The following is a 56,342-nucleotide window of genomic DNA, read 5'->3' on the forward strand; positions in this document are numbered from 1 at the left end:
ACGAAGGCCTTTTATGTATGGGGTCTGACAGTAATAGCAGCCAAAGGGACAGCCACGGGTTATTTCTATCGGCGAGATAAGACGAACGCTTTCTGGATACGGTGGAAATCGCCAGAAGTCCTCAACCTTGGCGAATCCGGTAAAGACGAACTCGCCATTGAGGTAGAAAGCAAGACCAGTAATGTTGAGGAGCTCCCTGGTGATTTTGTAGTCCGTTCTTTTGAGCGTCTTCAGAAGATGATACAGAACTTCCTCCCCCTCGCCGATGACTGCTATATCGAAACCAAGCTGATTTAGGGTATGTTTAGGCATGGCTATAGCATGATATCCACCGGCTATTAACAGCGCACCCCTTTCCTTGAGAAGCCAGACTTCCTGAGGAAGACTCCCCCATATTTCCTCCGTGAAGAACGAGTAGAGAACGACCTTTGGTCTGGCCTTCAGAATTTCGTTGAAGTCCTTCGTGATTAACATTTCTCCGAGATCAAAACCCTGGCTCTCCAAGGCTCCGAGGAGGTGAACGAAGGCATTGTGGTTGCGCCTGGTCATTCTAACAGCTATCTCCGGCATAGTGGAACAATCAGAAGAGCGGTTTAAAAAGCTGATGAGTTACAAAAGCAAGAAGAGAGAAAGACCTTCAGGTCTTGATAGCGAGCTTGATGTCCTCGGCCTTGACGGTCTTCCTGCCAGCGTGCCTGGCGAACTCGGAGGCTCTCTTAGCAAGATCCATGGCGTACTCCTCGAGGTACTCGGCGAGGACCTTGGCAGCCTCCTCGCTGACCCTCTCAGCACCGGCCTTTCTAATCAGCCTGTCAATCGGGGCAATCGGCAACTCAGCCATCCACAACACCTCCAGGAAAGGTTTTTCACTATTTTCTAGGCGATTGGAGATATATAAACCTTTCGGTAAACGGAGCCATCTACGTCGATTAGATGCCCACTGCGCCCTTAGACGCAACCAACTTGACGAGATGGATTTTCTCGTGAACCTTGAGGGAAATAGATAACCAGTTACGAGCACAGTGCTCAATAGGAGGCATTACCCAGATGATGCCTTTGAGAAGCTATAGTTCCCCAGCACACTTTTTAATAGCCCTAAAGTTCTCGGGAAAGATTCATTTGTCCGTTAATCGTGCTTGGATGGCACAAGAAATAGAATTAAGTGATGTGTTGAGGCTGATTTTATAAGTCTCACTTTTTCCTCCTCTTCGATAGCGCTAAATGCTGGCTTCCCTGATAGTTGCCCCTGTACGGGTTCTTTGCAGGCCCTTCAAGCCGGATGAACGCTATCTGAACAAAGCGTTCTCCGTAAGCCAGCTCAACCGGTTCGTCAGAGGCGTTGAAAATCCCAAGGGTGAGGTTGCCATCCCAGCCGGGATCTACCCAGGCGAAGGAGCCCATCAGCCCTTCTCTTGCGAGACTGCTCCTGAGCTTCATGTCCCCCATGACGTCATCGGGGAGCTTTATCCTCTCAAGCGTTAGAATGAGGGCGTAGCCCTTGGGAGGGATTACAACCTTCCCTTCCCTCTCAACGTCTATGAAGTCTCCGTTCACCATAGCCTCCTTTCCAACCCTTAAGTCGTAGCCGGCCGGCTGAAGGGATTTCTCGTTAAATGGATCGATTAGAATCTCCTTTCTGATTTTCCAGTCTGGGAGCATCATGTTGACCACCCTAAGGTTAAACGAGGAGGTGCTTAAAAAGCTGACCATAGAAACTTTGCTCCGCAAAGTTTCATCAAAGTTCGTGGCTCTTTGCTAGCCTGTCCGATTCGCAGTGTTTTCCAATTGAATCTTGCGGTTTAGTAGGGGAGAATCACGGGAGTTTGGCTTTTGAGATAGGGGTTAACTTTGGAGTTAGACGCCCGGAGGGCGTCGAGAAAGTGTAAATCCATCGGGAAACAGCCATATAATAGATTCTCCCCATCAAGCAGGGGTTGACACTAGGAAAATCTGACAAACTGGAGTTCGCGCAAGCGAGCAGACTCGTGGAAAAAATTGACCACGAGTTTCCTTTCTGTTAGGTGGGCAAGCAAATAAGCATGCACTCTAAAACTCGCCCTCAAAAGAGGGTTTAACTGCAAAAACGTGAGTGGGTGAGGTTTTACTTTTTCTCTTAACGCCCTTTGGGCGTTATTCTCGCAGTGAAACACTGTAAAATTGGCAATTGTGGAGTAAACCCCGCTTAAGAACTGCCAATTTAAGGGTCATGCAAGCTTTGATCAAACTTTTGCTTGGCAAAAGTTTGTATTTCTGGCGGGCCCGGCGGGATTTGAACCCGCGACTACCGGCTCCGAAGGCCGGCGCCATATCCCCTAGGCCACGGGCCCACGATGGGGGTTCATAACGGCCAAAGATAAACCTTGCGGTCTTTTTCGAAAATCTTTTAGGTTACCATGCCCGATGTTAATCTGGTGGGAGGACATGAGGAAGAGCGTAGCACTGCTCGCGGTAAGCGCCCTGGCGATAGTGGGGTTCTTTGCCCTCGCTCCGGCGTTTTCGCTTTATCCAGTTCTCGCGGGCAGGTATGGGGCAGAGACAATTGACGCGGGGACGGTGATACTCGGCATTGTAGGGCTCTTTTCCCTGATGGCTGGCATCGCCCTCTGGGAGATGGAGACCCTACCCAGAAAAGTTGCCATTTATGAGATTATCGAGTTCCTGACGAGTGGTTCGGTGGGATGGTGTGGATAAACGTCGTTACAAGCCTCAATGGCTTCACCGAAAAGGCCCTTGTCACGGTCGCGTTTTTCCTGGCCTTGGTGGCGTTCCTTGAGATGCTCAGGAGAAAGCTCGACCCAGGTAGATACAAGCGAATATGGGTTGCATTCTGGAGCGTCAGGGACCGCGAAGAAAAGTTTTGAGGGTGTCCGCCCTCGGGCGGACAAAAGAGGAAGGGAGTTCAGCCGAAGAGGGCACCGAGTCCAGCGAGGGCTTCCTCCTCGCTGGCCTCCTCCTCTTCTTCCTCCTCTTCCTCCTCAGCCGGAGCGGCCTCGGCGCCAGCGGCTGGAGCGGCAGCAACGGCGACCGGGGCGGCAACCGGCATGGCGGCCTTCTCGATGACCTCGTCGATGTTGACACCCTCGAGGGCGGCAACGAGAGCCTTTATCCTGGCCTCATCCGGGCTGACTCCAGCAGCCTCAAGGACGGCCTTGAGGTTCTCCTCAGTTATCTCCTTACCAGCGGCGTGGAGCAGCAGAGCGGCATACACGTACTCCATTTTTCGCACCTCCAATCATCTTCATTTTTTCACACGGTTTTATTCAGGGATACGAGGGAAATGGAAAGTTCAGCCGAAGAGCGCGCCCAGTCCAGCGAGCGCGTCCTCCTCGGAGGCTTCCTCTTCTTCCTCCTCTTCCTCAGCCTCCTCAACCTTCTCCTCCTGCTGAGGCTGAGCGGCAACGGCTATTTGTGCCTGTTGGTTTAAAAGCTCTTTGGTCTTCTCGTCGAGTAGCTCCTCAGGCAGGTTCTGGGCTATGAGCAGGACAGCGCGCAGAGCTCTGCCAAAGATGTCCTCGACGGTCTCTGGGGTAATATAGCCAGCCTCGACTGCAACGTTCTTGGCTCCAAGGTAGGCCTTCTGGATGATGGCCTCGATGGTCTGGCTGGTCGGGTAGGCAGTGTTGACGGACAGGTTGAATGCGTGCATGTAAGCCTGCTGGAGCAGGTTGATGTACTCTTCCTCGTCGATGGCGAGGACTTCCGGAGTGTAGACAATTCCGTCCTCGTAGGCAGCGAGCAGGTTGAGACCAACCTCAAGGGGCTCGATGCCAAGAGCGTTAAGGATCCTCGCGAGCTGCTCGGTTATGACCTCACCAGCCTTGAGCACGGTGTAGTCCTTCTGGATGCTGACCTTACCCTTCTCGATTCTCGCGGGTATACCAAGAGCCTGCATCTCACCGACGAGCGGACCCGGTGAGATTGAGGTCGGACCGGCTGGTATAACGACGTCCTTTGGAACCGGCACGCCTGGCTTGGCTGGAGCAGGAGTCTTGCTCTCCTCAAGGAGCTTGTAGAGCTTAAACGGGTTCATCTCGGTGGCGAGGATTCCAGCTCCACCCTGGATGTGGTCGATGAGCTTCTCGAGCTCTGGCTTTCCAAGCTCCTGGGCGGCCCTCTTTATGGCGAGTTCGATGAGTGTGTTCCTTGAGACTCTGAGGAGTGCCTTGCCCCTGAGCTTCTCACGCATCTTTGAGAGCGGGTAAGCTGGGACATTGGCAACGTCAACGAGCGCTATCACTGGATAGCTCTTGATGATGTTGGTGAGCTCTTCAACTTCCTTCTTCTTCCACTCAGCGACGTGGGCCATCTCCCTCACCTCTCCACCTTAACGGCCGGTCCCATGGTGGTCTTGACATACACTGACTTCACTTGGTTCTCTCCGCGCTCGAGCTTGTTGATGATGGCGTTGAGCACTGCTTCAGCGTTCTCAGCGAGCTTCTCATCGTCCATGTCCTCGGTTCCTATCGGAGCGTGCACAACCGGATTGTTCTTGAGCTGTATCCTGACGGTCTTCTTGAGCCTTGCAACTATTGGCTCCAGGTTGGTCATGGTCGGTGGAACGACCTGCGGCATCTTGTTCCTTGGACCAAGGTACCTACCGAGGTACCTACCGATCTTCGGCATCAGCGGAGCTGCCGCAATGAAGAAGTCGTAGCTCTTTGCCAGTTTCCTTGCCTGCCTCGGGCTCTTGGCAAGTTCCTCAAGCTGCTCTCCACTAATTACATCCAGCCCGAGCTTTTTAGCCGCCTCGGCAACGGCACCATCAGCGATGACCGCGATCTTGGGCTCCTTCCCACGACCGTGGGGCAGCACAACCTCAAGCTTAAACCTGTTCTCCGGCTTGCGGAGGTCTATATCCCTGAGGTTGACTGCCACTTCGACGGTCTGTGTGAAGTTACGCGGCTTAGCCCGGGCCTTCGCCTCCTTCACCGCTTCCACGAATTTCTGCCTGTCAAAGGCCATTTACAGCCCTCCCTTCATTTTTGATTTAAGCATCGAAAAGTCAAAAATGCGTAAAAAGAGGGATTTTTAAACTTTTCCCTCACTCCTCGGCGTTCGCAAAAATCTCGTCGTAAACGCCTTCGTCAATCTCCTTCTGGACTTCCCTCGGGTCCTTGCCCTCGACGGTAACACCCATACTGAGCGCTGTACCGATGACCTCCTTGGCTGCAGCCTTGAGGTCAGCGGCAAGCATCTGGTCTATCTTGGCCTTAGCTATCCTGATGACCTGCTCCATGGTCAGGTTTCCGACTGGACTGTGGCCGGCCTCGCTGGAGCCCTTTGGTATGCCAAGCTCCTTCTTGATTAGCTGGCTGACCGGAGGAACACCGACCTCAATGCGGAAGGTCTTCTTCTTGGGATCCTCCACGATGATCTTGACTGGAACCTGCATCCCCTCGAAGTCCTTGGTGGCCTTGTTTATCTCGTCAACAACCTGCTTAACGTTAAGTCCGAGTGGACCGATAGCGGGACCGAGTGGTGGACCTGGTGAAGCCTTTCCTCCCTCAACGAGCACCTCAACAACCTGCGGCATCTTTCTCACCTCTAGTTATCTGAGTCCGTTCACTCCTTCTGGCGTTTGCTTATAAGTCTAACGTATTCGCCCCTCACCGTAACCGGAATCGGGACGATTGAACCAATAAGCTCGACGACTATTTCGTCCTTGGCTTCGTCAACCCTGACAACCTTAGCCTTTTCACCCTTGAACGGGCCGGCGATGAGCTCAACTATGTCGCCAGGCTCGAAGCCGCTAACGGCTGGCTTCTCCTCGAGGAAGTGCTCAATCTCCTCGAACTTGACCTCGCCCGGAAGGGTACCCTTGGCATGCCTTATACCCTTGATGGCCTCATCGACTGCGCTCTTGCTGGGGGCCTCGACGAATATGTATCCCTTCACCTTTGACGGAGCCAATATGGCATAGACCGGGAGATTATATGTTTTAATCTTGCTGTATATCAGCTTGGCCGTAGTTTCTTCCTGACCAACTGTGACACGCACTGTGAATATCCTGCCGTCGCTCATCTCTATCACCCGTTGCTGGCTCAGGCGCCAGTAATAAGGTAGCCGATCATACGGATTACGAGGCCTATGAGGCCAATTAAAATCATTCCGATGCCGGTAATCTTTGCAGCCATCTTAAACTCTTTCCAGCCCGGTTTTTTTGTGACCAGTAAAACCCTCCGCAACTCCGCGAAGAAGTTTTTAAGCTTTTCCGTAGTTGTTGCCACACTCGTCACCCCTTTAAATTTTGAAAATGAAAGGGTTATCAAAGCTCCTCAAGGTCGAGTTTAATAACTTTTCTCTCGGGCTCCTCACCGTAGTAAGTGGGCTCCTCCTCGGCGACAGCGTATGGGGAGCTGACTCCAGTAACCACGATGAGGATCCTTATCATCTTTCCGAGCTCTTCGTCAAGCTGTATTCCCCAGATGACCTGGGCCTCTGGGTCAAGCTTACTCGTGACTAGCTCTATTATCTGCTGGGCCTCCTCGAGCTTGACGTCGCTTCCGCTTATGCTTATGAGCGCTCCCTTGGCACCGCTTATGTCAACGTCGAGGAGCGGGCTGTTGAGTGCCTGCTGGGCAGCTTCGAGGGCCCTCTTCTCGCTGTCGCTCTCGCCAATACCTATCATCGCAACGCCGCCGTCCTTCATGACAGCCCTGACGTCGTTGAAGTCGAGGTTAACAAGTCCTGGCTTGGTGATGAGCTCAGTGATGCCCTTGACGGCCTGGACGAGTATCTCGTCGGCGACCTTGAAGGCCATGTGTATCGGCAGGTTAGGGGCGACTTCCATGAGCTTGTCGTTCGGGATGACAATAACGGTGTCGCTGTTCTTCCTGAGCCTCTCGAGACCATACTCGGCGTTCTTTATCCTCCTGATGCCCTCGACGGTGAATGGAAGGGTAACGACTGAGACGGTGAGAGCGCCCATCTTCTTGGCTATTTCGGCAACAACTGGAGCGGCCCCAGTACCGGTTCCGCCACCGAGACCGCAGGTGATGAAGACCATGTCGGCACCTTCAAGGGCGTCGCGAATTTCTCTCTCGCTCTCCTTGGCAGCTTCCTCTCCCATCTTGGGGTTGTTTCCTGCACCGAGACCACGGGTAAGTTCTTTACCTATGAGTATCTTCTTGTGAGCCCTAACCTTGAGAAGATCCTGAGCATCAGTGTTGATAGCGATAACCTTCGCACCCTGGATGCCGACCTGCATCATTCTGTTTATAGTGTTACAGCCGGCACCGCCAACACCAACGACATAAATCTTAGCTTGTATCTGCTCCAGAATCCTCCTAAGCTCCTCATCGATGTCGGTCTGCGGAGCCTGGGCCTCCGGAACCTTGTTAAGGTCAGCGGAGGTTCTTTCGATAGCGTCCTCAATCAGCTTCAGCATCTTTTCACCCTCCAGGCAATTTAACATCTGTTTCACTTTGTAGGCAGGTAGTATATAAATTTAGCTAAAGCCGAGTGCTGATTTTAAAATCCCGCTTAACATCTTTAAAGATTTCGATTATTCAGTCCCGTATGAACTCCAAGCCGAGCTCTTCAGCCAAAGCTTTCGCCATCTGCCTCGTTTCACCTTTGCTGCCCTTCCAATCAACGTATATGGCATCCACTTTTTCGGCGGTTCTTTCGATGGCCTTGAGAATGAGTTCTTTCTTGAGCGGATGGGCATACTTTGGTGCTATGTGGCTGAATGCTAAGTCTGTCTTTAGCGCCCTCTTTGTCTGCTTTGGGGCGTAGTGACCGCCACCTATCCCTATGGCAACTGGGAACTTGGTCTCTCTGTATTTATCCAGCACATATGTTATTGTCTCTGCTAGTATATCTCCTGCCCTGTCGTTCACCCACTCCTCCTCGCTCGAGCCTATTTCGATGAACAGACTCGGGACGTTCAGCTCACTCGGGCCGTGGTGTGTGGCCTCATAGCAGATGATCCAGTTCAGATCATTGAGCTCATTCATCTTGAGGAGCGCAAGCTTCATTGCGCTCGGTTGAGCTATGGCCAGGCTCTCGTCCTTTCCGCCATACATTGCGTTGCCCCAGTTACCGGTTATATGGGTGGTAAGTGCAGGCAGCTTCTGTTTGCTGGAGTGTCTCGAGGCGAAGACTATGATTTCAGGGACGAGACCGAGCTGGTGCTCGATGGCCTTGTCGAGGTTGTCGTAGTAAATCATCTCGTCGTTGGTGGTCAGAATGAGCGTATCGCCCTTTGAATAGACGGGATTTCCATCGAAGATCCTGTCAGTTTCTTTAAAGCCGAAGTTCTCCACCAGTTTTTCCATTATGTTCATTGAAGCTAGGTCTATCTTCGTTGTCATTATTACCTTCATCTTGCAACCCCCTTGATGCTCGGCTCGGGAATTAAAAGGCTTTACCCGAGTCCGAACCTCTACCTTTGTCCAGTGGATACCGATGGTACCACGTTTCGTGCCCAAAATTTCATAAGGAAGATTTACGAAAAAGTAACGCAAACTATATAACCCGAAATATACCCCAATATCCTAATGTGGTCGTTTGACCATGTATGCACATTAAGGTTTGGGGGTGCACAAAAGATGAAAAAAGTGATGTCAATTGGGCTCGTTGCCGTTTTGGTTTTTGCAGTGGTTATAGCTGGTTGTATTGGCAGTGAAGGAGGTCAGACGACGCAGACCCAGGAGATAACTATCTACACCGGTGGAACCAGCGGAGTTTACTTCCCACTGGGCTCAAAATACGCAGAGATACTCAGCAAGAACGGTGTCAATGCTAAGGCTGTTACCAGCGGTGCGAGCGTTGCCAATGCTAAAGCCATCGGTGATGGAACTGCCCAAGCTGCTATAATGCAGAATGATGTTGCATATTATGCATATCACGGTCTATACATGTTTGAGGGCAACAAGATTGAGAAGCTCCGTGGTGTTGCAGCGCTGTATCCTGAAACCGTCCAATTTGTCGTGAGGGCAGACAGTGACATAAAGAGCCTCCAGGACCTTGCAGGCAAAAAGGTCGCAATCGGCGCCCCCGGAAGCGGTACTGCTGTTGCCGCGGAGCAGATACTCAAAGCTGCAGGGGTATGGGACAGCATCCAGAAAGTTAACCAGGCCTTTAGCGAAGCTTCTCAGAGTCTCAAGCTTGGTCAGGTTGATGCTGCAGTCATAGTCTCTGGTGCTCCAACACCTGCAGTCAACCAGATTGCCGTTCAGACTCCCGTCAGGATTCTCCCGATTCCAGACGACATTCTAAACAAGCTTAAAGATGAGGGATACATCTTCTATGTGAGGCAGGTTCTCCCCAAGGACACGTACAACGGAATGACTGAAGACACTCCGACAGTTGCAGTTAAGGCTGTTCTCGTCGTCAGTGCTGATCTCCCAGAGGACGTCGTGTATCAGATGACCAAGATACTCTTTGACAACGTTGCCGAGCTCCAGAAAGTCCACGCCAAGACTCAGTACATAAGCCTCGAGACTGCACTCGATGGCATGAGCATCCCGCTCCATCCCGGAGCCGCTAAATACTACGAAGAGAAGGGCATGACTATCCCGTCAGAGCTCAAGCCTTGAATGGGTGAGCATCCTTGAGGAAGTCTTTTATTTTTTTGACTTTCCTGCTATCTTTAATTCTACTATCCTATCCCCTGAAGGTTTTCATGATAAGCGATGGAGTCTCAAAGAGCGTCTTCCTTTTGGGGGATGTTAACGTAACCATAAAATACGTCCACAGCGTCCAAAGAAGTGAAGTCATCGAAGTCCTGAAAGTGAATAGGAGTGGCATCTACGCGGAGGAAATGCGATGGAGGGATTTCGGTGCAGGTCTCCCGGAAGATATTCAATCCACAGAAAACGGTTACTACGTCAAGAAAATCAACATTCCCCTTGGGGAGAGCTTGGACTTCTGGTTCATCCCCTTGAATAGCGCTGAAATCTGGGTAAATGGGAAGTTAGTTTTTTCACCTAGACGAGAAACCCTTGTTGAATTTGAGGTTAAGGAATGCAGTCTGTTTGAGATAGCGATTGGGAGGTGCTAAAATGCTCGTGAAGGATAAAAAGCCTAAAAAGAAAGCGGAAGAAGTCGAAGGGGTTGTGCTCGAAAAGATCCGGGTACTGCCTCCTTCGCTCGAACGCCTCGTAACCATCGCGGCGATTCTTATAGGCATCTACGAAATACTGTTTATATTCAACTTCAACTACACACTATACGACATGTTTTCCCGTATGGGTATCGAAATAGGTTTTCTGAAGACGACGTTCCAAACAAAACAGGGAGAAGCATTTGTTTTGGCCATGATACTCTTTATTACGTTCATGCTCTACCCAATTCGTAAGAAAGAGAAATACCTGAAAAAGGTACCAATTTATGACTATGTACTGGCAGCTCTCGGAGTTATCTCATCACTATACCTGTTTGCAGTTTACCAACGCTACGCTGAGTTCGCCGAAGTAACACAGATCGATGTCATATTTGGCATTATGGCAATAATTCTCGTCCTTGAAGCGACACGTAGAGTCCTCGGATGGGTTCTGCCACTCGTTGTCACAGTATTTCTGCTATACGGAATCAACAACATAGGCTTCAACTGGATACGATTTACCCAGCAACTCTACTTTGATGAAGGAATCTTTGGAATTCCGTTCTTCGTCATGACAATATACGTATTTGCTTTCGTGTTCTTTGGAGCATTCCTTCTCAGGATAGGCATCAGCGACTACATTACCGAATTCATGATAGCGCTTTTCGGTTCCCGTCCGGGTGGACCTGCAAAGGCCGCCGTTGTTTCAAGTGGCCTCATGGGGACCGTCAGCGGATCTAGTGTTGCAAACGTCCTCACAACTGGAACTTTCACGATACCCCTCATGAAAAAAGCTGGATATCCCCCCGAGATAGCCGGTGCCGTTGAGCCGGTTGCATCAACAGGCGGACAGCTGATGCCTCCAATAATGGGTGCAGCAGCATTCATAATGGCCGAGTTCCTTGGAATACCATACAACAAGTTGATAATAGCTGCCGTCATCCCAGCTCTCGTGTATTATTCCGGCGTCTACATCTTCATAGACCTCGAGACTAAAAGACTTGGACTCAAGAGCATGGCAGTTGAAGAGTCAAAGAAGCTCGGGTATTTCCTCAGAAAGCTCTACATCCTCTTGCCCGTAGCAGTCATTACAGTCGCTCTCGTCTGGGGAATCCCACCCCACATATCTGCCATCTCATCCCTTGGAATTGCCATTTGGGTAGCCTGGATCGCTAGGGACGAGATAAATGGTCACGAAGGGTTCTATGTCGGCATTGTCCTCCTAACGACTCTCATGATGTTTACAGGAAAGTCAATGACAGGACTTGTTGCGGGTCTTTTAGTGGTTCTCTCGCTTGCACTGGTGGGCCTAGCGTTTATGACGGACCTAGTAGACTTCAACGAAAAACTCTATATCAGCCTGATGTTCATACTTTTCATAGCCCTCACCAAGCATCTCGGAATGACCAAGGAGCAGATACTGCTGATGAGCGGTGTCATGGGAATTGCCTTCTCTCTCATCGTGGGATACATATCCAAGAGTGAAGAGGGCAGGCGGATGTACTCGGCGACTTATGAGTCAGTCATTGACGCGGGCAAAACCAGTACCAGCGTCATGCTAGCAGCAGCTTCTGCAGGCTTGATTCAGGGAGTTCTAACAATGACCGGTCTCGTTACCCGCATTGGATATCGCCTCGTTGATTTGACTGCTGGGAACCTATTACTGCTGCTGATCCTTACTATGGTATTCAGCCTCATCCTAGGAATGGGAGTTCCTACGACCGCCAACTACATTATCACCTCTCTAGTTGCGGCACCTGCTATTTTCAACGCAGTTCAAAGTGTTGCCCCGTACGACCAGCCAGTCCCAGGCTTCACCACTGCGATAGCTCTTCTCGCGGCGCACTTCTTCGTCTTCTACTTTGGTATACTAGCAGATGTCACTCCACCGGTTGCCCTAGCAAGCTACGCAGGTTCAGCTTTAGCTGGTGGAGACTTCTGGAAGACTGCCATGAACGCGGTCAAGTACGCCTTGGCTGGCTACATAGGACCCTACATCTATTTCACTCACCCGGAGATGTTCCTGATAACGGTTCCAGAATGGAACATTGCAACGGCACTCAGGGTGCTCTATTACCTCCTGGCGACTCTGTTCATAATGTACCTGCTGGCGATAGCACTGACTGGATTCTATAAGACACACCTGAAGAAGTGGGTTAGAATAATACTAGTGGTCATTGGGCTGGCAGGAGTGACACTGAACCCAATAATTATTGGGACAGGAGCCGCTGCTTGGCTAGGCCTGAAGTTCTACGGAGTCAGAGTTTCTGCGGGGGCATAGCCCCCTCAATCCTCTATCATTTCGTTCATTGTTTTTATTATTTCCTCGGAGGTTCTCGTAATCTGAGTGGCGGCATCGCTGGCCGTTCTTTGGGCTATCCTAATGGTGAACAGGGCCATTACTAAGGCAAGTGCCGTCATCATGAGGTATTCTACCACAGCCTGGGCTCGCCTCATGCTATCACCCCCTTTCACCTCTCAATATATATTAAGTAACTTTTGGTTAATAAAATTTTGGGTGGGTAACTGTCCAAAAAGAGGTAGAAAAGATACATTATGAGCATCAGTACAGCATGACTTCAAAGCCAAGTTCGCTGAGGAGATCCGCCAGCTCCTCGCTATCCACATAAACCAGCAGATGGTGGTTGCCCAGGGTGCCGTCTATGAAGTCCCTGGCTTCTTCTATCCTGAGCTTCATCTGGGTTCTGCAGCGGTGCTCGCTGCGCTCCCTTCCAACGACTTCAACACTGGCAACGACGGCTTTTCTGCCGCGTATTTTGAGGAGCGAGGCTTTGCCCTTTGGCAGCTCGACCTCAACGCCAACTCCCATTCCGCTCTCAAAGTGTGACCTTATGGTGTATCCACTGATGAGGGGAGCGGTACAGTGGGCAAGGATGATGTAGTCGTCGCCGTAGTCAGCTATGTTGCCCATGAATGCTGGCTTGTCGAAGAAACGCTTCACTATCGCCATCCCTAGGAGCGCGTTCAGCTCTCCCTCGCATGCCGCTGGAATTCCCTCCGCATTGAACATCGCAAGGGCCAAGCAGGGTGTGGCCTTTATCTTCATTATGAGGTCAAAGCAGCCTATTGTGAAACCATCCAGGCGATAGTCCTCAAGGATGCGCTTGATGGCTAGATAAATCCTCCCGGCTTTGACCAGATCCTCCCGCTTGGGTTCTTTTATCTCTCTGGCCTTTGCCACTATCTCCTCGACAACCTTCCAGCCCTCAGCGTCGGTCGTTGCCTCATAGTACTCGTAGAACTTCTTGAGGCTTATGCTGGTGTAGGGTAGCTCGAACTTCTCGTTTATGAGCCACGGCGAGACACGGCCTATTATGCCAAGGCGCATCCTCAGGAACTTGTCGAGGATCTCTTTCATGTCCTCGTAACCGAGAAGGGCCGCTTTGAGTTCGTTAAAGTCCTTGACGAGGGTTGAGGGAACGAGTCTGTCCCTGAAGTATTCGCGCAGCTCTATTCCCGCCGCGAGGGAGTTATTGAATGTGTCGCCGTAGATTATTATCGGCCTTCTGTAAACCGCGAACTCCTTTAAGGCTCCTTCGGTTCCACCCGTCAGGGGATAAAGGACTATCGCATCAACCTCATTGAAGTTTACCTCTTCCTTGGCTTCCTTGAAGTCCCTCTTGGTGGAAACAAAGAAGCCCCCAACGACGTCGAACTCCTTTGCGAGCTCGGTTATGAACTTCGATGCTTTCTTCTCAAAGGCCTTTGGACTTGCCAGCTCGCTTACTCCAAAAACGACTCCGACTCTCATGCTTTCCACCTAACTGTTTTAAACTTCCCCGCTTAAATAAGCTTGTGGTGGTCATGAGGTTCGTGCTCGATACGAGCATCTTTGTCAATCCAGAGATAAGGCGAAAGTTTGGGGACAACCCGACCGAGGCTATGAGAACATTTCTTGGATATGCTGAGATGCTCTTCGGCAGGGTGGAGTTCTACATGCCCCCCGGTATCTACCGCGAGGTTATGCATTTCGTCGATGAAGACGAGCTCCTGCCTGAAATCGAACTCTACATCATAAAAAAGCCCCCCAACGTCCACGACATTAAGATTCCCGCCTTTGTTGTCTACGAACTGATTGACGATATAAGGAGGCGCATAGACAAAGGCCTCCGCGTCGCTGAGAAAGCCGTCCGCGAGAGTGTAATCGAAACTGACAACGTCGATAGAATAATCCAGAAGCTGAGGCGGAACTACCGCAAAGCCCTCCGTGAAGGCATCGTTGATAGCAAGGAAGATTTTGAGCTTATCTTACTAGCAAAAGAGCTCGATGCGACGATAGTTTCTGCTGATGTCGGGATACTCACCTGGGCTCAGAAGATGGGCATCAAGTGGATCGACGCGGCCAACTTTCGTGAGGTTCTTGAGGGCCTCGTGGCAAAAATGGGCGAAGGGAAAAATTTATAAATGCTCACCTGCATGGTATCATCGACGCCCCGGTGGCTCAGCCTGGTGGAGCGGCCGCTTGGTAAGCGGCAGGTCGCGGGTTCAAACCCCGCCCGGGGCTCCAAACTTCTTGGAGGACTATTCTGGGCAAGGGGCCGTGGGGTAGCTTGGTCCATCCTGCGGGCTTTGGGAGCCCGTGACCCGGGTTCAAATCCCGGCGGCCCCACCAGTACAGCACTTGCAGAGCAAGCGCTGGCGGAAAGATTCTAACTGCTTCTGAAATGCTGAACCCAGGGTTTTGTGCACTTAACAGTCCCAGATCATTCACAGAAGGCCAACATAGAAGAGATGCATAGAAAAGACAAAATCGAAGAATTCAGCGCTCCATCCTCTTAACTCCTTCCCTCGTACCGACGAGGACAATGTCAGCTATGTCAGCAAAGATGCCGTTCTCGACGACGCCGGGGATGTTGTTCAGCTCTATCTCGAGGTCGAGCGGGTCGTCTATCCTGTGGAACCTCGCGTCGAGGATGAAGTTACCGTTCTCTGTAACGACCGGACCGTCCTTCTTGCTCGCCATCCTGAGCTCAGCCGTGGCGTTGAAGACCTCGAGCTCCTCTGCTATTGCGCGCCAAGCGGCAGGAATAACCTCTATGGGAACCGGCATCTTCTGGCCAAGCCTCTCCACGAGCTTGCTCTCATCAACGAGGACGAGGAAGGTTCCGGCGCGGTATTCGATTATTTTCTCCATGGTCAAAGCCGCACCGCGCCCCTTTATGAGATTGAGGTACGGGTCAACCTCATCAGCGCCGTCGACGGCTATGTCTATAGCATCAACTTCATCAAGGTTAACCACCGGAACGCCGTACTCGAGAGCGAGAAGCCTTGCCTGATAAGAAGTTGGAACACCGTAGACGTCCTCAAGCTCCTCCTCCATGATGAGCTTGCCAAGGTACTCGATGAAATAGGCGGTCGTTGAGCCGGTACCGAGGCCCACTACCATATCATCCTCGATGAACTTCAGGGCCTCCTTTGCGACGGCTCTTTTCAGTTCTTCCATACGCTCACCCCGCCACCGCTCCGTTCTGCGTGAGTTGATACAGCAGGCTCTGGTTTGAGTAGAACTGGGGCTGGAAGTTTATCACTAGCGTGTAGCTGAGCATGGTGAAGTAGAGCCAGAACAGGAACCAGCTCCAGAAGGCCTTCTTCAGAATCATGCGCTCGTCCTCTATCTCTGGTGGCAGCTCTTTTATTAGAGCGAGCACGAACTTGTCGATGACGAAGTATAGCGCGATGCCGAGCAGCCAGCCGTACTGAACCTTAGCTGCAGCTATTCCGCTGATTAATCCGGTGATCAGTCCCCATAGATACACGGACAGTGAAAACTTATGCTCAATCGTCAGCTTCACATTCTTCACCTACGGTTAGCTTTTAAAAGATGTTTTAAAACCTTTCCGTTAGGCAGAGAGCGTCTCGAGGAACTTCCTACCCTTCTCCGTGAGCCCGTAGTACACGCGCCGTCCCTTCTTGTGAGATTCCTCTATGAGACCGAGGCTTTCGAGCTCGCGCAGGTGCTGATAGACGGCCTGATACTTGAGGGGCTTCTCCAGTGCTTCCCATATCTCGTAGCCATACATGCTCCTTTCGCTGAGCAGCTTTAGGATTTCGAGCTTGGTTCCTCCAAGGGTGAACTTTTCCCTGCCCTCCGAATAGTGGCCTTTTAATCCGGAGCTCGTCACGATTAGGGCTATTCTGTCGTCCCTCTCAAAATAGCCCTCCTCGGCGAGCTTGAGGAGTGCCGGAACTATTACCACCGAAGCGTACTCGGCAAAGATACCCTCCTTCGCGAGGAGCCTCTCGCCCAAATCAAGCTCGTCTTCCCCAACGAGGACTGCAGTTCCGTCCGTCTCCCGTATAGCCTCAAGGGCGAGCTCTTTCGTGAGGGGGTTCTTGACGTAGAGAGCCAGAGCTTTGGTCGGCTCGGCCTTAGGCTCAACGCCGAGAACCTCGCTCGCTATAGGGGAGCATCTTTCAGTTTGAACTGCTATGAGCTTGGGCATCTCCTCGATTGAGCCAATCTCTAGGAGTTCCCTAAAACCTTTGTAGATGCTGTAAAGGTTGCTGCCGCTTCCAGTAGGCACTATCACATGGGTAGGGTTGAGCTCCTCCCAGAGCTCGAAAGCCACCGTTTTCTGGCCCTCAAGACCAATCAGGTTGCTCTCGGGGGTGATGTTGTACAGGCCCTTACCTTCGGCCAGCCCCTCAGCGTAGCTTATGCCCTCGTCAACACTCTCGCCGTAGCGTATGATTTTGGCCCCAAAGGCAACAATCTGAGTTAACTTGCACTTCTCTATGAGCTTGGGGACTACCGTGTAGGCCTCTTTGCCAGCTCTGGCTGCATAGGCCGCGAGGGAAGCCGCCGCGTTCCCGTTGCTGGCAACGACGAAACCGTTCTCAGCATGCGGTAGGCCATAGGAAACGGCAACAGTGATGAGCCTGTCCCTGAAGGAGCCGGTCGGGTTCCTCGTTTCATCTTTGATGAAGACGTTTAGTCCGAGTTCCTCACCAAGTTTGGCTCTCAGAAGAGGCGTTCCACCCTCGTGGAGGCTGACAATCTCATTAACGTCTGGCAGAAGCTCCCTGTAGCGCCATACGCCCTTCTTACGGTTTGCCCATCTGGACACATCAACCTTCTCATAGTCGTAGGCTATCCTAAGTGGTTCACCACAGGAGCATGTGGGGGGAATAAGGGAAGAATAGAGCCTCCCGCAGGAGGGACACCTAACGAACATATCCATCACTTCAGCCGGATTGCGTCGAGGTTGTTTGGGGCCCTCGTGCTGATGCCGAACTTCTTGTGGATGCTTGTTGAGAGGTCAAGACACTTGTGAGGCTCTCCGTGGACTGTTATGATCCTCTCGGGCCTCGGTCTCAGCCTTGCTATGTAGCTTATGAGCTCCCTCCTGTCGGCGTGACCTGAGAATCCGTCGATGGTGTGAACCCCCATGTTGACCTTGACGACCTCGGTCTTGCCCCCCTCGCCGACGAGCGGGATTTCCCTGAGTCCCCTCTGCACCTGTCTTCCGAGGGTTCCCTCTGCCTGGTAGCTGACAAATATCATGCTGTTCTTCGGATCCGGAGCGAGCTGCTTGAAGTACTCCACGCTTGGTCCGCCGACAAGCATGCCCGAAGTAGCTATGATTATCGCCGGCTCACCGCTGTCTATGATGTCCTGCCTCTCCCTGGAGTTGGCGACGGGCTTGAATATCGGATTGAGGAATGGGTTGTAGCCCTCATGGAATATCTGCTCACGGAGGTGTCTGCTGAGGTATTCTGGATAGGCCGTGTGTATGGCGGTGGCCTCCCAAATCATTCCGTCGAGGTAAATCGGCACCTCTATGCCACCAACCCTCGCGTACTCCTCGAGAACCATCATTATCTCCTGGGCCCTACCGACGGCCATGGCCGGAATGAGAACCTTGCCCTTCCTCCTTATTGTCTGGTGAATGACCTCAATCAGGCGCTTCTCAGCTTCCTCACGCGGCATCTGATGGTCGTTGCTTCCACCGTAGGTAGACTCCATGACGAGGGTCTCGAGCCTTGGGAACCTCGAAACGGCCGGTTCGAAAAGCCTCGTTGGGATGAACTTGAAGTCTCCGGTAATTGCTATGTTGTGAAGTCCGTTTCCTATGTGGAGGTGAACTATGGAAGAACCAAGGATGTGGCCGGCGTTGTGGAGCGTTAAACGCATGTCTGGCGCTATGTCCCTGACCTCGCCGTAATCCAGGGTTATGGTGTGCTTGATGACCTCTTTGATGTCTCTTGGCCGATAGAGTGGCTCGACACCGTTCATCTGCTGAATCTCGATGAAGTCCTGCTGGAGGAGAACCATAAGGTCCCTAGTCGGTGGAGTCGTGTATATTGGTCCGTCGAAGAGCTTGTAGCGGAAGAGATATGGAAGCATACCGCTGTGGTCGAGGTGAGCATGAGTTATGATTATCGCATCGAGAAGGCCCGCATCCAGGACGTAACGGAACTCCGGAGCATCGAAGTGCGGGAAGGCCTTCTTGGGGTCACGGAGGGCAGCTATGTTAACACCGAAGTCAACCAAAACATAACTCTCGTTGGTCTGGACGAGAAGGGCACTCCTACCGACTTCCCTGAAGCCTCCGAGACCGGTTATCCTTATCCACTCGCTCTTGAGTTCGGGCTTGCGGTAGATGTTCCTGCCGACCTGACGGAGGAACTTCCTCCTGTCCTTGCTCTCGGTCTGGAGTATCTGCCTGATGGAGTATATCGTCTGGCTCTGGAGCGGAGGAGTTCGTATCACCTTGGGAGCCCAGTGAACCTTCTGGGTTATCAAGCGGAGCGTTTCACCGTTCTTGCCTATCACTAGACCCGGCTTCTTGGCTTCTATGAGGACCTCACCCACGGACGGATCAAAGCTGATGCTGGTTATCTCTGCCTCCGGCGGAACTATCTCCTTTATCATTTCTTCGGCCTTCTCCGGCGGGAGAAGAACTTCCGGGTCAGGCCTGACACTTATCCTTTTCTTGAGAACCTTGGCGAGGTTCTTGATGAGCTCTCCATCCTGCATTATTGCCTCGGGGTTCTTGACGTAGATGACGAGCTCCGGTCCCTCGAACTCGATGTCTGTTATTCTAGCTTCCCTCGGAACCATCTGCGAGATTACCGCTTTTATATCACGTAGAATGTCGTCAACGAACGTCTCTCTCCTTATCAAAGTCACCACCTCACTTCAGAAGAGCCTCTATTTCCTCTCTGTTCAGCTCCCTGTAGCCCTCCTCCGTCACGGTTACGAGTGTTATTCCATCGCCTGTGAAAACATCACGCCTCGTGGCAATTTTTATAGCCTTGAGGGCAAGCTTAACGCCCTCTTCAACATTAATGTCGTCCTTATACCCATCTTCAAGAACCGCGAAGGCTAGCTCCATTCCAGAGCCAGCTGAGGTGAACTTATCCTCTGTAACGCCGCCCGCCATATCGAGGGAATACAGTGCGGGCTTCTCATCATAACCGGCTATGAGAAACCACCCGAAGTACGGCATGAATCTGCTCCCGTGGAGAATGTTAGAAGTAAGCGTTGCGAGGGCTTTAACGCTTATCTCTCTCCCGACCTTGGCTCTGTAGAGCCTAACCTCAGCCCTCAGAAGTCTAACGAGCGAGAGAATGTCCCCGACGCTTCCAGCTCCAGCTAGAGCCAGATGGTCATCTATCTGAAACACCTTAGTGACTTCCTTTGACAGCACCATGTTGCCGAGCGATGCTCTCCTGTCTGCCGCTAGGACAACACCGTCCTTACATACAATGCCGACCGTAGTCGTTCCCTTTAGCTTTTCAGCCAATTACAACACCCCTGCTAGTATGCTTTTAGAATAGAAGAACTTCTACAAGTGCGGTTTAGGGGAATAGTATTTAAAGGTTTCGTCCTAAGGGGACTTCTAGGGTGGTAGAATGAAGGAGGTAATACTCTTAACGGGCCCTCCTCTCAACGGCAGAGACGAGTATATAACCGAGGCCCTCAAGCTTGCCAACGGAGAGAGCTACACATACTACCACGTCTTCGACTACATAAGGGAAGTCGGTAAAGAACTGGGCGTTAAAATAACCCGGAAGAACGTTTTGGATTTCGCAATAAGTCACCAAGACCTGATGAATGAGATAAGGGACGAGGCGTTCAGTAGAATAAGAAAGGAGATAGATGAGAGCGATAAGAAGTACCACCTTGTCTCAACTCCTAGCCTCTTCCGCTGGGGAAGCGGGAGTGTTATAGGCTTTACTACCAGCAACCTCAAGCTCCTGAAGCCGAACCGCGTTATAATAGTCCTCGACGACGTTCTCTCCGTCAGGAGGAGGATAATAAACGACCCTGAGTGGTTCGAGCGCTTCGGCAAAGACCCCGAGAACATAAAGCTCACGACTCTCGTCATGTGGCGTGAGGATGCCATAAACCACGTGAAGACCCTCGTCCACGAGCTGAAGAAAGAAGGCCTTGAAGTCCGCTACGTCCTCCAGTTCGGCATAAGGCATCCACATGAGGTCTTCCTCAACCTGATTTTCAGGGAGAACGAGAAGCCCATAATCTATCTCAGTTACCCGATGACGGGCCACGAGGATGAGTACTACCACCGCGTCAGGGACTTCTACGACAAGCTGAGCGAGCACTTCACAGTCCTTGACCCTGGCGCCCTCGACGACTGGTGGGTTGTTGCCGAGTACGATAACCAGGTGAACAAAGATCCCTCGATTAAGAGGATCAAAATCAAACACCTACTCGACGGCGAAGAGGTTGAGGAGCTTGACAGGGAAGACATAGAGCAGGCTACCGACATTCTAAGAAGACAGCTTGTGGAGAGGGACTTCAACTTGGTCGATGTCAGCAAAGCTATAGCCGTCTATCATTACGCTGAAGGCGTCTCAGCGGGAGTAATCAGTGAAATGGCAGAGGCCTATCGGACGCTTGCTGCAATATACCTTTACTACCCGTTCGAGAGGAGGCCAAGCCCCTTCATGGAGTTCTACGGCATGCAGAATCCATCGAGAAGAACAATGTTCAAGGACGAAGACGAGATGATAAGGGCAATGGTCGAAGAGAAAGAATACTGGGCTAAGGCATGAATACAAGTATTTCATCCCCTATGTTTTTTGATTATGCCGACAGTGTGCACTCATTTGGACAACGACATTTAATTTATTCTGATTTATAGTCAAATTATAATTATGCATGTTGACAGAATGTCAATCATTTTTTAAGGAATGTGCACGATCCTAATATGCATGGTCGCAAAATATTAGGCATTTTGTCATAGATTCAAAAAAACCTTCGATAAACATTTAACCTTGGTAAACTTGATAGGCGGAGAAAAATTCAGGAGGGATCACCATGAAGAAGTTGGCAGCACTCCTCTTGGTGAGCCTGCTGGTAATTGCAGCGGGCTGTATAGGAGGGTCTTCCCAGTCTCCAAGCCAGTCCAGCCAACAGTCTAGCAGCTCTTCAGTTCAGATAATCAAACTCGGTGCCCTGCTTGACTTGTCAGGACCGATAGCATCGGACGGAAAGAAGATAAAGAACGCCCTTGAGCTGGCTCAGGAGGACATAAACAGGTACTTTTCCGAGAACAATATGAATTTTAAGGTCGAAATTTACTTTGAAGACACGAGGACTGATCCCAAAGTTGCATTGGAAAAAGTCCAGACTCTCGATGCCCAGGGTATTAAGGTGATAATTGGACCCACATCAAGCGGTGAGCTTAAGAACATGAGGAGCTACGTGGCTGCCCACAAGATTGTGGTTATCTCCGAGGCATCGACCGCGCCACCGAAGTTCATTGGATTCGCAAGTCCCGAAGAGAAAAAGTACGTGTTCCGCTTCGTTCCAACAGACTTATTCCAGAGCGAGGCTATAGCGGCAGAGCTGAAAAGCAAGGGAATCAAGGGGCTCGTGATCCTCTACCGTGGAGACGCTTGGGGTAAAGGACTGCACGATGCGACGGTCGAACAGATTAAGGGTGATATCGAGATCGCCGAGGACATAAGCTATCCCAGCAATCCGGAACCAACAGACTGGTCACCGTACATCTCAAAAGCAGAGGATGGAATTAATTCTCTATTATCTAAGTACTCGGCTGACCAAGTGGCAGTGTGGGTCATCGGGTTTGACGAGATAGCGACGCTTCTCTCCCAGATTCCTGACGACTCAGAACTGCTTAGCGTCAAGTGGTTTGGCTCGGACGGAAACGTGCTCAGCGACAAGATAGTTGAGGAGGCGGGAGACAAGGCCTCAAAGGTTGCCTTGTTCTCCACCCAGTTCTACGCCCAGAGCGATGCAGGAAAGAAGCTTATCGAGAGGTTCAAAGAGAAGTTCGGAATAGAGCCCAGTGAGTATGCCCTCATAGCCTACGACGCGGCCTGGGTTGCTGCTCTCTCCTATGCCGAGGTCTTGAAAGAGAATGGAACCTACGATCCTGACTTGATGGTCGAGAAAATAAAGGAGATACTGTCAAAATACAGCTCTGGAGAACTTAGCGTTTCATCAGTAACCGGCGACATAGAGCTCGACGAATGGAACGACAGGGCTAGTGGCGACTATGCCATATGGGCTGTTAAGGATGGAAGCTGGGAGATGGTCGGGCTCTGGAAGTCCTCGACCGGAGAGGTTGAGTGGCACTAAAGCCTCTCCCTCTGTTTTGTTTTATCGAAGTCCACCGGGGGGTCTAGATGGGTGGAACGATACTGAGAACTGAAAATCTTATCAAAACGTTTGGTGGGTTAAGGGCTGTTGATGGAGTGAGTATTAAGGTGGATGAGAGAACCCTCACACTTATAATAGGTCCCAACGGTTCAGGGAAATCCACGCTGATAAACGTGATAACGGGATTTTTGAAGGCTGATAGCGGCAGGGTTCTCTTCAAAGGAGAAGACATAACCAACATGCCTCCCAACGAAGTGTATCGCCAAGGTATCGTCAGGACTTTTCAGACTCCCCAGCTACTTAAATCACTCACTGTCCTCGAGAACATGCTCATAGCCAATGTCCACCCTGGTGAGGGAGTCATCTCAGCCCTCAGAAAAAGTCAGTGGTTAGAGACGGAAGAGGAGTACGTAGAACGTGCGTGGGAGCTCTTGAAGTTCCTTAAGCTTGACCATCTCTGGGACAGACCAGCAGGGAGCCTAAGTGGTGGTCAAATGAAGCTCCTCGAGATCGGGAGGGCCTTGATGACGGAGCCTGAGTTGATAGTCATGGACGAGCCCGTTGCAGGAGTTGCACCGTCCCTTGCCCACGACATACTCCAGAAGCTTGTCAGCTTAAAGGAGCAGGGGATAACCGTGCTCCTCATAGAGCACAGGCTCGACATAGTCCTAGGATACGTAGACCACCTCTATGTAATGTTCAACGGCAAGGTTCTCACCGAGGGCAAGGGCAGAGCGGGTATTGAAAGGGTTGTGAACGATCCTCGCGTGGCCGAGATATACATGGGGGGTTAGACATGCTGAAGACAGAAAAAGTTAACGCCGGCTATGGAAAGCTCCAGATACTCTTTGACGTGAGTGTCGAGGCAGAAAAGGGAAAGATCACCACGATAGTTGGCCCCAATGGCTCCGGAAAGTCAACATTCCTGAAAACGGTCTTCGGGCTGACGACGGTCTACTCGGGGAGGATACTGTTTAAAGGCACCGACGTCACGAAGCTACCCCCCTTTAAAAGAACAAGGATGGGAATGGCATACCTGCCCCAGACCAACAACGTGTTCGCTAATCTAACCGTCATGGAGAACCTCAGGATGGCCGGCTACATACTCTCTGAAGAAGAATTCAAAGAGAGGCTAGAGCTTGCTCTCTCGGTGTTTCCGGAGATAAAAAACCTGTTGAAGAGAAAGGCCGGGAACCTAAGTGGTGGCCAGAGGCAATTCCTGGCCATGGCGACTGCATTAATTAGAAACAGTGAACTTTTACTCCTCGACGAACCGACTGCCCAGCTCGCTCCCAAGCTTGCCGACGTGATATTCGGAAAGATAGTGGAGATGAGGGACGATCACGGGCTTACGGTCCTTCTCGTAGAGCAGAACGCAAAGAAGGCCTTGGAGATAAGTGACAAGGGGTACATGCTCGTTAGTGGTAGGGTCTTCTACGAGGGAGACCCAGTTAGGCTCATAACGGATGATAAATTCCAGAGACACTTCCTCGGCATAATTGAGGACGTTGAAATCGTTGGGGAAAAGACGGAAAAGCTTGAGGCGGGTGATGTCGATGGGTGTTCTTGAAGGTGCGCTGACCTACGCCAACCTGTTGGCCCTCTTGGCCCTAGGGCTCACGCTCACCTACATAACCACTGGAGTTCCAAACTTTGCCCATGGTTCCTTCGCGGTAATAGGTTCGTATCTAGCGTACACGCTCTACGTAGGGCTCGGGCTCAACCCCTACTTGGCTCTCATTCCGGCTCCTATTACAGGAGGTCTATTTGGTATAGCCGTCTACCTGCTCACGCTGAAGCCCTTAATCCGAAAAGGTGCTTCGGTTGATATGCTGATGATGGCCACACTGGCGGTGGACATTATCCTCTACGGCCTACTCGGTGCCTACTCAGACGTTATAAGTTCTGCCTTCAAGAGGAACGCTAGCAAATTTGTCTTTACGAACGCTGACTTTGCTGTGTCAGGAATTCCTGGTAGGTTAGTCGTTTCCAGCCTCCTTGTAGTTGCGACGCTCGTCGCACTCTACATCCTGCTGTACCGCACCAAGTTCGGAACCGCTCTAAGGGCGTCGATGGAGAACCCTGCCCTGGCCGAAGCAATGGGGATAGACGTCGAGAGGACGAGGCTGTTTTCCTGGTTTCTGGCGGCGGCACTGGCGGGCATGGTTGGTGCAGTCTTGCCCTTCCTTCAGGAGACAGTACCCGGAACTGGAGGCTTTATAATAGTGTCAGTCTTCGCGGCCAGTATAGTCGGTGGACTAAAGAACATCAGCGGTGGTCTCATTGGCGGATACATAATAGGCCTTTCCGAGTCACTTGTTACCTTCGGTCTCTCAGACGTTCTCGGGACTGGGATTCTCGTCTACGGAAAGGTGGTTTCTCTCATGATAATGATAGCCGTACTACTGCTGATGCCCGAGGGGATGACCGGCACAAAGGTCTGGAGGAGGTTGATGAGATGATCATGGAACTGCTCCAGCTCATACTCGTCTGGATTGGGATATATGCGGTAGTAAACATAAGCCTGAACATTGAGTACGGTTACACAGGAATACCAAACTTCGGAAGGCACTTCGCCGTCCTTATAGGGGCGATTATGCTTGGTGGAGCTGTAAATCGTATCCTCATGGCTATGCTCAGAGTCGACGGCGATCTTATAACCGGAACCACCGATCTCGTCTTCAAAGCCAACAGCCTCTTCGCAGCCCACCCCATCTATGGACTGGTTTATTTCTTTGGCTCCCTAACATTGGCTTTCCTGTTCGGGGCCCTCTTGGGTGCCCTCTTCATACTACCGAGCGCTAGGCTCAAGGGGGATTACCTTGGAATGACGCTCTTGGCCATAGGTGAGGTAATGTTTCTGTTGGCCTACTACACTCCATCTTTAATGGGTGGGTACTATGGAACAGCGGTTCCAGACCCACTAGCCTTTTTGTCGGGAAGCAACAGGGAGTGGGTGTTCATAGGGCTTGTTCTCCTAGTAATGGTGCTGGTATTCATATTCGCTGAGAAACTTCTCAACACACCCTTTGGAAGACTGTTGAAGGCCCACAGGGAGAACGAGGAAGTTGTGAAGGCTTTCGGTCGGGACGTTATGAGGATTAGGATTAAAGCCTCAATTATTGGCTCGGGAATAGCAGCTCTCGGCGGAGTCCTCTATGGCTTCCATGCTCTTAACCTGATAAGTAGCGCATTCACTAGGATTGAGTGGGCGTTCTACCCATTCATCATGATACTCCTGGGGGGAAGGGGCAATAACAGGGGAGTTCTCCTTGGAACAGCTATCTTCGTGACGCTGAAAGTTCTAATAGAGACTTACAAGTTCCAGCTGGTACAGCTACTACACATACCCTTTGAGCCAGTATGGCTAGAATACATTCTATTTGGTGTTTTAGCCCTATTGATAATCTACTACAGGCCAGAAGGGTTAATAAGAGAGGGTCAGATACTGACAGGGCCAATAAAGCGGTTAAGAGACGGAAGGTAAAGCCATAGTCCCTATTTCTGTCCCTAGCTGCCTCGGGGACAATCTCCTCTTTTTATCATTAGCGAAAAGTGTCAGCAGGTTTACGTGATGGAAAGAAGGCCAGAAACTGGTAAAGGTGTAAGAAAAGAGAGAAGAATCACTTCTTCACCCATCCGCGCCACTTCATGGCGTCGTAGACCCTCTGGACAGCAACGACGTAGGCGGCGTCACGCATGTTGATGTTCTTCTCCTTGTGGGTGTTGTAAACGTCCCAGAATGCCTTGGTCATCTTCTTGTCGAGCTTAGCCCTGGTGGTCTCAAGGTCCCAGTAGTCTCCGGTTATGTTCTGGACCCACTCGAAGTAGCTGACGGTGACACCACCGGCGTTACAGAGGAAGTCCGGTATGACAAGGACACCCTTCTCGTGGAGGATCTCGTCGGCCTCCGGGGTGGTCGGGCCGTTGGCGAGCTCAGCAACGATCTTGGCCTTGATCCTGTCGGCGTTATCCTTGGTGATGACGCCCTCGATGGCGCTCGGGGCGAGGACATCGACCTCGAGCTCGAGGAGCTCCTCGTTGGTGATGTTCTGGGCACCTGGGAAGTCCTTAACGCTGCCGTTCTTCTTCTTCCACTCGAGAACCTCGTCGGCGTTGAGTCCGTCCGGGTTGTAAATGCCGCCCCTGCTGTCGCTGACGGCGACGACCTTCATACCGAACTCCTCGCTCATAATCTTGGCCATGTAGTAACCGGCGTTACCGTAGCCCTGGATGGCGATGGTCTTGCCCTTGAGGTCCATGCCGAGGGCCTTAGCTGCTTCCCTGACGGTGAAGGCAGCGCCCCTGGCGGTGGCATCCATCCTGGCAACGATACCACCGACTCCAGGCGGCTTACCGGTGATGATACCAAAGCTTGGAACCTTTCTCCTGCTGATAGCCTCGTACTCGTCCATCATCCAGGCCATAATCTGTGGGTTGGTGTAAACGTCAGGGGCAGGAACGTCAGTGTACGGACTGATAATGTCGTAGATAGCCCTTATGTATCCCCTAGCGAGCCTCTCCTTCTCCCTGTCGGAGAGCTCCTTCGGGTTGCAGATGATACCACCCTTACCGCCGCCGTACGGGAGGTCCATAACGGCGGTCTTCCAGGTCATCCAGGCGGCGAGGGCCTTGACGGTGCTGAGGGTCTCCTCAGGGTGCCACCTTATACCACCCTTGGTCGGGCCGCGTGCCCAGTTGTACTGGACACGGAAACCGGTGAAAACCTTAACAGAACCATCATCCATCTCGACGGGGATGCTGACCTCAAGAATCCTCTGAGGCCTCTTAAGGAACTCAAGAGCCTCTTCACTTATGTCCATAAACTGGGCAGCCCTCTCAAGCTGCTTAACGGCCATCTCAAATGGGTCAATCTCGACCATTTTTCCCACCTCGGGTTTCGGTAATTTGCGATACCCAGTTAGACGTTTGCATATATAAACCTTTCGCTAAAGGAGGCAGGAGAACGGTTGATTTCAAACAAAAAGTTATATACGGAAATTTTCGGCCAAAAGAAAAAATCTACCGAAATTTTAAGGCAAAAACAGGACTGTACATCCAAGATTTTTTATACATTAACGAACATAATAAAGCAGCGCTGAATAAAAACGAATGAAATGAGGTTAAACTGAGGGGGTCTCAGCGAGAAGTCGGTCATCATGCCTCAGCTCACTCTCGTTCCAATCATCGACCCCTCCCTATTTATTGTTGATCACAAGTTAAATCTTTGCCTTAGGTCTTGGGATATTCTTTGTCATTAACGTCTTTAAATCATAGAACTATCGTCGTAATGTCAAATATCAACTTACGTTATTTTGGCGTACTTGCAAAATGACAAGAAAAGAATTTCAACCGTTTTGCGGCCAAGTAAATCGTCTTTTGTCGAAAAGAGGCATCAGAAAGCTTTTTATAGAATGCAATGTCCTATACATAATGCCCCGTTATAGTACACGGGGTTTCGTTGCCCACACATTTAAGAACGGGGGTGAATAGTGTGGAACAGAGGGATCAATGGGCGACTAAGATTGGTTTAATTTTAGCCATGGCTGGAAATGCTATAGGTCTTGGAAACTTCTGGAGGTTCCCATACCAGCTTGCTAGCAACGGTGGCGGCGCATTCATGATACCGTACTTCATAGCGTTGGTGTTCCTGGGAATCCCTGTGATGTGGATTGAGTGGACCACCGGTCGCTACGGTGGTAAATACGGACACGGTACAATCGGACCAATGTTCTACCTCATGGCCAGGGAGAGCCTCAAGCCAAGGACAGCCATGATCTTCGGTATCATCGGTGGAATGCTGGCCTTCTCGGTCGCTTCCCTGCTCAGCTCATACTACTATCAGGTCATAGGCTGGTCCGCGGCTTACACCTACTACAGCCTAACCGGAGCCTACTTCGGCAAGGATACAGTGCAGTTCTTCCTTGACTATGTCGCTAACACCAAGGCAGTGATATTCTTCTGGGGACTAACGATGCTCTTCCTTGGAATAGCAGTTGGACAGGGAGTTAGCAAAGGTATCGAGCGCTGGGTTAAGGTCATGATGCCCCTTCTGTACGTGTTCGCTATACTCCTGGTTCTCAGGGCACTTACCCTTGGCTCACCCGTAAAGCCAGAGTGGAGCGCCATCAAGGGTCTCGAGTACATCTGGAAGCCTGACTTTCAGACACTCAGCCAGAACTTCTTCAGGATAAGCCTGGCAGCGGCGGGACAGATATTCTTCACACTGTCCCTCGGTATGGGTATCATACACAACTACGCAAGCTACCTCGGTCCTGAGGACGACGTTGCCCTCTCAGGTCTCGCCACAGTTTCACTCAACGAGTTCGCAGAGGTCATCCTCGGTGGTTCTCTCGCCATCCCGATAGCCTTCGCCTACCTCGGTCCAGAGCAGGCCGTCAAGGGTGGTGTCGGTCTCGCATACATGGCCCTGCCGAACGTCTTCGCCAACATGCCGGCAGGTCAGATATTCGGTGCCATGTGGTTCCTCCTGCTCTGGTTCGCGGGATTCACTTCAGCTATAGCCACCTACAACTACCTCGTCGCCATGCTCGAGGAGGACATTCACATCGAGAGGAAGGTTGGCACCTGGCTAGTGTTCATATTCCTGTTCCTGCTTGGACTGCCAGTTGCCCTTGACAGCACCCTAGCGTACCTCAGCGAGCTCGACATGTGGGTTGGTTCCTACTTCCTCGTGCTGCTTGGTCTCTTCGACATCATAGTCGCAGTTTGGCTCTTCAAGCCCGACAACTTCTGGGAGGAGCTTCACAAGGGTGCTTACATTAACGTTCCAGAGTGGTACAGGCCAATAATGACCATAATAGCGCCGCTGTTCATGCTGTTCCTCCTCGGTGGCAACACCCTCGACTACATCAGGAAAGGAGCCTTCAGCGTCTCAGAGGCCTACGTCACTCAGGTGCTCGGCTACGACTACACCCCAGAAATCATCAGCCTCATCACTAGGGCCAGGATAGTTATCATCATAATCCTCGTCATCGGTGCTATCGAGGCTTACCTGGCCATCAAGAAGAAGTACGGCGAAGAGCTCGCAAAGAACGAGGTGCTCATAAAACTCTGAGGTGATGAAAATGGACACAGGCGCTCTGGCATTCCTGATATTTGCGTGGGGTTCAATATTTATCCTGATGTACTGGAGCATTACAAAGCTCCTTCGTGCCGAGAAGGAGCAAAAGGCTTAAAGCCCCCTTTTATTTTATCTTTTGGAGGTGCTTCTATGAAAAGCCAAGAGATTCTGCGAGATGTAGCGCAGACCATTGAGGATATTGAGAAAAAAATTAACTCCCTCACCAAGCTCTCAGATAAGAATAAGCAGAAAGCCCTAAAGCTCCTCGAAGAGGCGAGGAGAAACTTCATGGAACTGTCAGAGAACGTTGCCGTGGACAATCAGGAGCTTGCCAACTTCTTCCTCAAAAGGGCTGTCAAAATCAAGAACAACACCACCGACAGATACCTCGAAAAGATGGGAGAAAAGGAATACATGAAAGACATTGTGGCCCTCAACAAGTACTCAAAGGCTGCTCCCTACGACTTCGCTGGGGAAGTTAAGGTTCTCCACAGAGCCTACCGGGCGTTCTTGTTTGGGATGATCCCGTTCTACATTGTCTCGGGAATCTTCGGACCGGTTTACGCCGTGACAGCCCTTATACTGATAATCCCAACACTCTTAGCAATGCTTAGTATGAGGAAGAGAGGAAATCTCGGACTCATGCTCGCCTTTGCTGTTATGCCCATACCAATGGTCATGGGGGCGTTTTCGATAAGGTATGGAATATACGCACTGACTAACCAGGAAGAGCTCATGAGGATAGCTCAAGAGCTCGGCAAGAGCCTCGCCTTCGCTCAGGCTATAGCAGCCATAATATTGCTCGCGGGAGCGGCCAGCTTGATTCTGCTTGGCTACGCGAGCTACGCCCTCTACAAGCACAGGCACGCGTTCCTTTAATATAGGGCCTCGTTGCCCCTCTCCCCTGTTCTTATCCTAATGGCATCATAAACGGGCAGAACAAATATCTTTCCGTCTCCGGGAATGCCCCGCCTAGCGTTTCTAGCAACAATCTCTATGACCCGCTCAACGTCCTCGTCCTTCACGACGAGCTCGATCTTCACCTTGGGCAGAAGATCATAGGGGGGAACACCACCCTGAACGCCCCTGCCCTGGACGGGGTAGACCGTCATCGGGATAATACCGGCACTCTTCAGGGCCTTCTTGACGTTCTCAAAATCTTCATTCCGGATAATTGCTTCGATTTTTTTCATGGCTATCACAATAGTACTTCGAAGAAACTCCAAAAAAGCCTTTTGGAAGAGCAAAGAATAAGAGCAAAAAGCTGGTTTTACTCAATCTGATCCGCGAACTCCTTCAGGCGCTTGATGGGGATGAGGGTTTTCTTCGCCAGCTCCTCGAGGCCGTATCTTCAAGTCCTCTATCAAGTGACCTCCAGCCTTCTTCAACTTAGCCATGCTTTTGGCAGATATTCATTATCTTAAGCAGGTTACTTTTGGGCTTTCTGATAGTTTTCTTGTTCTCTCGCGGATCTGCTTCGCCTTTTGAGGGCAGCTTTCTCCTCTTTCCCTGATAACACTGCGGCTCTCCGTCCCTCCTTTGGGCTTCTGGGCGAAGGCTTTGGCAACCTCCGTCGCGTAGGCCCTTTACTCTTCCATCTTGACGAGTTCTTCGGGTTTTTCCTCCCTCTTCTCAGGCGGAACCTCAGGTGGCTCAACGTATTCCGGAACCCCAGGAGGATTCCTGCTCACGTAGTGAGCAACGATGATGGATCGGAATAGATTGTCGCGCTCTTCGAGCTCCTCAAGAAGCTTGAAGTTAAACTGCCTGGTCTTCATGTACATCTCAAGCTCATTGGCTAGCCTGTGGAAGTCACTTGCGTGGAGGAGGATCCTTCTCTTACCGTACTCCTTCGCCTGACCCGTCGTGATGAGGAACTGCCAGTCGCTCGCCTCCAAGATGAGGAGTTCCCTTGCGAGTTGCTCCAGAATTCTGTCAGCTAGCCGGTCTTTACCGTAGTATTTAGTCGCCAGCTCCACCATCCTGTCCTCCGCTGAATACACGTACTCCCAGGTCCATTCCGTCCTCTCGTTCCACCATATCGAGTGGTCCGCATTTTTGCCCCAGGAACCCTCGGGAAGTCCTATCTCGTGCCTCTCGCCGGAGTAGCTATCGAGAAACTCTGAAAGCGTCGTCGTCCTTATCTCGCACTCTGCCATGAGCTCAAGAACCCTTCCAAGCAACTTGACGCCCTCAAACCACCAGTGGCCAAAGAGCTCAGTGTCATAAGGTGAGATGATTATCCCCTTCTCGCCGAACTTCTCCTCATGCTCCGTCAGGAGGCTCTCAATCAGCGAAACGAAGTGTCTCGCATGTTCCTCAACACGCTCCATAGCTTTGTCAGGGTCGTAGAACTCCTTATCACCGAGGCCAACGTTCTTACCCGTTACCCGCCAATATTGGCCGCCACTTTTCTCGGCCTTCTTGTGGAACTCCCTGTACCAGAAGTCACCGGGGTAGCCGAAGCGGGCATGCCAGACCTGACGGCCAGCCTCGCGGTTTCTGGCGAAGATCGCAATGTTGCTTCCCTTAATCCAGTAAGGCCTGAGTGTGCTCTTCTCCGTCTCGGCCAGAGGTGCCTCACCGTACTCCTTTGTTACAGGACCCTCATCAATTAGGTTGCTCTCCACGAAGAAGTATTCCAGACCAAACTCCTCGAGAAACTTCTCGATTCCCCGTCTCTGCACTTTCTTTCCGCCGGGCAGTGGCCATTCTCCCCCGGACCTGTAGGCGCATTCAGGCAACCATATTCCCCTAGGCTTCCTGCCGAAGTGCTTCTCATAGGTCAAAATGCCGTTGGCGAGCTGAGAACGTATGGCCTCGTCCCTGCCAAGCAGGGGCAAGTAACCGTGGGTCGCCGCTGAAGTTATCACCTCGATGTAGCCCTCCTCCCGAAGCTCGCGGAGCTTTCCTATAATGTCGCCGTTGATAGCTCTCCAGTAGTCATGGGCTTTTCTGAAGTGGTCAAGCATGAAGCTTACAGCTTTCTCGTCGTACTTTCCACTTCTCAGGTCTTCCTCCGTTGCTTCCAGCTTGCGTGCCAAGTACTCCTCAAAGCTACGCTTGATATAGTCGTCGGCCAGCTGCTCGGCGAGAACCGGTGTGACGTTTATGACCAGACCGAACTTCACGCCTTTAGCCTTCAGCCTTTCAAGCTCCATGAGCAGGGGCAGATAGGTCTCGCTCATAGCCTCGTAGAGCCACTCCTCACCGAACGGCCATTTTCCGTGCTTCCTCACGTAGGGAAGGTGGGTGTGGAGAACAAAGGTTAGGTATCCTTTCACTATATATCACCTAGAGTGTATGTACGTTAGACTATTTAACCTTAACCTTTGAGTTTGCGTTGGGAAGACAAAATCAGACAGCAACCCTTTAAACTCAACCGCGAAATCTCAACTGGTGAGAGAATGAAGGAGGAGATGAGCAGCGTTGACATACGCTACATCGTGAGAGAGCTCCAATCGTTGGTCGGCTCTCGCGTTGATAAGCTATACCACGACGGCGGTGAGATAAGAATAAAGCTCCGCACGAAGGAGGGCAGGCGGGATCTCATTATTCAGGCCGGGAAACGCTTCCATGTCACGACTTACGTAAAGGAAGCACCAAAAATGCCGTCAAGCTTCACGATGCTTCTGAGAAAGCACCTCAGTGGTGGCTTCATCGATGCCATAGAACAGCATGACTTCGACAGGATTGTGAAGATACGGGTTGGCGATTACACGCTCATAGGCGAACTCTTCAGGAGGGGAAACATCATACTCGTTGACGGAGAGAACAGGATTGTCGCCGCTTTACACTACGAAGAGTACAAGGACAGGGCGATAAAGCCGAAGGCAGAATACAAGTTCCCGCCCGCCCGCGAAAACCCGCTCGATGTTGAGTGGGAGAGGTTTAAAGAGCTTATAAGTGAGGAAGACGTCGAGATAGTCAGAGCGCTGGCCAGAAAGCTCAACATGGGCGGCCTATACGCGGAAGAAATTCTTCTTCGGGCGGGGATGGACAAGAAGAAAAAAGCGAGCGAGCTGAGCGAGGAGGAGTTCAAGCTGATTTTCGACACTATGAAGGCCCTCTTCACCGAGAATCCGAAGCCAAATATCGTCTACAAGGACGGCAACATGCACGATGTAGTGCCGGTAGAGTTGAGGGTTTACGAAAACTTCGAAAAGCGTTACTTCAGCACCTTCAGCGAGGCCCTGGATGAATACTTTGGGAAGATAACCCTCGAGAAGGCAAAGATTGAACAGACAAAGAAGCTCGAGGCCAAGAAGAGGCAGCTCCTCATGACGCTTAAGAAGCAGGAGGAGCTGCTGAAGGGCTTCGAGGAGCAGGCGAAGGCCAATCAGGAGATAGGTGACTTGATATACGCCAACTTCACGATGATCGAAAGGCTTCTGGATGAGTTCAGGAAGGCAACCGAAAAGCTCGGCTGGGAGGAGTTCAAGAAGAGAATAGATGAAGGCAAGAAGGCAGGGAACAAGGCGGCTCTTATGGTAAAGTCTGTTGACCCTAAGGAGAAGGCCGTGACGATAGAGCTCGAGGGGAAGAAGGTCAGGCTCTACCTCAACAAGAGCATAGGTGAAAACGCGGAACTCTACTACGAGAAGGCCAAGAAGGCCAAGCACAAGCTTGAGGGGGCGCTTAAGGCCTACGAGGATACCAAGAGAAAGCTGGATGAAATCGAGAAGCTCATAGAAGAGGAAATGAAGAAAGAGCTTGCGGTAAAGAGAATAGAGCACAGAAAGAAGAAGTGGTTCGAGAAGTTCCGCTGGTTCGTGTCGAGTGAGGGCTTCCTCGTTCTGGCCGGAAAGGACGCAAGTACCAACGAGAATCTGATAAAGAAACACATGGACGAGACCGATCTCTACTGCCACGCGGACGTTTACGGAGCGCCGCACGTCGTTATAAAAGATGGTCAGAAGGCTGGAGAGAAGACTATCTTCGAGGCCTGTCAGTTCGCCGTTTCGATGAGCAAAGCCTGGAGCCAGGGACTCTACAGCGCCGATGCATACTGGGCGCATCCAAACCAGGTGACAAAGCAGGCGCCTAGCGGAGAGTATCTCGGCAAAGGCGCATTCATGATCTACGGAAAGAGGAACTGGCTCCGAGGTCTACCGCTTAAGCTGGCCGTTGGCGTCATCGAGCACGAGGGCGAAAATTACGTTGTCTGTGCGCCGGTGGAGGCAATGAAAGCCCATACGGACAAGTATATCGTCATAAGACCAGGTTCACTGAAGAAGAGCGAGCTCGTGAAGAAGATCAGGCACATCCTCGAGAAGTGGGGCTACAAAGTTAGGGAAGAGGACATCATGGCTACCCTACCCCCCGGGAACGGTGATATAGTCGAAGTCATCGGCTAGAGACTCTTCCCTCCACCAGCGACAAAGCCGATGACGAAGCTCAGCAACGCTATCATGTATCCCTCAGCGAGCGTTCCAAAGAAGCCCTGTCCGTATATGTGCCACGCAATGACAGTAAACACAAGCATTCCAGCTACTCCAATGCCCGGCCCGAGCCTGCCACCAAGGAGCCCGAAGAGTATCCCTACGAGTACCATGAACACACCCGTGAAGAACGCTATGAAGAGAAAGATAGTGCCTGTACTGTTAGGATTGAGCCACCAAAATGCACCTTCAAATCCATTGGAACCTGCCAGGATCTCACGGAGGATGCCAAGAAACGTTATTTGTCCACCCCAGGGCAACCGGAACCATGGGAGAACAAAGGATAGAGCAGCGACGATTGAGGACAGGAAACCGATCAGCCTCATACTAATTCCCTCCGGGATTCAATCACACCAGTTCCCTCCCCGTAGTCGTCATCACAAGCTTTCCGTGCTTAACGCCCTTCAGGCTTATGAGCCTCTCGGCAATCTCCTTTATCTTTCCCGCATTACCCTTAACTACCACAACCTCGAGGCAGTTGTGCTCGTCCATGTGAACGTGAAGGCTTGAAACGATTTCATCGACGTAGTCGTGCTGGAGTTCGAGAAGCTCTTTAACAACATCCGCTTCGTCGTGGTTATATACGATGGTTATTGTACCAGCAACTTCCCTGTCCCCCTCCTCCCACTCGTGCCTAACTATAAAGTCCCTCATTAAATCCCTGATCGCCTCGCTCCTGTTGACGTAGCCTTTCTCTTCTATGATTCTGTCAAACTTCTCGAGCAACTCGTCCGGAACAGAGACACCGAAGCGCGTGATCTTCATAACACCACCGTGATATTTTTGAAGTTCATCGTTAAAAACGTGACGCGAAACCCTTTTATCCCCAGATAATAATGGAAAACCATGAGGATAGAGGAGCTTTACACAATAGCGCAGAGGGAGCTTGCGAAGGACCTTGTGTTCGAGATAGAGGATGAGCCTGTTACGCTCTCAATACGGGGAGTCCTGCTTGCGAGAGTCGAATCCAAGAGCTACAACTTCTCGTTCTTCGAGCTGAGTGAGAATGAGTTCGTTCTGGCTGTCCAGATGAAGGGCTTCACCGTTTACCTTGGCATAGAGGCCGACGAGGAACTGGAGGAGGAAGCCTATCCCGAGCTCGTTAGAATCCTGCTCGAACATCTCACACCGCAGATAGCGCTCCTCATAACGAAGGCAGAGAAGGATTACAGAGGCAGAGCAGACCTGCTGCTCGATGACGACATGAGTCCCGAAATGAAGGAGTTCTTCTACAGCCTGCTTGTCAAGCACAGGAAGGGTGAGCTGGTCTATGAGCAGACCGAGGTTGCTTAGCCCGGAACCATGAGTTCAAGGAGAACTATCAGGGTTATCATCAACGCTAGGACGAGCATGGTCCTCTTCGTGTAGAGTCTCGCCGCTCTCCTCTCATAGTAGCTCCTCGGCGAGACGTTGAGGATATACAGCCCGAGCAACGAGCCGGTTAGCAGGCCAAGAACATTCTCAAGAGTTAGGATCAGCGAGCCGCTGAAAACATCCCACCAGCCCATGACGAGGGATATTCCAATGACCGTCGTTGGGGGGACGAGGGCGGCAGCAATGGAAACGCCAGCCAGTATCTCGGGTATCTTGCTGACTATAGCCACGATACCCGCGTAGCCGAGTATAACGGCCAGCAGGATGTAAACGAGGCCAGAATTTCCGCGGATCGCTATCTCATAGGTTGGCTGAGAAGGCATAGTTCCAGCCAGCTTGAGAAGGAGCGTCACAATGGCGGCAGAGAGAAATATAACTACCAAGAGCTTAAGGATGGAATAGACGGCGTCTAAGGCGTCTCTCCCCCTACCCATGACGACATTAAGGGAGAATCCGTAGAGAGGGCCAAGAATAGGAGAAAGGAGCATGGCAGAGATTATCATCACGATGCTGTCGTTTATCAATCCGAAAAGGGCTATTATGGAAGCGACCGCGCCGAGGGTGAGCTGGATCGGATCAACCGTTGCCTGGTTATTGGCGTCTTCTATGAGATTCTCTATAGCCGCAAGGCTCCAGCGACGCTTGAACTTCCTAAGTGACTTGAGGGAGTTGGCGTACTTGACGGACTTGCCGCTCACCTGCGACCACGTTATCGCCGAGTGCCCTTTTCTGAGGTCTATAGCCTTCATGAGCTCGTCTGCAAGGTCGTTTATGATGAAATCCGGGACAAGGGCCACGAACTTGAGGACGCGGTGATCGTTGCCCCTCACCTCTTCCACGTAGAATTGGACGTTCCACTTACCGAGAACCGCGGAAACTTGCTCTCCCTCGGTTTCATCACAGTAGACCTCAAGCCGGAGCATTAGGCATCGTATGATATTGTAAAGGGAGGTTAATAACCGTTTCCGCTACGATTGCCCTTGCCGCAATCAGTGCGGTTGGATCCTCACGCGAAAATGCATCCCGTCCATGGAACGGTCTTTCAAGATGTATTTGGCCCTAATACCAAACGGAGCAATCCTATCCAAACCCGGGCGAAAAGTTTTGGCAGGCATGTACCCCAGAACATCCCTTCGCAGCCCAGAGCTTGCAAAAATGTCAAAAATCCCAACATATTCGTGGAAATAATCGTCATTTCTCCAGTCAACTTGAAGAAAAACATTTAAGGATTGCAATCTTTTGAACTCCGATGCACCATGATGACTAGGAGTGATTGTTTTTGGCGTCTCTGAGGTCCCCCTGAATGTTCGGGTTAGCCTAACAGCTCAAGGGCGGGATCGTTTTTGGCCTGACTGATAGGGGGGCTCGTTTTTGGAGGTTCTAGAGGATTGAGCTTATACCCCTACCCAGCTGGAACTTTCTGCTCTGGGTTAGTCCTCACGCTCATTATTCCCTCACCTTTGGGACTTCTTCCAAAAATCAGGAGGTGGTTTGAATGAAAGCCGTTCTGCCAGATTCCAAGATACCAAAGAAGTGGTACAACATCCTGCCAGACCTGCCGGAGCCTTTGGCACCGCCCCTCGACCCGGAGACAGACGAGCCCATAGAGCCAGAGAAGCTGCTCCGCATCTTCGCATCGGAGTTGGTGAAGCAGGAAATGAGCATGGAGCGATACATCGATATTCCAAAGAAAGTTCGTGAGCTCTACGCTAAAATAGGCCGTCCGACGCCCCTCTTCAGGGCGACGAACCTCGAAAAGGCCCTCGGAACGCCGGCGAGGATATACTTCAAATACGAAGGGGCTACCGTAACGGGCAGCCACAAGATAAACACCGCATTGGCTCAGGCCTACTACGCGAAGAAGCAGGGCATCGAGAGGCTCGTAACAGAGACAGGTGCAGGCCAGTGGGGAACTGCCCTGTCTCTGGCAGGGGCACTAATGGGGATAAACGTTCGTGTTTACATGGCTAGGGCCAGCTTTTACCAGAAGCCCTACAGGAAGACTATAATGCGTCTCTACGGTGCCGAAATCTACCCCAGTCCAAGCGACGGGACCGAGATAGGAAGGAAGTTCCTGAGCGAAGACCCAAACCACCCAGGTGGCTTGGGAATAGCGATAAGCGAAGCTATCGAGGACGTTCTAAGGGACGAAAAAGCGCGCTACGCCCTCGGAAGCGTGCTCAACCACGTTTTAATGCACCAGACGGTCATAGGTCTGGAAGCCAAGGAGCAGATGAAGGAGTTTGAGGATCCAGATGTCATAATTGGCTGCGTTGGGGGAGGAAGCAACTTCGCCGGCTTGGCATATCCCTTCGTCAAGGATAGACTAGACGGCAAAGCTGACTACGAGTTCATAGCGGTTGAGCCAAGGGCGGCACCGAGCATGACGCGCGGCGTTTACACCTACGACTACGGCGACTCTGGAGGGCTAACGCCGAAGATGAAGATGCACACCCTCGGCCACACCTACTACGTCCCGCCGATACACGCTGGCGGCCTGAGATACCACGGCCTGGCTCCAACGCTGAGTATTCTGATAAACCACGGGATAGTTAGGCCAATAGCCTATCATCAGACGGAAGTCTTCAAGGCGGCCCGGCTCTTTGCCAAGACGGAAGGCATAGTCCCAGCACCCGAGAGCGCCCACGCGGTCAAAGCTGCAATAGACAGGGCCCTCAAGGCGAAGGAAGAAGGTAAGGAAGAAGTCATCCTCTTCAACCTCAGCGGCCACGGCCTGCTCGACCTCAAGGGCTACGAGGATTTCCTCGACGGAAAGCTCGAGGACTACGAGCCAGAAGAGCTTCCAGCTTTGAAGGGGGAGGCTTAGCTTTTCCTCCCCAAAATCATCCTTGGATAGAAGTTCAGGCTTGCCTTGGCCTGGGGGATATCCATGCCAAGCGCTATCCCGAGGCTCATTAAGTCCCTCGGCCCGCGGACTTCCCACCTTGTCTCGGCGGAGCTCGTGATGAACCTCGGAACCTCGTACTTGTTAACCAGCTGCCAGACCTTCATCATGAAACGCAGAGTATGGGCCCTCTCGTAGGGAGAAGCGCTGAGAAGGGGTGATAGGGAAAAGCCTATGGCGACATCCCTTTTGGCCGCTATCCTGGCTAGAACATGGTCGAAGCCAGGGTCTTTCCTTCCGAGCCACGGGCTTATAAGGGCATCGACGCCGGCCTCTAGGGCGAAGCGGTTGATCCTTATGTCGCCGCCCTGGACGTAGAGGAGAACCTTGAGGTTGCGGTTCTTCACTTCCCTTATTAGGCTGGGCTTTTTCGTGACGATGAGGAGGGCAACCTTCCCGTACCTCTCTTTTAGCTCCTTGATTTCCGCCTTCAGGGCGTCGAAGTCGGGGCTCTTTTCTAGGACGAGCCTTTTGGTGAAAACTACCTCGTCAAACCACCCACTGGTCAGCTCGTAGGCATCCTCACTCCTTACGTCCATCTCAACCCAGTGCTCGCGGGAGAAGGAAACTTCCTCAGGCTCGGGGGTCATTCCTCCAGCCACTCCTTGACGGCTTTCACCACCGCGTCCTTCCTCATCGGGAAGGCTTTGACCTTTATCCTGACCTGGATGACGTCTTCTCCCTCATCAACCTCCGCGTCGCCGAGGTAGGCCCTCTGCTTGTTAAAGCGGACGTAGAGCGTTCCCTCCTCATCGATCTTCTCATCGAGGTTGTCAAGGAGGTAGGTTCTATCCTGATCGCTCAGGAGCTCCTTGAAGTAGTCAATGAACTTTCTAACTGCCTTGCTCCGCTTTATCTCGACGTTCACGACTTTAATAGGGTTGCCGAAGAAGCCTCGCGTTTCCACTATGTCAAAGAGAACGTCATCGTCGTCTATCTCCTCCGGGATGAAGGTGCCTATAGCCTCAAGAACCTTGTCCTCATCCTCAGTCGCGTGGATGAAGGTGGTCAGCCTGACGTGATGTACCTTTATCTTTGCCATTTTTCTCACCAGAGAAGAGAAACGATGAAGGGTTTAAAAAGTTCGCCTGGACTGGGGACAAAAAGCTGAATGAATAGAAACAAAAGGGCAGAATCACTTGGTCTTGCCCTTGTTGGCCCTCACACTGGGCCTGACCTTCTCGGCGCCCTTGCCCTTGTTCCTCAGGCCGCGGCTCTTCCTGCCGGCGCTGGTGAGGCCGCGGAAGACCCTGCCCTTGTGGGCCTTGCCGGCGATCCAGGCGATCTTCGGGTCGCTCTTTATGACCGGGTGGTGAGGGTCGACCATGATGACCTCAAACCACTTGTACATTCCGTCCTCGCCGACCCAGTAGCTGTTGAGGACCTCAAGGTTCGGGAACTTGCGAGCGGCCTTCTCCTCGGCAATCCACTGGAGGCTCTTCTTGGGTGAGTACTTGACCATACCCATCTTGGAGGGCTTCCTACCACCCTTCCACCTGGGCCTCTTCCTTCCGCCGCGCCTGACACGAACGCGAACAATGACGTAGCCCTGCTTGGCCTGGTAGCCGAGGCTCCTGGCCCTGTCGAGCCTGGTCGGCCTCTCAACGCGAACGACGACCGGCTCTCTCCTCCACTTTATCATCCTAACCTTGAGAAGCTGCCCGACGTAGCTCTTCTTCGGGCTCTTCCAGGCTTCCCTAATGTACTTGTACATTCCCATCTTGCTCCCTCCTTCCTCGTTTGTGGTTCTCCCTTACGGGAACATCCCGCGGGTTTGCCCCGCCTTAGTCGGGCGAAGTTCGAGATTAGGTTTTTAAAAGTTGCGGAGTAGTCGAAGCGGTGAAAACCATGCGCCTCAACAAGCTCACTTCTCTGCTCAAGGAAAAAGCCTTCGACGGGGCGCTGATAAGCCCCGGAACGAACCTCTACTACCTAACGAGCCTCCACATCCACGAAGCGGGAGAGAGACTGACGGTTCTGGTCGTCAATTCGAACGGTGAGTACCACCTTTTAGCGCCAAGCCTCTACGAGAACGTCATCAGGGATTTCCCTGTTACCTTCTGGCGTGATGGAGAGAATCCCTACGGGAAGCTCGCCGAAATCCTAAAGGAACTCAACCTATCATCTGGCAGAATCCTTGTGGAGAACACGATGAGGGCAGACTGGCTGATAGGTATTCTCAAGCTTGGAAGCTTCGAGTCCCATCCGTTAAGTGTTCTGATGCGCGAGCTTAGAATGAGAAAAGACGCCGAGGAAATTAGACTCATGGAGAAGGCGGCAAAGATCGTCGATGAGGTCTTCGAGGAGATAATCGGCATGAACTTAATCGGAATGCGCGAGAAAGACCTTGCCCTGAAGATTGAGCTCCTCATAAGGGAACGCTCCGACGGGATATCCTTCGAGCCAATAGTTGCCAGTGGTGAGAATGGGGCAAATCCCCACCACGCGCCCGGCGAGAGGAAACTGAGGAAGGGAGATCTCGTTATTCTCGACTACGGCGCCAGGTGGGAGGGCTATTGCTCCGACATAACGAGGACTATCGCGTTAGGAAAGCCAGACGAGAAGCTCCTGGAGATTTATGAGATCGTCAAGAACGCCCAGGAGAGCGCCTTCCAGACCGTCCGCGAGGGCATAAAGGCTAAGGAGGTTGACAAAGCGGCAAGGGACTACATAGCGGAAGCGGGCTATGGCGAGTACTTCACTCACAGAACTGGCCATGGACTTGGCTTAGACGTCCACGAGGAGCCATACATAGGGCCGGATGGAGAGGTAGTCCTAGAAAACGGCATGACCTTCACGATAGAGCCGGGCATCTACGTGCCGGGCCTGGGGGGAGTTAGAATAGAGGACGATGTGGTCGTTGAGGGCGGAAAGGGAAGGAGGTTGACGAAGGCACCGAGGGAGTTGATCACGATTGGGTAGGATTGCAACAGGCCACACAGCCCAGTGGAGATAAGGAAGAATGAAAAGAAATGCAGCCACCCTTGCCATTATCTCTTTCTTCTTCTCACAAGTGGAACCGTGATGAAGAAGAGCATGAAAGCTGGCCCGCAGATGCCGCTGTCGGTGGTGCCTGTCGTCTGGGTCTCGGTGGTACCTGTTGTGCTTGTTGTAGTAGTTTGGGTTTCCGGCGGTTTTTCAACATTTAATGTGAAAGTCTTCTCGTCTCCTTGAATCCACTTGCCATCATCCAAGTAAAAAACCCGGATCTTGTAGGTGTACTGCCCAGCATCTACTGGAGCAGTGAATTTAGCGATGAGTGATAGTCCCCCAGACCCTGCATTTACGGTCTCTTCTTTACTCCAGACTTCAGAGGATTGTAGTATTCTAACAAGCACTTTTGAATCCGCGGAAAAGTTGTACTGGATTTTTATTGGAATTGAAACCTCCCCACCGGCATAAACCTGGAGCGGCGGTGAATAATCCAACACCAATGGCCGTCTGGAGAAGAAGTAAACCATTGAGTAGGATCCTACTGCAACGTAATTCCCGTCTTCAGACATGGAAACACTGTAGACACCATCGCAGGTATCGTAACTCCACAGTAACTCTCCATTCCTGTTAAAGAGATATACTTTGTTGTCTCCGGAGCCTGCCACAATGTAAGAACCACCCATGGAAAGAGAAACACTGTAAACTCCCTTACCGGTTTTGTAACTCCATAATAATTCTCCAGTCTTGTTGAGGAAGTAAACTCTATTACTATACGAACCTGCCGCAGTGTAATTTCCATCCGGAGATATAGAAACGCTGAGGATGGGATAACCAGTTGGATATTTCCACAATAGCTCTCCATCCCTGTTGAAAAAGTAGATCCAGTGATCATAAGAGCCCACTCCAACATACGAGCCATCGGCGGATATTGAAACACTCGAAATATAACCATTGGTTTTGTAACTCCATAACAACTCTCCATCTCGATTGAAGAAGTAAACTCTGCCATTATCTGAACCTGCTATGACATAATGTCCGTCTGAAGAGACGGAGACACTCCTAACAGGGCCTCCAGTCTCGTAGCTCCACAATAACTCTCCCTTGCTATTGAGAAAATAAACATTGTTGTCCTTTGAGCCTGCCGCAATGTAGGAACCGTTTGCTGAAATAGAAACGCTGTATACTCGACCACTGGTCTCGTAATTCCACAGCAATTCACCTTGCCGATTGAAGAAATAAATCTTGTTATCAGCCGAGCCAACTGCAACGTAAGAGCCATCCTCTGAAATAGAGGCACTGTAGACATAGTTACCAATCTTATAATCCCACAATAGTTCCCCAGCCTTGTTAAGGAGATAGACCTTTAGGAATGCCCATACTGCAGTGTAGTTCCCGTTCGCTGAAAGAACAACACCTCCCACCCACCCTTGAGGTGATGTGTTGGTATCCCATAGCAAGGTACCATTCTCACTAAAGAAATACACCTTGTCAGAGGATATTGTTACATAGTTTCCGTCTACTGAGATAGAAACACTCCAAATATAGTCTTTGGTATCGTAACTCCATAATAACTTGCCCTGCCTGTCAAAAAGATAAACCTTGCTATCTAAAGGAAATATCACTGCTATATATCTTCCATCAGAAGACATCGAAAGCCAGTTATGGATTGGATAGCGCACACTGTGGACCCTCTCCCCCTTGTAACTCCACAATAACTTTCCATCGCTGTTGAAGAAGCAAATTTCATTATTGAAATCGAAACCCGCTGCAACATAAGAACCATTCGCTGAAACAGAGACACTGTAAACCCTGTCATTGGTTTTGTAACTCCACAGCAATTCACCTTGCCGATTAAAGAAGTAAACATCATCCCAAGAGCCGACTACAACGTAATTTCCATTCGCCGATAGGGAAACACTGTACGCTTCACTACGAGTCTCGTGACTCCATAACAGTTCTCCATTTCGATTGAAAAAGTAAACTTTGCCATAGTAATTTCCTGTCTCGTCTTTCCAACCGGAACCCGCAGCAATATAAGATCCATCACGGGACATAGAAACACTCCAAACAAAGCCCTTAGTCTCATAATCCCATAATAGTTTTCCATCCTTGTTGAAAAAGTAAACCTTATCGCTAGAACCCACTACAATGTAAGAACCGTCTGAAGAAACAGAAACACTATAAACCGTGTCACCAGTCTCGTAATTCCACAGCAATTCACCTTGCCGATTAAAGAAGTAAACCACGTGATCCCCAGAGCCTACCGCAACGTAAGAGCCATTTGAAGAGACAGAAACACTGTATATCCAGCCACCCACATTGTAACTCCACAATAACTCACCGGCCTTGTTAAAGAAGTAAATCTTGTTATCTGGTGGAGCGGAACCTGCCACAATGTAGCTCCCATCTGCCGAAGTAGAAACTGCTGTAAAATGACCATCAACGTCATGGCTCCACAGAGGTTCTTTTTCTATCACCTGAGCTTTCACCCCAGTCGGCACTAATGCTACCAGCAACAGTACGACAAAGACCCAACCAACTATTTTCCCCACATTGATCCCTCCTGCAGATTAATTACATCATAAAGATGGGATATTTTTTAGTATAAGAAGATTTTGTTTAAATTGCATCTGATGAATAAATGTACTACTTTCTTTAAAGGAAATAACAATTTTCCCAAGGATGCAACTTGTTAAAAAGCCCTATCATTGTCCTGTAGACAATCCACTCAGCACCCAAAACCTTAAATACTCAAAACCGTTATTCGGTGCGATGCCTATGAGGGGGGAGTGTCTTCTCCACCGCTGGAATCACGCCGATATCTGATTACCCCGATAACCCCCCTATTCTGGACTATCGTTCAAGCTCTTTTGGAAAAACTTTGAGGAGGTATGAGCATGGCTGAGCTTAACTTCAAGGCCATTGAGGAGAAGTGGCAGAAGCGCTGGATGGAAGAGAGGGTCTTTGAACCCGATAGAAATGCCAAACCCAAGGAGAAGAAGTTCTACATAACGGTCGCTTTTCCATACCTCTCAGGCCACCTTCACGTCGGCCACGCGAGAACATATACGATTCCCGACGTCATAGCGCGCTTTAAGAGGATGCAGGGCTACAACGTGCTGTTCCCCATGGCATGGCACATCACGGGAGCCCCAATAGTCGGAATCGCTGAGCGCATAAAGAACCGCGATCCAAAGACCATCCACATCTACCGCGATGTCTACAAGGTACCCGAGGAGATACTGTGGAAGTTTGAGGATCCGAAGGAGATAGTCAAGTACTTCATGAAGGCCGCGAGGGAGACCTTCATAAGGGCCGGCTTCTCCGTTGACTGGAGCAGGGAGTTCCACACCACCAGCCTGTTCCCGCCCTTCAGTAAGTTCATCGAGTGGCAGTTCTGGACGCTCAAAGACATGGGACTGGTCGTTAAGGGGGCGCACCGCGTCAGGTGGGACCCTGTAGTTGGCACTCCGCTTGGAGACCATGACATAATGGAGGGCGAGGACGTTCAGATACTGGAGTACGTCATCATCAAGTTTATCCTGCAGGAGAACGGCGAGGAAATATACATGCCGGCCGCTACGCTGAGGCCAGAGACGGTCTATGGCGTAACCAACATGTGGCTGAACCCCGAGGCGACCTACGTCAAGGCCAAGGTCAGGCGCGGCGATAGGGAAGAGACATGGATAATCAGCAAGGAGGCAGCTTACAAGCTCTCCTTCCAGGACAGAGAAATTGAGGTCATCGAGGAGTTCAAGGGTGAGAGACTCATCGGAAAGTATGTGAGGAACCCTGTAACGGGTGATGAGGTCATAATCCTGCCGGCCGAGTTTGTAGACCCAGACAACGCGACCGGAGTTGTTATGAGCGTTCCTGCTCATGCCCCCTTTGACCACGTGGCTTTAGAGGATTTGAAGAAGGAGACCGAGATTCTGCTGAAGTACGACATAGACCCGCGTGTGGTTGAGGAGATAAGCTACATCTCGCTGATAAAGCTTGAGGGCTACGGCGAGTTCCCGGCGGTTGAGGAAGTTGAGAAGCTCGGTGTAAAGAGCCAGAAGGACGAGGAGAAGCTCGAGGAGGCCACCAAGAACATCTACAAGGCCGAATACCACAAGGGCATCTTCAAGATTGAGCCTTACGCTGGAAAGCCCGTTCAGGAGGTTAAGGACCTAATAGCGAAGGAACTCCAGGAAAAGGGCATCGCCGAGATAATGTACGAGTTCGCCGAGAAGCCGGTCATAAGCCGCTTCGGCAACCAGGCGGTCATCAAGATAATCCACGACCAGTGGTTCATCGACTACGGAAACCCCGAGTGGAAGGAAAAGGCGAGGGAAGCTCTAGCCAACATGACGATTTACCCAGAGAGCAGGCGCACACAGTTCGAGGCGGTAATAGACTGGCTCGACAAAAAGGCCTGCGCGAGGAAAGTTGGCCTTGGAACACCACTCCCATGGGATCCGGAGTGGGTAATCGAGAGCCTGAGCGACTCGACTATCTACATGGCCTACTACACCATAAGCAGGCACATCAACAAGCTGAGAGAAGAGGGCAGGCTCGACCCCGAGAAGCTCGACAGGGAGTTCTTCAACTACCTGTTCAGGGAGGAGTTCAGCGAAGAGAGAGAAAAGGAGCTGAGCGAGAAGACCGGAATTCCGGCCGAAATAATACACGAGATGAAGGAGGAGTTCGAGTACTGGTATCCGCTCGACTGGCGTTGCTCGGCGAAAGACTTAATCCCGAACCACCTGACGTTCTTCATCTTCAACCACGTGGCGATATTCAGAAAGGGGCACTGGCCGAGGGGCATAGCCGTAAACGGCTTCGGAACGCTTGAGGGCCAGAAGATGAGCAAGAGCAAGGGCAACGTGCTGAACTTCATCGATGCCATCGATGAGAACGGCGCGGATGTTGTGAGACTCTACATAATGGGTTTGGCTGAACACGACAGCGACTTCGACTGGCGCAGGAAGGAGGTCGGCAAGCTCAGGAAGCAGGTCGAGAGGTTCTACGAGCTAGTGAGCGAGTTCGCGAGCTATGAGGCCAAAGAGGGCGTCGAGCTGAAGGACATCGACAGGTGGATGCTGCACCGCCTGAACAAGGCCATTGAAGGAGCCACCAAGGGCCTGGAGGAGTTCAGGACGAGAACGGCCGTGCAGTGGGCGTTTTATTCAGTCCTGAACGACCTGCGCTGGTATCTAAGGAGAACCGAGGGAAGGGACGACGAGGCAAAGCGCTACGTCCTGAGAACCCTCGCCGACGTATGGGTCAGGCTCATGGCCCCGTTCACACCGCACATCAGCGAGGAGCTCTGGGAGAAGCTCGGAGGAGAGGGCTTCGTGAGCTTGGCGAAGTGGCCCGAGCCTAACCCGGCCTGGTGGAACGAGACCATCGAACTGGAGGAGGAGTACGTCAAGAACCTCATCGAGGACATCAAGGAGATAATCCGCGTTGCGAAGATAGAGGACGCAAAGAGGGCATACATCTACACGGCTCCAGAGTGGAAGTGGCGGGTTGCTGAGGTCGTCGCTGAAAAGAGGGACTTCAAGGCAGCCATGTCCGAGCTCATGAAAGACCCTGAGATGAGGAAGCACGGCAAGGAGATAAGCAAGATGATACAGCGCCTGATAAAGGACAGAGCCTTTGAGATCAAGCGCATCGACGAGGAAAAGGCCCTGAGAGAAGCCAAGGACTTCATCGAGAAGGAGCTTGGCTTGGAGATAATCATCAACCCAGAGGAGGACAGGGGTGGAAAGAAGAAGGCCGCGATGCCGATGAAGCCGGCGGTGTTCGTGGAGTGAGGTTTTCATCCACTCCTTTTTTTGCAGTTTGATTTTTAACCCGCAATTACTTCAACGCCATTTTATAAAATTTTTCTCCGAAAACTCCTTAAAGCTAATTCCTTTAGCATTTTTCGGTGTTTTCCATGCCCACTGACGAGGAAACGTTTAAGAAAGATGTTCTCTCCAGAATTCCACTCCGAGACGAGCCGCCACTACCTCCCGACTGGCTCCATATCGAGATGCTCGAACGCTTCCGCGTCCTTCGGTTCGCACCGATAAAGCCTAGCATGAACGTCCTTGAGGTTGGCTGCGGCGCTCACGCGCTAACAACCGTTCCACTCGCACATCCCATTGGAGAAACCGGCCGCGTGGTTGCCGTTGAGCTGAGCAGATGGCACTTCTTTGAGGAGATAACCTCCGTGGCTGGCCTAAAGCATAGGATAATCCCCCTCAAGGTAGATGCGAAGAAGCTGCCTTTTCCGTTTAAGGCCTTCGATTTAGCCGTTCTCGTTCATGGAGTTAGAAGCCTGAAAAATGAAGAAACGATGGTTACAGTCTTCTCCGAGATGCTCCGCGTGGCAAACATGGTTTTCATAGCGGAGAGTCTTCCCATAGCGAACAACGAGAGGCAAAGGGCACATCTTGAGCTCTACAACCTGCGCGAGGACATCTTTGAGGCGCTCCTCGGCGAGAAGGACGACCTGCACTATCTCCCGCTGGAAAGGCTGAAAGAGCTGGTGGAAACGGCCGGTGGAGAGATAATCGAAAGCGGAACCTTTGAGCCGGGCCTGCCGCACTACTTAGCCTACATCCCACGGGAATACGTGGAGCAGATAAAAAACGGGAAAAAGCGCGCCGAACTTCTGGAGCGGTGGGATAGGGCCTACGAGAAATGGAAAGCTGGTGCGGAGCATCCGCCGGTGGGATGGGTTCTGGCGGAAAAAGGTGAGTAAAGCTCAGAACTCCCTCTCAACGAGGAACTCGGCGAGAAGCTCCAAATCCCTGCGTGCTTCACTCTCGGGAAGGATCTTCAGGGCATCGTTGGCCTCCCTGACGAGGTTCTTAGCGTATTCTGCGGCGTAGTCTATGCTGCCATACTTCCTGAGGAGCTCGATGGCCTTAGCCACTTCCCCCTTAACGTCCTCGTGAATCAGGGCGTCGTCCTTGGCATCGCCTGCGTACTTTCCAAAGACTCTCATAAACTCAGCCTTGTCCTCTTCGCTGGCGTGCTGGAAGAAGTGGCTGACTATGAGCGTCTTCTTGCCCTTTCTTATGTCGCTGCCGACGGGCTTGCCGAGCTTTTCCTCATCGGCGATAAGGTCGAGAACGTCGTCCCATATCTGGAAGGCTATGCCAACGTTCCTGCCCCACTTCGAGAGCGCCTGAATGTAGTCCTCGTTGTCAGTTCCAACGATAGCACCTATCGTTGCTGAGCCGTCGAAGAGTGCTCCGGTCTTGCCACTTATCATCTGGAGATATTCATCAACGGTGACCTCTTCCCTCGTCTCGAACTCGATGTCGAGAGCCTGTCCCTCGCACAGCTCGTTGGAAGTCTGGACGAGGACTTCTAAAATCCTCGCTTTCTTCTCGGGACTGATCTCGGCCCTGGCAACAGCCTCGAAGGCCTTGCTGAAGAGCAGGTCGCCGGCGAGGATTGCCATGTTGATGCCCCAGACCTTATGGACGGTCGGCCTTCCGCGCCTGAGCTCGTCCATGTCCATTATGTCGTCGTGGACGAGGGAGTAGTTGTGTATGAGCTCAACCGCGGCCGCTGGATAGAGTGCCTTGCTTGGATCACCGCCAACGGCTTCAGCCGCCCTCAGGACGACGAACGGGCGAACCCTCTTGCCGCCAGCGAGCGGATAATGCCTGGCAGCGTCGTAGAGCTTCCTCGGTTCTCTCTCCGGAATGAGCTTGAAGAGCACATCATCAACGTCCTTTGCCATCTCCTTAACCCTTGCAAACAGCTCATCATACTTCGCCATTCTATCACCTCGTGAGCGATGAAAGCAATGTCAAAGGGAAAAAGGGGTAACTCTTTATCAGTTTTACCCCTACTTAATCTCCACAGTGTAGCCGTTGCGCGAGACGAAGACGTCCCTACCTATGAGGTAGCCTTCTTCTTCAGCTAGCTCGGCGTAGTGGGTGAGCATCCTGAAGTCGCCGTGGCCAGGGACGATGTTCTCTGGATTGAGAATTCTCAGCAGGTAGCGATGGTCCTCCCTGCTGGCGTGGCCTGAAACGTGGAGGTCCTTTATCATCCTAACGCCCCTCATCCTGAGCTTGGTTTCGAGAACGTAGCGCTGGGCCCTGTTGAGTGGGTTAGGAATGGTGCCGGCGGAGAAAACGACGGTGTCGCGCTTGCCTATGTCGTAGAGCTCCCCATTTGCCATCCTGGTTAAAACGGCACCTGGCTCACCCTGATGACCGGTAACTATGAGAAGGTAGTTTTCCCTTGCCTGGGAGACTTCTTTAAGGACTTTTCTGACGGCGTTTGGGCTCCTCACGGCCTTGGCTCCCTTCATTTTGATGAGACCAAGCTGCTTGGCTATGCCCGTGTATTTGGCCAGAGAGCGGCCAACTAAGACAGCCTGCCTCCCCATCTTGCTGGCTATCCAGATGAGCTCCTGAAGGCGTGCTATATGGCTGGCAAAGGTTGTAGCTATCAGTCCGTCAGATTCCATGCCCTCATAGAGGAAGAAGTCCTCGAGGAGCATCTGAGCAACTGCCTCGCTCGGCGTTTTGGTGGGTTCAGCAACACGCGTCGATTCTGGAATGAGAACCTTGACACCCTCCTTCCCGAGCTCTTTAAGCCTGTCGTAATCGGGCCTTTCGCCGAGAGGGTTGTTGTTGTCGAACTTGAAATCTCCAGTGTGGACAACGGCGCCTTCGGGCGTGTGAACTACAACAATGGCAGCTTGAGGGACAGAGTGGGTAATCTGAACGAACTCGATTGCTAAGTTCTCGCTAACTTGAACTATCTCTCCATATTCGGTCTCGTACATGGGGTTCTTGACCTCGAAGTACTGCTCGCTTTTGACCTCGCTCTTGGCGAGCTTTATGGTGTAGGGAGTTCCATATATCGGCACGTCAGGATAATGGGGAGCGAGCTTGCCGACGGCACCTATGTGGTCAAGGTGGCCATGGGTAAAAGCAATGGCGACAACTTTTTTGTTTCTGATTGGTGAATCGTCAGGAATAGCCCCAAGCTTCTGGAGCTCCTTCGTGGGGAACTGCTGAATATTTACATCCTCGTGGATGAGAACCCTGTCAAGCCTTATTCCCATGTCGATTATAACGACCTCTCCGTTGTATTCGACGGCGGTCATGTTTTTACCGACTTCCTCGTAACCGCTGAGCGTGTAAATCTTTATCATGCTCTTTCCTCCTTCGGCCTCTAAGCTCATAAGAGCATAAGGCCCCGTTGGTCATAGTTGTTCTTGAGAGTTTAAAAAGGTGTGCATTCTCAGGTTAAACAAACATCTTCCTATGCCATCTGACATTTTCCAGCTATGAGCGAGGCTTTCAAAAGGTAGTAAAGAAAAGAATGTCAAAGAACCTGTGCTATTCTTACCCCTCAGGATTCTACCAAGTGTTCGTAGAATATCTCCACTCCTCTAATTTTCGCCAATATCCGGAGATATTCAGTGTATACCTCTGAAGGATACATGAAGTACAGTTCTGAATTCCTGTCTTGAAGCTTTGGAAGCACCGTATAGTCTACTCTAGCGATGTGATAGAGCACCACCTGGGAGATTAGTGGATCGAGGGTGTAAAAGTTGTTTCTGTGGAGCTGGTTCAGGAGATCGTTGGTCTCTGAGTATACCATGTCCCGAATTTTGGACACATTGAAGGGGTAATCAAGCCTCATTGGAACTTTTGCGACATCGTCTTTGGAAATATTATAGTACCCTTCAGCCCAGCTGAAATAGAACAGCGCTAGAGAATTAAATCCACGGGTGGATAAGTTTTTTGAAAGGCTGTAATAGGTCAGTCCATATGCCCCATAGGCCTCCAAGCTCCCCTGTTTTGTTTTGTTAATAAGGACAAGCTCAGAACCCAGTGAGTCTCCCCGATTTTGGATTATTATACGGGCCTTTTCGCTTAGAATCTCGTCACTTGAAGACCCAGAGTTAAGTTCGATAACTCTCCTTATTCCCAGCTCAACGTAAGGAAAGACATAGTTCTCATAATATTCTGGGAGTCCCAAGAGGGATCTGCATACATCCTCGGAGAAACCGTATTCTCTGGCATACTCATCATAATTTAAATCATGGTTATCAACCAGCAAAAGTTCGAGCCACGCCAACAACGCATATGCCCGGGGTTCCGTGACCTCACTCTCAAGATTCCTGAAAGCCCTTAAATAGTATTCTTGGGTGTTCCTCAGTTTTTCATATTTGGGACTTATATTTCGTATTAAAGCATAGAATCTCTCATGGGTCATGTTTCTTGGGCAGGAAATGTTGCTCTCAACAGCATCCCATGCATAGGAAGAGTAAAGGGGCCATGTATATATGCCCGTGTCATAGAACAGTTCCTCAGATTTCATATAACCGTTTTTAACTTGAGACCTAATTCTGTCAATGTCTTTTTTGCTGATTAAGTCCCAAAAATCGAATTTTCCGAATTCCCTACTAAATGAATGACGGGCATACATCTCATCTACAGAGTATTCATAGGCCTGATCACTCTCTTTGGGTTCACTGAGTGGATTAAAATAAAAAAAGAGACTGAAAAATACAATCCCCATCAGGAGAAATGTCAAGAAGCTTTTCTTTTTCATATCCATCACCAGTTTTTAATAACAGTCAATGTATACTCTCTACTGACGGAGATAGTTTTTATGTATTTCGAAATTCCAAGCGGCTGCATGTTGAGCTCCCCTTTGATACCCTTGCTAAACACCCAGCTAGAATGCTCATAGAACCAAATTTCAGTTCTTGAGTAAGCCCGTATTCTGTAACTGTATGTGCCCTGTCCCAATCTCCCAGTGTCTGTTGGTTTGACTCTAAGTATCATCCCACCAGTTATATGATTCCCAATATATCTTGAGAAACTTGGATCAGTTATAAGTTGAGGCCCACTTTGAGAATAATCCTGTCTCGTCAAAAGCTTGATAAAATCTATGACTAGATCGGCGTAGGGAATGTTACTAGCGATTTTGTCTATCATGTATCCTACAACACCATTAATGAGAGAGGCATACCTAGAGGGGATGCCACTTCCATCATTATCTCCTACCCACCAGAGCTCATATTCAACATTCGTTGGCCCACTAATTTGAGATACTGTTAGCCGCTTATTTTTTGATATAAAACAACCGGAACTTAAATGACAGAGTGGTTCATTATCAATTCCCGTGAAGCTACTTACGATAAGTGTTTGCTGAGTGCCTGCACTTATGCGTGGATATTCCCCATAAGAGGAAAATTGTTTCATCAACTCTTGCACTGCTACTGTAATAAGAAACCGTTGTGGTGTACTTGTTCCACCCAAGTTCTTTATATGCGCTTACATTTTTTGCCACAACTCCCACCATCAGCAGCCCCAAGAGGACTGCTATCAAACCTTTCCACTTCACACAGTTCACCTCCATGGCTTGTCTGCAATACTCACTATGCAACTTTCAATTATAAATTTTTCCTTTTACCACATATAAAAATTCTTCTCTTTTTTTTCGGTTATAATTCTATTCGGAGTTGGGTTTTGCTCTTAAAATGAGCAAATAGAAGGAAGAGTAAAAGAGTCGCGTGAAGGCAGAGGATGTAAAATCACCGCCTCCGGAGGTACGCCGGCAGGTCAATCCTCTGGCTTAACCACTCCCTCGTGAAGCCTGTAATCACGAGCGGAACCTTCCTCAGCTCCTCGACGTTCCTAGCGCCAACGAGGAACATCGCGTTGCGGATCTCCTCGATGTAGCGCTGGAGGACTTTGATTACACCATTGACGTCGCCTTTCACCGCGGGTCTGAGAAGAGGCAGGGCAACGCCCGCGAAGGTGGCTCCCATCGCTAGCGCCTTCGCCATCGCTATTCCGTCGCGCATTCCCCCTGTGGCTATAATCGGCAGCTCGGTGGCGTATCTGACTTCAGCCACGCTTATGGCTGTCTTTATGCCCCAGTCCCAGAACTTCAGAGCGAGGTTCCTGCCAAGCTCGTCCTTGGCTCGATAGTACTCAACGCCGCTCCAGCTCGTCCCGCCGAGGCCGCCGACGTCAATCGCGTCTATTCCAATGCTCTCGAGCCTTATCGCGACCTCCATTGAAACTCCCGCGCCGGTTTCTTTAGCGATTATCGGGTAGGGGAACTCGGCCTTGAGCTCGGCCAGGGCCTTCAGCACTCCGCGGTACTGTGTGTCGCCCTCCGGCTGGACGCTCTCCTGGAGAGGATTCATGTGTATGGCAAGAGCATCGGCCTGAATTGTCTCGACTGCCTTCAGTGCTTCCTCAATCCCGTATCTGTTAGGCATCGTCTCGGCGAACTGCGGCGCGCCAAGGTTGCCGACGAGGAAGACGTCAGGAGCAACGTCTCTAACGTAGTAGCTCTCCCACGTTTCTGGCTTCCTTATCATGGCCCTCTGACTTCCAACACCCATCGGGATGTTCAGCTCCCGGGCGGCTTTTGCGAGGGTCTTGTTTATCTTTCCGGCGAGCTGAGAGCCCTTCGTTCCGCCGGTCATGCCGGCTATCATTATCGGGTAATCGAACTTCCTCCCGAGAAACTCAACACTGAGGTCGATTTCATCCTTGTCTATCTCGGGCAAGCTCATGTGGACAAAGTGCACATCCTCAAATCCGTTGCTCACGTGGGCCTGGACGTTCTGCTTGAGGCAGTGTTCGATATGTTCAAACTTCCTGATGATCGTGAGCTCTTCCTTATCGAAGGCCTTCATCTCAACCACCAGAAAAGAAAAGGCGGGGAAGGTTAAGAGATTTTTGGAAAGAAGAGTGCAACCAGCATACCCAGGAGCAGGCTTCCAGTGGCACCGTTGCCGAGTTCAAATGAGAGAACTATTAAGAGCATTAGGAGGCCAACAATTGTTAGGGCGGTTTGTCTCCGAAGCCTGGATACATCAACACCCTTCAGGAACCCCCTCCTGAAAATCAGCGATGAGAGGACTGCCAGAGTGACCAACACCAGGGCTTTTCCTATTTCAGGATAACCGAGCTTGGATGCCGCAAACTGCAACGGCGCCCCAAACGCAATAGAAAGAACAACGATAACTACAAAATCACCTATAAAATCCAGGATCATGTCAAAGAGACCCCTGCTGGAGTACATCTCATTCACCTCCGCAGTCGAGCGTTACATTGAAGACATCAACCTTCACCCAGCCGCCCTGGACTTCTTCGTAATAGGGTAGGATAAAACGTTCCAGGGCAGCGGCGTCCCATGATACCACGCCTCTTATGGGAAACATCCCGGCGATGTTTGAAAGCGGAGCATCTTCGGCAAGCTTTATCTCTACATCCACCTCGACCCTCTTAGGCCTCAGCTCCTCTGAGCCAGTCGTGTGGATGTAAACGAATATCACAGGTATCGTTGAGTCTCTCGTTCTGTTACTGAAGACCTCAAGGGGAAGCTCAAGCCTTCCGGAACCGTAGGGAGGCACTCTAACCTCGAAGTCGGAGAAGTAAACGTCCCATGGGCCGAGCTTCTGCGGATTGATATAGTCTCCCTGCCTTTCCAGATGTATAGTTCCAAGCGCTAGGAGAAGAGATGTACCCTCCACCGTCTCAAGTGTGACGTTTCCGTAGGGCGAGACCAGACCTACATCATGGCCCCTAATGCTCACATCACTCGGAACGAGGATTATGACGAAGTCCTTCTCATCCCTCAGTCTGCTCACGATACTGTCCTTTTTCCACTCCCACCCGAAAACCAGCAGGGTTCCGTTTTCCACTGGCTCAGCGGTCACCTGAATGCTTAAATCATCAGGCTTGGAGTCCCATTTGGACAAAAGTCCCTGCTGAGCGGCAGCGCTAAGGCCAAGGAAGATCCAACCAAATATTATAAGAGCCAATATGATTGCGACAAAGGCCTTATTCCCCACGTCACACCCCCAGATGGAATAACTTCCTAAAAATAAAAAGATTACTATTGGAAATATTATTCGATGATCCTCGTCCCAGTTCCTCCACCCAAGATCGCTCCGC

General features: G+C 51.2%; 56 protein-coding genes and 3 tRNA genes (2 of these 59 only partly in view). 22 read left to right on the forward strand and 37 right to left on the reverse strand.

Going from position 1 to position 56,342, the window contains the following annotated elements:
* The 4 genes from E3E32_RS05160 to E3E32_RS05175 all read right to left on the reverse strand — a co-directional run.
* Window positions 1-570, reverse strand: the start of a protein-coding gene (locus tag E3E32_RS05160) for a TIGR04013 family B12-binding domain/radical SAM domain-containing protein (RefSeq protein ID WP_167730635.1). 705 nt of this gene lie to the left of the window's left edge; only the first 570 of its 1,275 coding nucleotides appear in the window; its start codon is at window positions 568-570; its stop codon lies off the left edge, out of view.
* A 67-nt stretch (window positions 571-637) separates the two neighbouring features.
* Window positions 638-841 carry an archaeal histone HpkA gene (hpkA, locus tag E3E32_RS05165; RefSeq protein WP_167730637.1) on the reverse strand — a complete coding sequence of 68 codons (204 nt, stop codon included), beginning with the start codon at window positions 839-841 and terminating at the stop codon, window positions 638-640.
* Between the two features lie 350 nt (window positions 842-1,191).
* Entirely contained in the window at window positions 1,192-1,662 is a 471-nt protein-coding gene (gene dcd / locus E3E32_RS05170; protein WP_167731004.1) for a dCTP deaminase, read from the reverse strand.
* Between the two features lie 589 nt (window positions 1,663-2,251).
* A tRNA-Arg gene (locus E3E32_RS05175) sits at window positions 2,252-2,327 on the reverse strand.
* Window positions 2,328-2,400: 73 nt separating this feature from the next.
* Here E3E32_RS05175 and E3E32_RS10105 point away from each other — a divergent pair.
* Both E3E32_RS10105 and E3E32_RS10110 read left to right on the forward strand, forming a co-directional pair.
* Complete coding sequence (locus E3E32_RS10105; RefSeq protein ID WP_240910565.1) at window positions 2,401-2,691, forward strand: hypothetical protein; 291 nt, start codon at window positions 2,401-2,403, stop codon at window positions 2,689-2,691.
* Entirely contained in the window at window positions 2,679-2,861 is a 183-nt protein-coding gene (locus E3E32_RS10110) for a hypothetical protein (protein WP_240910566.1), read from the forward strand. Before E3E32_RS10105 ends, E3E32_RS10110 begins: the two co-directional genes overlap by 13 nt.
* A 38-nt stretch (window positions 2,862-2,899) precedes the next feature.
* On the opposite strand, the gene rpl12p is transcribed toward E3E32_RS10110, so the two are convergent.
* From rpl12p to E3E32_RS05220, 8 genes are all read right to left on the reverse strand, one after another.
* Window positions 2,900-3,217: a 50S ribosomal protein P1 gene (gene rpl12p, locus E3E32_RS05185; RefSeq protein ID WP_012571140.1), complete on the reverse strand. Its 318-nt coding sequence runs from the start codon at window positions 3,215-3,217 to the stop codon at window positions 2,900-2,902.
* Window positions 3,218-3,286: 69 nt separating this feature from the next.
* The gene (locus E3E32_RS05190; protein ID WP_167731005.1) at window positions 3,287-4,306 is read right to left on the reverse strand and encodes a 50S ribosomal protein L10; all 1,020 of its coding nucleotides are present in this window, start codon (window positions 4,304-4,306) and stop codon (window positions 3,287-3,289) included.
* A gap of 5 nt (window positions 4,307-4,311) precedes the next feature.
* Window positions 4,312-4,962: a 50S ribosomal protein L1 gene (locus E3E32_RS05195; RefSeq protein ID WP_012571138.1), complete on the reverse strand. Its 651-nt coding sequence runs from the start codon at window positions 4,960-4,962 to the stop codon at window positions 4,312-4,314.
* Window positions 4,963-5,041: 79 nt separating this feature from the next.
* Window positions 5,042-5,533, reverse strand: a complete 492-nt coding sequence (locus E3E32_RS05200) for a 50S ribosomal protein L11 (protein ID WP_167711123.1) — start codon at window positions 5,531-5,533, stop codon at window positions 5,042-5,044.
* A 29-nt stretch (window positions 5,534-5,562) separates the two neighbouring features.
* A complete protein-coding gene (locus E3E32_RS05205) occupies window positions 5,563-6,021 on the reverse strand; it encodes a transcription elongation factor Spt5 (RefSeq protein ID WP_167711121.1) in 459 nt (152 codons plus the stop codon).
* A 20-nt stretch (window positions 6,022-6,041) separates the two neighbouring features.
* The gene (locus tag E3E32_RS10115; protein WP_012571135.1) at window positions 6,042-6,227 is read right to left on the reverse strand and encodes a protein translocase SEC61 complex subunit gamma; all 186 of its coding nucleotides are present in this window, start codon (window positions 6,225-6,227) and stop codon (window positions 6,042-6,044) included.
* A 38-nt stretch (window positions 6,228-6,265) separates the two neighbouring features.
* The gene (gene ftsZ / locus E3E32_RS05215) at window positions 6,266-7,387 is read right to left on the reverse strand and encodes a cell division protein FtsZ (protein ID WP_167730639.1); all 1,122 of its coding nucleotides are present in this window, start codon (window positions 7,385-7,387) and stop codon (window positions 6,266-6,268) included.
* Between the two features lie 121 nt (window positions 7,388-7,508).
* Window positions 7,509-8,327 carry a D-aminoacyl-tRNA deacylase gene (locus E3E32_RS05220; protein WP_167730641.1) on the reverse strand — a complete coding sequence of 273 codons (819 nt, stop codon included), beginning with the start codon at window positions 8,325-8,327 and terminating at the stop codon, window positions 7,509-7,511.
* 225 nt (window positions 8,328-8,552) lie between these two features.
* Here E3E32_RS05220 and E3E32_RS05225 point away from each other — a divergent pair, with 225 nt between their 5' ends.
* Genes E3E32_RS05225 through E3E32_RS05235 form a run of 3 tightly spaced genes read left to right on the forward strand, consistent with a single transcriptional unit; the run spans window position 8,553 to window position 12,329 of the window.
* Window positions 8,553-9,542, forward strand: a complete 990-nt coding sequence (locus E3E32_RS05225) for a TAXI family TRAP transporter solute-binding subunit (RefSeq protein ID WP_167730642.1) — start codon at window positions 8,553-8,555, stop codon at window positions 9,540-9,542.
* 14 nt (window positions 9,543-9,556) lie between these two features.
* Complete coding sequence (locus tag E3E32_RS05230; protein WP_012571131.1) at window positions 9,557-10,006, forward strand: DUF1850 domain-containing protein; 450 nt, start codon at window positions 9,557-9,559, stop codon at window positions 10,004-10,006.
* A gap of 1 nt (window position 10,007) precedes the next feature.
* Window positions 10,008-12,329, forward strand: coding sequence for a TRAP transporter fused permease subunit (locus E3E32_RS05235; protein WP_167730644.1), 2,322 nt, complete (start codon window positions 10,008-10,010; stop codon window positions 12,327-12,329).
* 5 nt (window positions 12,330-12,334) lie between these two features.
* Here the strand turns inward: E3E32_RS05235 and E3E32_RS05240 are convergent, their stop codons facing one another.
* Complete coding sequence (locus tag E3E32_RS05240) at window positions 12,335-12,505, reverse strand: class III signal peptide (protein WP_167730646.1); 171 nt, start codon at window positions 12,503-12,505, stop codon at window positions 12,335-12,337.
* A 106-nt stretch (window positions 12,506-12,611) separates the two neighbouring features.
* On the reverse strand, window positions 12,612-13,820 hold the full coding sequence (locus tag E3E32_RS05245; RefSeq protein ID WP_167731006.1) for a hypothetical protein: 1,209 nt from the start codon (window positions 13,818-13,820) through the stop codon (window positions 12,612-12,614).
* A 53-nt stretch (window positions 13,821-13,873) separates the two neighbouring features.
* Between E3E32_RS05245 and E3E32_RS05250 the strand changes: the two genes are divergently transcribed.
* From E3E32_RS05250 to E3E32_RS05260, 3 genes are all read left to right on the forward strand, one after another.
* The gene (locus E3E32_RS05250) at window positions 13,874-14,473 is read left to right on the forward strand and encodes an RNA ligase partner protein (protein WP_012571127.1); all 600 of its coding nucleotides are present in this window, start codon (window positions 13,874-13,876) and stop codon (window positions 14,471-14,473) included.
* A 26-nt stretch (window positions 14,474-14,499) separates the two neighbouring features.
* Window positions 14,500-14,576 (forward strand) — tRNA-Thr (locus tag E3E32_RS05255).
* Between the two features lie 27 nt (window positions 14,577-14,603).
* Window positions 14,604-14,681, forward strand: a tRNA-Pro gene (locus tag E3E32_RS05260).
* Between the two features lie 147 nt (window positions 14,682-14,828).
* Here E3E32_RS05260 and rpiA read toward each other — a convergent pair.
* From rpiA to psmB, 5 genes are read right to left on the reverse strand one after another with little or no spacing between them, the layout of a single operon-like run.
* Window positions 14,829-15,512, reverse strand: coding sequence for a ribose-5-phosphate isomerase RpiA (gene rpiA, locus E3E32_RS05265; RefSeq protein WP_012571126.1), 684 nt, complete (start codon window positions 15,510-15,512; stop codon window positions 14,829-14,831).
* 4 nt (window positions 15,513-15,516) lie between these two features.
* Window positions 15,517-15,870 (reverse strand): hypothetical protein, encoded by a 354-nt coding sequence (locus E3E32_RS05270; RefSeq protein ID WP_337998363.1) that lies wholly within the window; start codon window positions 15,868-15,870, stop codon window positions 15,517-15,519.
* 39 nt (window positions 15,871-15,909) lie between these two features.
* Window positions 15,910-17,244, reverse strand: coding sequence for a pyridoxal-phosphate dependent enzyme (locus E3E32_RS05275; protein ID WP_167731007.1), 1,335 nt, complete (start codon window positions 17,242-17,244; stop codon window positions 15,910-15,912).
* 5 nt (window positions 17,245-17,249) lie between these two features.
* Window positions 17,250-19,196: a beta-CASP ribonuclease aCPSF1 gene (locus tag E3E32_RS05280; RefSeq protein ID WP_167730648.1), complete on the reverse strand. Its 1,947-nt coding sequence runs from the start codon at window positions 19,194-19,196 to the stop codon at window positions 17,250-17,252.
* Window positions 19,197-19,206: 10 nt separating this feature from the next.
* Window positions 19,207-19,818 carry an archaeal proteasome endopeptidase complex subunit beta gene (gene psmB, locus E3E32_RS05285; protein ID WP_167730650.1) on the reverse strand — a complete coding sequence of 204 codons (612 nt, stop codon included), beginning with the start codon at window positions 19,816-19,818 and terminating at the stop codon, window positions 19,207-19,209.
* Between the two features lie 109 nt (window positions 19,819-19,927).
* On the opposite strand from psmB, the gene E3E32_RS05290 reads away from it, so the two are divergent.
* From E3E32_RS05290 to E3E32_RS05315, 6 genes are all read left to right on the forward strand, one after another.
* Window positions 19,928-21,091, forward strand: a complete 1,164-nt coding sequence (locus E3E32_RS05290; RefSeq protein ID WP_167730652.1) for a hypothetical protein — start codon at window positions 19,928-19,930, stop codon at window positions 21,089-21,091.
* Window positions 21,092-21,356: 265 nt separating this feature from the next.
* Window positions 21,357-22,643, forward strand: coding sequence for an ABC transporter substrate-binding protein (locus E3E32_RS05295; RefSeq protein WP_167730654.1), 1,287 nt, complete (start codon window positions 21,357-21,359; stop codon window positions 22,641-22,643).
* Between the two features lie 47 nt (window positions 22,644-22,690).
* The gene (locus E3E32_RS05300) at window positions 22,691-23,458 is read left to right on the forward strand and encodes an ABC transporter ATP-binding protein (RefSeq protein WP_167730655.1); all 768 of its coding nucleotides are present in this window, start codon (window positions 22,691-22,693) and stop codon (window positions 23,456-23,458) included.
* 2 nt (window positions 23,459-23,460) lie between these two features.
* Window positions 23,461-24,234, forward strand: a complete 774-nt coding sequence (locus E3E32_RS05305; RefSeq protein ID WP_167730657.1) for an ABC transporter ATP-binding protein — start codon at window positions 23,461-23,463, stop codon at window positions 24,232-24,234.
* Window positions 24,215-25,126 (forward strand): branched-chain amino acid ABC transporter permease, encoded by a 912-nt coding sequence (locus E3E32_RS05310; RefSeq protein ID WP_240910567.1) that lies wholly within the window; start codon window positions 24,215-24,217, stop codon window positions 25,124-25,126. The genes E3E32_RS05305 and E3E32_RS05310 overlap by 20 nt, the downstream gene beginning before the upstream one ends.
* Window positions 25,123-26,151 (forward strand): branched-chain amino acid ABC transporter permease, encoded by a 1,029-nt coding sequence (locus E3E32_RS05315; protein WP_167730659.1) that lies wholly within the window; start codon window positions 25,123-25,125, stop codon window positions 26,149-26,151. Before E3E32_RS05310 ends, E3E32_RS05315 begins: the two co-directional genes overlap by 4 nt.
* A 136-nt stretch (window positions 26,152-26,287) precedes the next feature.
* Here E3E32_RS05315 and gdhA read toward each other — a convergent pair whose 3' ends face one another.
* Window positions 26,288-27,547, reverse strand: coding sequence for a glutamate dehydrogenase (gene gdhA / locus E3E32_RS05320; RefSeq protein WP_167730661.1), 1,260 nt, complete (start codon window positions 27,545-27,547; stop codon window positions 26,288-26,290).
* A 611-nt stretch (window positions 27,548-28,158) separates the two neighbouring features.
* On the opposite strand from gdhA, the gene E3E32_RS05325 reads away from it, so the two are divergent.
* Both E3E32_RS05325 and E3E32_RS05330 read left to right on the forward strand, forming a co-directional pair.
* Entirely contained in the window at window positions 28,159-29,742 is a 1,584-nt protein-coding gene (locus tag E3E32_RS05325; RefSeq protein ID WP_167730663.1) for a sodium-dependent transporter, read from the forward strand.
* Window positions 29,743-29,898: 156 nt separating this feature from the next.
* On the forward strand, window positions 29,899-30,627 hold the full coding sequence (locus tag E3E32_RS05330) for an alpha-glucosidase (protein ID WP_167711107.1): 729 nt from the start codon (window positions 29,899-29,901) through the stop codon (window positions 30,625-30,627).
* On the opposite strand, the gene E3E32_RS05335 is transcribed toward E3E32_RS05330, so the two are convergent.
* Window positions 30,624-30,941: a P-II family nitrogen regulator gene (locus E3E32_RS05335; protein ID WP_012571112.1), complete on the reverse strand. Its 318-nt coding sequence runs from the start codon at window positions 30,939-30,941 to the stop codon at window positions 30,624-30,626. The two genes, E3E32_RS05330 and E3E32_RS05335, sit on opposite strands and share 4 nt — an antisense overlap.
* Before the next feature lie 393 nt (window positions 30,942-31,334).
* On the reverse strand, window positions 31,335-33,032 hold the full coding sequence (locus E3E32_RS05340; RefSeq protein ID WP_167730665.1) for a 1,4-alpha-glucan branching protein: 1,698 nt from the start codon (window positions 33,030-33,032) through the stop codon (window positions 31,335-31,337).
* A 123-nt stretch (window positions 33,033-33,155) separates the two neighbouring features.
* Between E3E32_RS05340 and rqcH the strand changes: the two genes are divergently transcribed.
* Complete coding sequence (gene rqcH / locus E3E32_RS05345) at window positions 33,156-35,105, forward strand: ribosome rescue protein RqcH (RefSeq protein WP_167730667.1); 1,950 nt, start codon at window positions 33,156-33,158, stop codon at window positions 35,103-35,105.
* Here rqcH and E3E32_RS05350 read toward each other — a convergent pair.
* Together E3E32_RS05350 and nikR are read right to left on the reverse strand one after the other, a co-directional pair.
* A complete protein-coding gene (locus E3E32_RS05350) occupies window positions 35,102-35,515 on the reverse strand; it encodes an amino acid permease (RefSeq protein ID WP_167730669.1) in 414 nt (137 codons plus the stop codon). The genes rqcH and E3E32_RS05350 overlap by 4 nt on opposite strands.
* Before the next feature lie 22 nt (window positions 35,516-35,537).
* Window positions 35,538-35,954: a nickel-responsive transcriptional regulator NikR gene (nikR, locus tag E3E32_RS05355; RefSeq protein WP_167730670.1), complete on the reverse strand. Its 417-nt coding sequence runs from the start codon at window positions 35,952-35,954 to the stop codon at window positions 35,538-35,540.
* 81 nt (window positions 35,955-36,035) lie between these two features.
* Here nikR and E3E32_RS05360 point away from each other — a divergent pair, with 81 nt between their 5' ends.
* Window positions 36,036-36,482, forward strand: coding sequence for a hypothetical protein (locus E3E32_RS05360; RefSeq protein WP_167730672.1), 447 nt, complete (start codon window positions 36,036-36,038; stop codon window positions 36,480-36,482).
* On the opposite strand, the gene E3E32_RS05365 is transcribed toward E3E32_RS05360, so the two are convergent.
* On the reverse strand, window positions 36,479-37,486 hold the full coding sequence (locus tag E3E32_RS05365; protein WP_167730674.1) for a TIGR00341 family protein: 1,008 nt from the start codon (window positions 37,484-37,486) through the stop codon (window positions 36,479-36,481). The two genes, E3E32_RS05360 and E3E32_RS05365, sit on opposite strands and share 4 nt — an antisense overlap.
* Before the next feature lie 572 nt (window positions 37,487-38,058).
* On the opposite strand from E3E32_RS05365, the gene E3E32_RS05370 reads away from it, so the two are divergent.
* Window positions 38,059-39,390: a TrpB-like pyridoxal phosphate-dependent enzyme gene (locus tag E3E32_RS05370; RefSeq protein WP_167730676.1), complete on the forward strand. Its 1,332-nt coding sequence runs from the start codon at window positions 38,059-38,061 to the stop codon at window positions 39,388-39,390.
* On the opposite strand, the gene E3E32_RS05375 is transcribed toward E3E32_RS05370, so the two are convergent.
* From E3E32_RS05375 to E3E32_RS05385, 3 genes are all read right to left on the reverse strand, one after another.
* Entirely contained in the window at window positions 39,387-40,058 is a 672-nt protein-coding gene (locus E3E32_RS05375) for a Ribonuclease P protein component 3 (RefSeq protein WP_167731008.1), read from the reverse strand. The genes E3E32_RS05370 and E3E32_RS05375 overlap by 4 nt on opposite strands.
* Window positions 40,055-40,510 carry an RNA-binding protein gene (locus tag E3E32_RS05380; protein WP_167731009.1) on the reverse strand — a complete coding sequence of 152 codons (456 nt, stop codon included), beginning with the start codon at window positions 40,508-40,510 and terminating at the stop codon, window positions 40,055-40,057. The genes E3E32_RS05375 and E3E32_RS05380 overlap by 4 nt, the downstream gene beginning before the upstream one ends.
* Window positions 40,511-40,603: 93 nt before the next feature.
* Complete coding sequence (locus tag E3E32_RS05385; RefSeq protein ID WP_167730678.1) at window positions 40,604-41,188, reverse strand: 50S ribosomal protein L15e; 585 nt, start codon at window positions 41,186-41,188, stop codon at window positions 40,604-40,606.
* A gap of 128 nt (window positions 41,189-41,316) precedes the next feature.
* On the opposite strand from E3E32_RS05385, the gene E3E32_RS05390 reads away from it, so the two are divergent.
* Window positions 41,317-42,390 (forward strand): Xaa-Pro peptidase family protein, encoded by a 1,074-nt coding sequence (locus tag E3E32_RS05390; protein WP_167731010.1) that lies wholly within the window; start codon window positions 41,317-41,319, stop codon window positions 42,388-42,390.
* Between the two features lie 68 nt (window positions 42,391-42,458).
* Here the strand turns inward: E3E32_RS05390 and E3E32_RS05395 are convergent, their stop codons facing one another.
* The gene (locus E3E32_RS05395; protein WP_167730680.1) at window positions 42,459-44,954 is read right to left on the reverse strand and encodes a DUF5711 family protein; all 2,496 of its coding nucleotides are present in this window, start codon (window positions 44,952-44,954) and stop codon (window positions 42,459-42,461) included.
* 345 nt (window positions 44,955-45,299) lie between these two features.
* On the opposite strand from E3E32_RS05395, the gene leuS reads away from it, so the two are divergent.
* The gene (gene leuS, locus E3E32_RS05400) at window positions 45,300-48,203 is read left to right on the forward strand and encodes a leucine--tRNA ligase (protein ID WP_167730682.1); all 2,904 of its coding nucleotides are present in this window, start codon (window positions 45,300-45,302) and stop codon (window positions 48,201-48,203) included.
* Window positions 48,204-48,328: 125 nt separating this feature from the next.
* A complete protein-coding gene (locus E3E32_RS05405; protein WP_167730683.1) occupies window positions 48,329-49,138 on the forward strand; it encodes a class I SAM-dependent methyltransferase in 810 nt (269 codons plus the stop codon).
* A 3-nt stretch (window positions 49,139-49,141) separates the two neighbouring features.
* On the opposite strand, the gene E3E32_RS05410 is transcribed toward E3E32_RS05405, so the two are convergent.
* From E3E32_RS05410 to E3E32_RS05445, 8 genes are all read right to left on the reverse strand, one after another.
* On the reverse strand, window positions 49,142-50,170 hold the full coding sequence (locus E3E32_RS05410; RefSeq protein ID WP_167730685.1) for a polyprenyl synthetase family protein: 1,029 nt from the start codon (window positions 50,168-50,170) through the stop codon (window positions 49,142-49,144).
* Between the two features lie 69 nt (window positions 50,171-50,239).
* Complete coding sequence (locus E3E32_RS05415; RefSeq protein ID WP_167730687.1) at window positions 50,240-51,562, reverse strand: RNase J family beta-CASP ribonuclease; 1,323 nt, start codon at window positions 51,560-51,562, stop codon at window positions 50,240-50,242.
* A 200-nt stretch (window positions 51,563-51,762) separates the two neighbouring features.
* Window positions 51,763-52,977: a hypothetical protein gene (locus E3E32_RS05420; protein WP_167730689.1), complete on the reverse strand. Its 1,215-nt coding sequence runs from the start codon at window positions 52,975-52,977 to the stop codon at window positions 51,763-51,765.
* Entirely contained in the window at window positions 52,977-53,627 is a 651-nt protein-coding gene (locus tag E3E32_RS05425; protein ID WP_167730691.1) for a hypothetical protein, read from the reverse strand. Before E3E32_RS05425 ends, E3E32_RS05420 begins: the two co-directional genes overlap by 1 nt.
* A gap of 332 nt (window positions 53,628-53,959) precedes the next feature.
* On the reverse strand, window positions 53,960-55,078 hold the full coding sequence (gene fni / locus E3E32_RS05430; protein ID WP_167731011.1) for a type 2 isopentenyl-diphosphate Delta-isomerase: 1,119 nt from the start codon (window positions 55,076-55,078) through the stop codon (window positions 53,960-53,962).
* A 32-nt stretch (window positions 55,079-55,110) separates the two neighbouring features.
* Window positions 55,111-55,467, reverse strand: coding sequence for a hypothetical protein (locus E3E32_RS05435; protein WP_167730693.1), 357 nt, complete (start codon window positions 55,465-55,467; stop codon window positions 55,111-55,113).
* 1 nt (window position 55,468) lies between these two features.
* Window positions 55,469-56,239 carry a hypothetical protein gene (locus E3E32_RS05440; RefSeq protein ID WP_167730695.1) on the reverse strand — a complete coding sequence of 257 codons (771 nt, stop codon included), beginning with the start codon at window positions 56,237-56,239 and terminating at the stop codon, window positions 55,469-55,471.
* Between the two features lie 56 nt (window positions 56,240-56,295).
* Window positions 56,296-56,342: the end of an isopentenyl phosphate kinase gene (locus tag E3E32_RS05445; RefSeq protein ID WP_167730697.1), read on the reverse strand. Its footprint extends 730 nt past the window's final position; the window shows 47 of its 777 coding nt (coding positions 731-777); the start codon falls outside the window, past its right edge — the gene reads right to left on this strand; it ends in the stop codon at window positions 56,296-56,298.

It is taken from the genome of Thermococcus sp. GR6, from assembly GCF_012027415.1.
Lineage (GTDB): Archaea > Methanobacteriota_B > Thermococci > Thermococcales > Thermococcaceae > Thermococcus > Thermococcus onnurineus.

Excerpts from the sequence above, each read along its gene's own strand:
- hpkA (WP_167730637.1), bottom strand. The coding sequence starts at position 841 with ATGGCTGAGTTGCCGATTGCCCCGATTGACAGGCTGATTAGAAAGGCC.
- dcd (WP_167731004.1), bottom strand. The coding sequence starts at position 1,662 with ATGATGCTCCCAGACTGGAAAATCAGAAAGGAGATTCTAATCGATCCA.
- E3E32_RS10105 (WP_240910565.1), top strand. The coding sequence starts at position 2,401 with ATGTTAATCTGGTGGGAGGACATGAGGAAGAGCGTAGCACTGCTCGCG.
- E3E32_RS10110 (WP_240910566.1), top strand. The coding sequence starts at position 2,679 with ATGGTGTGGATAAACGTCGTTACAAGCCTCAATGGCTTCACCGAAAAG.
- rpl12p (WP_012571140.1), bottom strand. The coding sequence starts at position 3,217 with ATGGAGTACGTGTATGCCGCTCTGCTGCTCCACGCCGCTGGTAAGGAG.
- E3E32_RS05190 (WP_167731005.1), bottom strand. The coding sequence starts at position 4,306 with ATGGCCCACGTCGCTGAGTGGAAGAAGAAGGAAGTTGAAGAGCTCACC.
- E3E32_RS05195 (WP_012571138.1), bottom strand. The coding sequence starts at position 4,962 with ATGGCCTTTGACAGGCAGAAATTCGTGGAAGCGGTGAAGGAGGCGAAG.
- E3E32_RS05200 (WP_167711123.1), bottom strand. The coding sequence starts at position 5,533 with ATGCCGCAGGTTGTTGAGGTGCTCGTTGAGGGAGGAAAGGCTTCACCA.
- E3E32_RS05205 (WP_167711121.1), bottom strand. The coding sequence starts at position 6,021 with ATGAGCGACGGCAGGATATTCACAGTGCGTGTCACAGTTGGTCAGGAA.
- ftsZ (WP_167730639.1), bottom strand. The coding sequence starts at position 7,387 with ATGCTGAAGCTGATTGAGGACGCTATCGAAAGAACCTCCGCTGACCTT.
- E3E32_RS05220 (WP_167730641.1), bottom strand. The coding sequence starts at position 8,327 with ATGAAGGTAATAATGACAACGAAGATAGACCTAGCTTCAATGAACATA.
- E3E32_RS05225 (WP_167730642.1), top strand. The coding sequence starts at position 8,553 with ATGAAAAAAGTGATGTCAATTGGGCTCGTTGCCGTTTTGGTTTTTGCA.
- E3E32_RS05235 (WP_167730644.1), top strand. The coding sequence starts at position 10,008 with ATGCTCGTGAAGGATAAAAAGCCTAAAAAGAAAGCGGAAGAAGTCGAA.
- E3E32_RS05240 (WP_167730646.1), bottom strand. The coding sequence starts at position 12,505 with ATGAGGCGAGCCCAGGCTGTGGTAGAATACCTCATGATGACGGCACTT.
- E3E32_RS05245 (WP_167731006.1), bottom strand. The coding sequence starts at position 13,820 with ATGAGAGTCGGAGTCGTTTTTGGAGTAAGCGAGCTGGCAAGTCCAAAG.
- E3E32_RS05250 (WP_012571127.1), top strand. The coding sequence starts at position 13,874 with ATGAGGTTCGTGCTCGATACGAGCATCTTTGTCAATCCAGAGATAAGG.
- rpiA (WP_012571126.1), bottom strand. The coding sequence starts at position 15,512 with ATGGAAGAACTGAAAAGAGCCGTCGCAAAGGAGGCCCTGAAGTTCATC.
- E3E32_RS05275 (WP_167731007.1), bottom strand. The coding sequence starts at position 17,244 with ATGTTCGTTAGGTGTCCCTCCTGCGGGAGGCTCTATTCTTCCCTTATT.
- E3E32_RS05290 (WP_167730652.1), top strand. The coding sequence starts at position 19,928 with ATGAAGGAGGTAATACTCTTAACGGGCCCTCCTCTCAACGGCAGAGAC.
- E3E32_RS05295 (WP_167730654.1), top strand. The coding sequence starts at position 21,357 with ATGAAGAAGTTGGCAGCACTCCTCTTGGTGAGCCTGCTGGTAATTGCA.
- E3E32_RS05300 (WP_167730655.1), top strand. The coding sequence starts at position 22,691 with ATGGGTGGAACGATACTGAGAACTGAAAATCTTATCAAAACGTTTGGT.
- E3E32_RS05305 (WP_167730657.1), top strand. The coding sequence starts at position 23,461 with ATGCTGAAGACAGAAAAAGTTAACGCCGGCTATGGAAAGCTCCAGATA.
- E3E32_RS05310 (WP_240910567.1), top strand. The coding sequence starts at position 24,215 with ATGTCGATGGGTGTTCTTGAAGGTGCGCTGACCTACGCCAACCTGTTG.
- E3E32_RS05315 (WP_167730659.1), top strand. The coding sequence starts at position 25,123 with ATGATCATGGAACTGCTCCAGCTCATACTCGTCTGGATTGGGATATAT.
- gdhA (WP_167730661.1), bottom strand. The coding sequence starts at position 27,547 with ATGGTCGAGATTGACCCATTTGAGATGGCCGTTAAGCAGCTTGAGAGG.
- E3E32_RS05330 (WP_167711107.1), top strand. The coding sequence starts at position 29,899 with ATGAAAAGCCAAGAGATTCTGCGAGATGTAGCGCAGACCATTGAGGAT.
- E3E32_RS05335 (WP_012571112.1), bottom strand. The coding sequence starts at position 30,941 with ATGAAAAAAATCGAAGCAATTATCCGGAATGAAGATTTTGAGAACGTC.
- rqcH (WP_167730667.1), top strand. The coding sequence starts at position 33,156 with ATGAAGGAGGAGATGAGCAGCGTTGACATACGCTACATCGTGAGAGAG.
- E3E32_RS05350 (WP_167730669.1), bottom strand. The coding sequence starts at position 35,515 with ATGAGGCTGATCGGTTTCCTGTCCTCAATCGTCGCTGCTCTATCCTTT.
- nikR (WP_167730670.1), bottom strand. The coding sequence starts at position 35,954 with ATGAAGATCACGCGCTTCGGTGTCTCTGTTCCGGACGAGTTGCTCGAG.
- E3E32_RS05360 (WP_167730672.1), top strand. The coding sequence starts at position 36,036 with ATGAGGATAGAGGAGCTTTACACAATAGCGCAGAGGGAGCTTGCGAAG.
- E3E32_RS05365 (WP_167730674.1), bottom strand. The coding sequence starts at position 37,486 with ATGCTCCGGCTTGAGGTCTACTGTGATGAAACCGAGGGAGAGCAAGTT.
- E3E32_RS05370 (WP_167730676.1), top strand. The coding sequence starts at position 38,059 with ATGAAAGCCGTTCTGCCAGATTCCAAGATACCAAAGAAGTGGTACAAC.
- E3E32_RS05375 (WP_167731008.1), bottom strand. The coding sequence starts at position 40,058 with ATGACCCCCGAGCCTGAGGAAGTTTCCTTCTCCCGCGAGCACTGGGTT.
- E3E32_RS05380 (WP_167731009.1), bottom strand. The coding sequence starts at position 40,510 with ATGGCAAAGATAAAGGTACATCACGTCAGGCTGACCACCTTCATCCAC.
- E3E32_RS05385 (WP_167730678.1), bottom strand. The coding sequence starts at position 41,188 with ATGGGAATGTACAAGTACATTAGGGAAGCCTGGAAGAGCCCGAAGAAG.
- E3E32_RS05390 (WP_167731010.1), top strand. The coding sequence starts at position 41,317 with ATGCGCCTCAACAAGCTCACTTCTCTGCTCAAGGAAAAAGCCTTCGAC.
- leuS (WP_167730682.1), top strand. The coding sequence starts at position 45,300 with ATGGCTGAGCTTAACTTCAAGGCCATTGAGGAGAAGTGGCAGAAGCGC.
- E3E32_RS05405 (WP_167730683.1), top strand. The coding sequence starts at position 48,329 with ATGCCCACTGACGAGGAAACGTTTAAGAAAGATGTTCTCTCCAGAATT.
- E3E32_RS05410 (WP_167730685.1), bottom strand. The coding sequence starts at position 50,170 with ATGGCGAAGTATGATGAGCTGTTTGCAAGGGTTAAGGAGATGGCAAAG.
- E3E32_RS05415 (WP_167730687.1), bottom strand. The coding sequence starts at position 51,562 with ATGATAAAGATTTACACGCTCAGCGGTTACGAGGAAGTCGGTAAAAAC.
- E3E32_RS05420 (WP_167730689.1), bottom strand. The coding sequence starts at position 52,977 with ATGGATATGAAAAAGAAAAGCTTCTTGACATTTCTCCTGATGGGGATT.
- E3E32_RS05425 (WP_167730691.1), bottom strand. The coding sequence starts at position 53,627 with ATGAAACAATTTTCCTCTTATGGGGAATATCCACGCATAAGTGCAGGC.
- fni (WP_167731011.1), bottom strand. The coding sequence starts at position 55,078 with ATGAAGGCCTTCGATAAGGAAGAGCTCACGATCATCAGGAAGTTTGAA.
- E3E32_RS05435 (WP_167730693.1), bottom strand. The coding sequence starts at position 55,467 with ATGTACTCCAGCAGGGGTCTCTTTGACATGATCCTGGATTTTATAGGT.